The organism is Lentzea sp. NBC_00516 (genome assembly GCF_036346835.1).
GTDB lineage: Bacteria > Actinomycetota > Actinomycetes > Mycobacteriales > Pseudonocardiaceae > Lentzea > Lentzea sokolovensis.
This window is the reverse complement of record NZ_CP107840.1, coordinates 3,495,097-3,552,767: the sequence shown is the minus strand read 5'-3', so window position 1 is coordinate 3,552,767 and position 57,671 is coordinate 3,495,097. Positions and strand designations below refer to the sequence as shown.

At 69.3% G+C, this 57,671-nt stretch carries 49 protein-coding genes and 1 pseudogene (2 of these 50 only partly in view); 31 read left to right on the top strand and 19 right to left on the bottom strand.

The features are described 5' to 3' along the window. On the top strand, positions 1 to 353 hold the end of the coding sequence (locus tag OG205_RS15980) for a glycosyltransferase 87 family protein (RefSeq protein WP_330277035.1). 925 nt of this gene lie to the left of the window's left edge; 353 of the gene's 1,278 nt are visible here — the last part of the coding sequence; the start codon falls outside the window, past its left edge; its stop codon occupies positions 351 to 353. A 42-nt stretch (positions 354 to 395) separates the two neighbouring features. Continuing rightward, on the top strand, positions 396 to 1,292 hold the full coding sequence (locus OG205_RS15975) for a hypothetical protein (RefSeq protein ID WP_330277034.1): 897 nt from the start codon (positions 396 to 398) through the stop codon (positions 1,290 to 1,292). Here OG205_RS15975 and OG205_RS15970 read toward each other — a convergent pair. Continuing rightward, on the bottom strand, positions 1,286 to 2,356 hold the full coding sequence (locus tag OG205_RS15970; protein WP_330277033.1) for a GTP-binding protein: 1,071 nt from the start codon (positions 2,354 to 2,356) through the stop codon (positions 1,286 to 1,288). The two genes, OG205_RS15975 and OG205_RS15970, sit on opposite strands and share 7 nt — an antisense overlap. After that, complete coding sequence (locus OG205_RS15965) at positions 2,356 to 3,369, bottom strand: GTP-binding protein (RefSeq protein ID WP_330277032.1); 1,014 nt, start codon at positions 3,367 to 3,369, stop codon at positions 2,356 to 2,358. The genes OG205_RS15970 and OG205_RS15965 overlap by 1 nt, the downstream gene beginning before the upstream one ends. Positions 3,370 to 3,442: 73 nt before the next feature. Between OG205_RS15965 and OG205_RS15960 the strand changes: the two genes are divergently transcribed. Beyond that, positions 3,443 to 4,060 carry a DsbA family oxidoreductase gene (locus OG205_RS15960; protein WP_330277031.1) on the top strand — a complete coding sequence of 206 codons (618 nt, stop codon included), beginning with the start codon at positions 3,443 to 3,445 and terminating at the stop codon, positions 4,058 to 4,060. A gap of 6 nt (positions 4,061 to 4,066) precedes the next feature. On the opposite strand, the gene OG205_RS15955 is transcribed toward OG205_RS15960, so the two are convergent. Continuing rightward, positions 4,067 to 6,757: an AfsR/SARP family transcriptional regulator gene (locus OG205_RS15955; RefSeq protein WP_330277030.1), complete on the bottom strand. Its 2,691-nt coding sequence runs from the start codon at positions 6,755 to 6,757 to the stop codon at positions 4,067 to 4,069. 126 nt (positions 6,758 to 6,883) lie between these two features. Here OG205_RS15955 and OG205_RS15950 point away from each other — a divergent pair, with 126 nt between their 5' ends. The 7 genes from OG205_RS15950 (at position 6,884) to OG205_RS15920 (ending at position 23,332) form a co-directional block, all read left to right on the top strand. Further along, positions 6,884 to 15,673 (top strand): LamG-like jellyroll fold domain-containing protein, encoded by an 8,790-nt coding sequence (locus tag OG205_RS15950; protein ID WP_330277029.1) that lies wholly within the window; start codon positions 6,884 to 6,886, stop codon positions 15,671 to 15,673. Between the two features lie 21 nt (positions 15,674 to 15,694). Continuing rightward, positions 15,695 to 20,095, top strand: coding sequence for a ricin-type beta-trefoil lectin domain protein (locus OG205_RS15945; RefSeq protein WP_330277028.1), 4,401 nt, complete (start codon positions 15,695 to 15,697; stop codon positions 20,093 to 20,095). A 121-nt stretch (positions 20,096 to 20,216) separates the two neighbouring features. Then, positions 20,217 to 20,567, top strand: coding sequence for an STAS domain-containing protein (locus tag OG205_RS15940; RefSeq protein ID WP_330277027.1), 351 nt, complete (start codon positions 20,217 to 20,219; stop codon positions 20,565 to 20,567). Then, positions 20,560 to 21,225, top strand: coding sequence for a DUF1345 domain-containing protein (locus tag OG205_RS15935; protein WP_330277026.1), 666 nt, complete (start codon positions 20,560 to 20,562; stop codon positions 21,223 to 21,225). The genes OG205_RS15940 and OG205_RS15935 overlap by 8 nt, the downstream gene beginning before the upstream one ends. Before the next feature lie 151 nt (positions 21,226 to 21,376). After that, positions 21,377 to 22,600, top strand: coding sequence for an MFS transporter (locus OG205_RS15930; RefSeq protein ID WP_330277025.1), 1,224 nt, complete (start codon positions 21,377 to 21,379; stop codon positions 22,598 to 22,600). After that, positions 22,575 to 23,072 (top strand): hypothetical protein, encoded by a 498-nt coding sequence (locus OG205_RS15925; protein WP_330277024.1) that lies wholly within the window; start codon positions 22,575 to 22,577, stop codon positions 23,070 to 23,072. Before OG205_RS15930 ends, OG205_RS15925 begins: the two co-directional genes overlap by 26 nt. Then, on the top strand, positions 23,069 to 23,332 hold the full coding sequence (locus tag OG205_RS15920) for a Smr/MutS family protein (protein WP_330277023.1): 264 nt from the start codon (positions 23,069 to 23,071) through the stop codon (positions 23,330 to 23,332). Before OG205_RS15925 ends, OG205_RS15920 begins: the two co-directional genes overlap by 4 nt. Position 23,333: 1 nt before the next feature. On the opposite strand, the gene OG205_RS15915 is transcribed toward OG205_RS15920, so the two are convergent. The 4 genes from OG205_RS15915 to OG205_RS15900 form a co-directional block, all read right to left on the bottom strand. Further along, entirely contained in the window at positions 23,334 to 24,098 is a 765-nt protein-coding gene (locus tag OG205_RS15915; RefSeq protein ID WP_330277022.1) for an MHYT domain-containing protein, read from the bottom strand. Between the two features lie 126 nt (positions 24,099 to 24,224). Further along, positions 24,225 to 25,238, bottom strand: coding sequence for a cobalamin B12-binding domain-containing protein (locus OG205_RS15910; protein ID WP_330277021.1), 1,014 nt, complete (start codon positions 25,236 to 25,238; stop codon positions 24,225 to 24,227). Further along, positions 25,235 to 26,620, bottom strand: coding sequence for a PP2C family protein-serine/threonine phosphatase (locus OG205_RS15905; protein ID WP_330277020.1), 1,386 nt, complete (start codon positions 26,618 to 26,620; stop codon positions 25,235 to 25,237). The genes OG205_RS15910 and OG205_RS15905 overlap by 4 nt, the downstream gene beginning before the upstream one ends. A gap of 155 nt (positions 26,621 to 26,775) precedes the next feature. Next, positions 26,776 to 27,606: a PhzF family phenazine biosynthesis protein gene (locus OG205_RS15900; protein ID WP_330277019.1), complete on the bottom strand. Its 831-nt coding sequence runs from the start codon at positions 27,604 to 27,606 to the stop codon at positions 26,776 to 26,778. Positions 27,607 to 27,741: 135 nt separating this feature from the next. Between OG205_RS15900 and OG205_RS15895 the strand changes: the two genes are divergently transcribed. Beyond that, a complete protein-coding gene (locus tag OG205_RS15895) occupies positions 27,742 to 28,980 on the top strand; it encodes an extracellular catalytic domain type 2 short-chain-length polyhydroxyalkanoate depolymerase (RefSeq protein ID WP_330277018.1) in 1,239 nt (412 codons plus the stop codon). A 46-nt stretch (positions 28,981 to 29,026) separates the two neighbouring features. On the opposite strand, the gene OG205_RS15890 is transcribed toward OG205_RS15895, so the two are convergent. Next, the gene (locus tag OG205_RS15890) at positions 29,027 to 29,863 is read right to left on the bottom strand and encodes an endo alpha-1,4 polygalactosaminidase (protein WP_330277017.1); all 837 of its coding nucleotides are present in this window, start codon (positions 29,861 to 29,863) and stop codon (positions 29,027 to 29,029) included. A 175-nt stretch (positions 29,864 to 30,038) separates the two neighbouring features. On the opposite strand from OG205_RS15890, the gene OG205_RS15885 reads away from it, so the two are divergent. From OG205_RS15885 to OG205_RS15845, 9 genes are read left to right on the top strand one after another with little or no spacing between them, the layout of a single operon-like run. After that, the gene (locus OG205_RS15885) at positions 30,039 to 31,307 is read left to right on the top strand and encodes an ABC transporter substrate-binding protein (protein WP_330277016.1); all 1,269 of its coding nucleotides are present in this window, start codon (positions 30,039 to 30,041) and stop codon (positions 31,305 to 31,307) included. After that, positions 31,304 to 32,194 (top strand): carbohydrate ABC transporter permease, encoded by an 891-nt coding sequence (locus OG205_RS15880; protein WP_330277015.1) that lies wholly within the window; start codon positions 31,304 to 31,306, stop codon positions 32,192 to 32,194. Before OG205_RS15885 ends, OG205_RS15880 begins: the two co-directional genes overlap by 4 nt. Beyond that, the gene (locus OG205_RS15875; RefSeq protein WP_330277014.1) at positions 32,191 to 32,997 is read left to right on the top strand and encodes a carbohydrate ABC transporter permease; all 807 of its coding nucleotides are present in this window, start codon (positions 32,191 to 32,193) and stop codon (positions 32,995 to 32,997) included. Before OG205_RS15880 ends, OG205_RS15875 begins: the two co-directional genes overlap by 4 nt. 23 nt (positions 32,998 to 33,020) lie before the next feature. Next, positions 33,021 to 33,932, top strand: a complete 912-nt coding sequence (locus OG205_RS15870) for an SIS domain-containing protein (protein WP_330277013.1) — start codon at positions 33,021 to 33,023, stop codon at positions 33,930 to 33,932. After that, complete coding sequence (locus OG205_RS15865; RefSeq protein ID WP_330277012.1) at positions 33,929 to 34,816, top strand: 1-phosphofructokinase family hexose kinase; 888 nt, start codon at positions 33,929 to 33,931, stop codon at positions 34,814 to 34,816. The genes OG205_RS15870 and OG205_RS15865 overlap by 4 nt, the downstream gene beginning before the upstream one ends. A gap of 3 nt (positions 34,817 to 34,819) precedes the next feature. Next, positions 34,820 to 35,641, top strand: a complete 822-nt coding sequence (locus OG205_RS15860) for a class II fructose-bisphosphate aldolase (RefSeq protein ID WP_330277011.1) — start codon at positions 34,820 to 34,822, stop codon at positions 35,639 to 35,641. A gap of 3 nt (positions 35,642 to 35,644) precedes the next feature. Continuing rightward, positions 35,645 to 36,931, top strand: a complete 1,287-nt coding sequence (locus OG205_RS15855) for an alpha-glucosidase/alpha-galactosidase (RefSeq protein ID WP_330277010.1) — start codon at positions 35,645 to 35,647, stop codon at positions 36,929 to 36,931. Then, complete coding sequence (locus OG205_RS15850; protein ID WP_330277009.1) at positions 36,931 to 37,860, top strand: carbohydrate kinase family protein; 930 nt, start codon at positions 36,931 to 36,933, stop codon at positions 37,858 to 37,860. Before OG205_RS15855 ends, OG205_RS15850 begins: the two co-directional genes overlap by 1 nt. 53 nt (positions 37,861 to 37,913) lie before the next feature. After that, the gene (locus OG205_RS15845) at positions 37,914 to 38,672 is read left to right on the top strand and encodes a DeoR/GlpR family DNA-binding transcription regulator (protein WP_330277008.1); all 759 of its coding nucleotides are present in this window, start codon (positions 37,914 to 37,916) and stop codon (positions 38,670 to 38,672) included. Here the strand turns inward: OG205_RS15845 and OG205_RS15840 are convergent. After that, positions 38,669 to 39,511, bottom strand: a complete 843-nt coding sequence (locus tag OG205_RS15840) for a helix-turn-helix transcriptional regulator (protein ID WP_330277007.1) — start codon at positions 39,509 to 39,511, stop codon at positions 38,669 to 38,671. The two genes, OG205_RS15845 and OG205_RS15840, sit on opposite strands and share 4 nt — an antisense overlap. An 85-nt stretch (positions 39,512 to 39,596) precedes the next feature. On the opposite strand from OG205_RS15840, the gene OG205_RS15835 reads away from it, so the two are divergent. Continuing rightward, positions 39,597 to 40,361 carry an SDR family NAD(P)-dependent oxidoreductase gene (locus OG205_RS15835; RefSeq protein WP_330277006.1) on the top strand — a complete coding sequence of 255 codons (765 nt, stop codon included), beginning with the start codon at positions 39,597 to 39,599 and terminating at the stop codon, positions 40,359 to 40,361. A gap of 58 nt (positions 40,362 to 40,419) precedes the next feature. On the opposite strand, the gene OG205_RS15830 is transcribed toward OG205_RS15835, so the two are convergent. After that, positions 40,420 to 40,917: a hypothetical protein gene (locus OG205_RS15830; RefSeq protein ID WP_330277005.1), complete on the bottom strand. Its 498-nt coding sequence runs from the start codon at positions 40,915 to 40,917 to the stop codon at positions 40,420 to 40,422. 119 nt (positions 40,918 to 41,036) lie between these two features. Next, positions 41,037 to 42,977 (bottom strand): hypothetical protein, encoded by a 1,941-nt coding sequence (locus OG205_RS15825; RefSeq protein ID WP_330277004.1) that lies wholly within the window; start codon positions 42,975 to 42,977, stop codon positions 41,037 to 41,039. A gap of 259 nt (positions 42,978 to 43,236) precedes the next feature. Between OG205_RS15825 and OG205_RS15820 the strand changes: the two genes are divergently transcribed. Then, positions 43,237 to 43,587 carry a hypothetical protein gene (locus tag OG205_RS15820; protein ID WP_330277003.1) on the top strand — a complete coding sequence of 117 codons (351 nt, stop codon included), beginning with the start codon at positions 43,237 to 43,239 and terminating at the stop codon, positions 43,585 to 43,587. Positions 43,588 to 43,674: 87 nt separating this feature from the next. Here the strand turns inward: OG205_RS15820 and OG205_RS15815 are convergent, their stop codons facing one another. After that, positions 43,675 to 44,118, bottom strand: coding sequence for an SRPBCC family protein (locus OG205_RS15815; protein ID WP_330277002.1), 444 nt, complete (start codon positions 44,116 to 44,118; stop codon positions 43,675 to 43,677). Between the two features lie 197 nt (positions 44,119 to 44,315). Further along, positions 44,316 to 44,668: pseudogene (locus OG205_RS15810) on the bottom strand (GNAT family N-acetyltransferase); the annotation flags it as partial. 119 nt (positions 44,669 to 44,787) lie between these two features. Here OG205_RS15810 and OG205_RS15805 point away from each other — a divergent pair. Together OG205_RS15805 and OG205_RS15800 are read left to right on the top strand one after the other, a co-directional pair. After that, on the top strand, positions 44,788 to 46,119 hold the full coding sequence (locus OG205_RS15805) for an FAD-dependent oxidoreductase (RefSeq protein WP_330277001.1): 1,332 nt from the start codon (positions 44,788 to 44,790) through the stop codon (positions 46,117 to 46,119). Next, complete coding sequence (locus OG205_RS15800) at positions 46,109 to 47,302, top strand: MFS transporter (protein WP_330277000.1); 1,194 nt, start codon at positions 46,109 to 46,111, stop codon at positions 47,300 to 47,302. The genes OG205_RS15805 and OG205_RS15800 overlap by 11 nt, the downstream gene beginning before the upstream one ends. Here the strand turns inward: OG205_RS15800 and OG205_RS15795 are convergent. Next, the gene (locus tag OG205_RS15795) at positions 47,299 to 47,700 is read right to left on the bottom strand and encodes an arsenate-mycothiol transferase ArsC (protein WP_330276999.1); all 402 of its coding nucleotides are present in this window, start codon (positions 47,698 to 47,700) and stop codon (positions 47,299 to 47,301) included. The two genes, OG205_RS15800 and OG205_RS15795, sit on opposite strands and share 4 nt — an antisense overlap. Before the next feature lie 197 nt (positions 47,701 to 47,897). Between OG205_RS15795 and OG205_RS15790 the strand changes: the two genes are divergently transcribed. The 3 genes from OG205_RS15790 (at position 47,898) to OG205_RS15780 (ending at position 50,332) form a co-directional block, all read left to right on the top strand. Continuing rightward, a complete protein-coding gene (locus OG205_RS15790; protein ID WP_330276998.1) occupies positions 47,898 to 48,227 on the top strand; it encodes an ArsR/SmtB family transcription factor in 330 nt (109 codons plus the stop codon). Positions 48,228 to 48,297: 70 nt separating this feature from the next. Continuing rightward, the gene (gene arsB, locus OG205_RS15785) at positions 48,298 to 49,371 is read left to right on the top strand and encodes an ACR3 family arsenite efflux transporter (RefSeq protein WP_330276997.1); all 1,074 of its coding nucleotides are present in this window, start codon (positions 48,298 to 48,300) and stop codon (positions 49,369 to 49,371) included. After that, positions 49,358 to 50,332 (top strand): ArsO family NAD(P)H-dependent flavin-containing monooxygenase, encoded by a 975-nt coding sequence (locus tag OG205_RS15780; RefSeq protein ID WP_330276996.1) that lies wholly within the window; start codon positions 49,358 to 49,360, stop codon positions 50,330 to 50,332. Before arsB ends, OG205_RS15780 begins: the two co-directional genes overlap by 14 nt. Here the strand turns inward: OG205_RS15780 and OG205_RS15775 are convergent. After that, positions 50,322 to 50,675, bottom strand: coding sequence for an ArsR/SmtB family transcription factor (locus OG205_RS15775; protein ID WP_330276995.1), 354 nt, complete (start codon positions 50,673 to 50,675; stop codon positions 50,322 to 50,324). The genes OG205_RS15780 and OG205_RS15775 overlap by 11 nt on opposite strands. Before the next feature lie 79 nt (positions 50,676 to 50,754). Here OG205_RS15775 and arsM point away from each other — a divergent pair, with 79 nt between their 5' ends. Continuing rightward, positions 50,755 to 51,651: an arsenite methyltransferase gene (gene arsM / locus OG205_RS15770; RefSeq protein ID WP_330276994.1), complete on the top strand. Its 897-nt coding sequence runs from the start codon at positions 50,755 to 50,757 to the stop codon at positions 51,649 to 51,651. 146 nt (positions 51,652 to 51,797) lie between these two features. Here the strand turns inward: arsM and OG205_RS15765 are convergent, their stop codons facing one another. Next, a complete protein-coding gene (locus OG205_RS15765) occupies positions 51,798 to 52,232 on the bottom strand; it encodes a MarR family winged helix-turn-helix transcriptional regulator (RefSeq protein WP_330276993.1) in 435 nt (144 codons plus the stop codon). 63 nt (positions 52,233 to 52,295) lie between these two features. Between OG205_RS15765 and OG205_RS15760 the strand changes: the two genes are divergently transcribed. After that, positions 52,296 to 52,649 carry a DoxX family protein gene (locus tag OG205_RS15760; protein WP_330276992.1) on the top strand — a complete coding sequence of 118 codons (354 nt, stop codon included), beginning with the start codon at positions 52,296 to 52,298 and terminating at the stop codon, positions 52,647 to 52,649. A gap of 192 nt (positions 52,650 to 52,841) precedes the next feature. Here the strand turns inward: OG205_RS15760 and glmS are convergent, their stop codons facing one another. Then, positions 52,842 to 54,659: a glutamine--fructose-6-phosphate transaminase (isomerizing) gene (glmS, locus tag OG205_RS15755; RefSeq protein WP_330276991.1), complete on the bottom strand. Its 1,818-nt coding sequence runs from the start codon at positions 54,657 to 54,659 to the stop codon at positions 52,842 to 52,844. 16 nt (positions 54,660 to 54,675) lie between these two features. Next, positions 54,676 to 54,945, bottom strand: coding sequence for a hypothetical protein (locus OG205_RS15750; RefSeq protein ID WP_330276990.1), 270 nt, complete (start codon positions 54,943 to 54,945; stop codon positions 54,676 to 54,678). A 257-nt stretch (positions 54,946 to 55,202) separates the two neighbouring features. On the opposite strand from OG205_RS15750, the gene OG205_RS15745 reads away from it, so the two are divergent. Beyond that, entirely contained in the window at positions 55,203 to 56,087 is an 885-nt protein-coding gene (locus tag OG205_RS15745; protein WP_330276989.1) for an acyl-CoA dehydrogenase family protein, read from the top strand. Here the strand turns inward: OG205_RS15745 and OG205_RS15740 are convergent. Beyond that, positions 56,027 to 57,415 carry a KamA family radical SAM protein gene (locus tag OG205_RS15740; RefSeq protein WP_330276988.1) on the bottom strand — a complete coding sequence of 463 codons (1,389 nt, stop codon included), beginning with the start codon at positions 57,413 to 57,415 and terminating at the stop codon, positions 56,027 to 56,029. The genes OG205_RS15745 and OG205_RS15740 overlap by 61 nt on opposite strands. A 130-nt stretch (positions 57,416 to 57,545) precedes the next feature. Between OG205_RS15740 and OG205_RS15735 the strand changes: the two genes are divergently transcribed. Beyond that, positions 57,546 to 57,671 carry the 5' portion of an FxsA family protein gene (locus OG205_RS15735; protein ID WP_330276987.1) on the top strand. It continues 339 nt past the right edge of the window, so only the first 126 of its 465 coding nucleotides appear in the window; it begins with the start codon at positions 57,546 to 57,548; the stop codon falls past the right edge of the window.

Genomic DNA, 57,671 nt, shown 5'->3' with positions numbered 1-57,671 from the left:
TCTCGCCGATCTCCTGGGACCACCACTGGGTGTGGGTGGCGCCGCTGCTGATCTGGCTGGTGCACAAGAAGATCGCGCCGTGGGTGCGCAACACCCTGCTGGTGCTGTGGGTTCCGGTGATGTTCCTGGACGTGATCGCGTTCCAGCTGGACCGGCAGCCGACGATCTGGACGATCAGCCGGCCCGGCTGGTTGTCGCTGGTCGGCTGGACCTACCCGGCGTTCGCGCTGGTCACTCTGGTCGTCATCGCGGTCGCGGTGGGAAGGTCGAATGCTCCTGCGGGCTTTTCGCGGAAATTCTCCCGCCAGGGGAATACTTTGTCGACAGGAATGCATTCGACGTCGTCGCCGTGATGTCGAGGCGGGTTCTTCCGGTGGTCGGATAGCATCCGGCCGGTGGGAGACGAATCATCGAACACGTTCAGCGGGGACTCCCAGGGAAACGTGCTCCAGACCGGGAATATTCGCGGCGACCTGAACGTCACCTACCCCGGTCCCCCGCAGACGGAGCCGACGATCTCTCCGGCGCTCTGGTATCGCGTTCTCGCGATCGTGCTCGTGGCCGAGGTGGCACTGGGCGGGCCGGGTGCGGTGCCGGTTCCTCTGAACCCGCAGTCCCAGCAGTCGACGTCTCCGCCGTCCCGGTCCGAGGTGCTCCCGCCACAGGCTCCGCAGTCCGAGGCCTCGCAGCCTCGGACACCGCAGTCTCTCGCACCGCGGTCGCAGGAGCCGCAACACCAACCTGCGCGACCACGACCGCAGTTGCAGGTGGCGAAGGAAAAGCTGGTCAACGCGTGTGCGAACAAGCGGGCGGACGACCAGCGAACGCGTGACGGCGGTCCGGTCGCCTACACGCCGGGGCTCGTGTACGAGATCGTGGTTCAGAACCCGAGCGACACCGAGATCGTTCTGACCGGTCTGCGGGCCGATGTCAGCCGGCGGCAGCTGACGCCGGCCGGTGATCTTTCCCCTCCGCCGGGTGGGTGCAGGTTCTGGACGGACATGCCCGTCCGGGAGCTGGTGTTCAATCTCGACGTCGAACGTCCGCGTGCCGTTTCCGCGGAACGCGTCGAGGCGGACGGCAACGTCTCGATGCAGTTGCCGACGACGGGTGTCCCGCGCAAATCTTTCCCGTACAAAGTGCTGAAAGGCGAGTCCGAGGTACTTCACGTGGGATTCGAAACTTCGCGATGCGACTGCGAGTTCACACTCGTCGTCGAAGCGGCAGCCGGAGGGGAGTCGATCGAGACCGCGCTTCCCACGGTCCATCGCGTTGTTCCGAAGGATCAGTAAACGTGCGAATGGTCGTGCAGTTCGCTGAAGTCCCACTCCGGCAACGGATCCTCGAACGCCAGCCAAGCGTCCGGCCCCGCCGCGAGCTCGGAGTCGGTGAGCAGCGCGGGATCCAGGCGCCGAGCGGGCTCCGTCACGTCGAAGTCCACTCCGATGAACACCAACTCCTGGCGTGCGCTGGGCACGTCGAGCAGCTGACCGGGTTCGATGACGAGGTTGGGACCGGCCTGCGACCACACGGCCAGCACGTCCGGACGGGACGCGATGTGGCAGAAACCCTTGCTGCGCAACACACCTTCCCAGTCCGCGAGTGCCTCCACGAGCCGGGCGGGGTGGAACGGCCGTGACGCGCGGTAGGTGACGGACCTGATCCCGTACTCCTCGGTCTCCGGGGTGTGCCCGCCGGCCAGCTCCTGGGCCCAGCCCGGTGCCTGCGCTGCGGTGATCGGGTCGTACGAGCCGGTGTCGAGCACGTCGGCCAGTTCCACGACGCCGTTCAAAGTGTGCAGCAGGCGGGCGGACGGGTTCAGGCGTCGCAGCACGGCGTCGAGCGTCGCGAGCTGATCCGCGGTGACGAGGTCGGTCTTGTTCACCACCAGCACGTTCGCGAACTCCACCTGGTCCACCAGCAGATCCGAGACCTCACCGGCGGCCAGTCCGCGCAGGAAGCCCTCCGCGTCCACCAGCGTCACCATCGTGTCGAGCCGCGCGTGGTCGGACAGGCTCGTGCCGTCCTCGAACGTCCAGTCGAACGTCGCCGCTACCGGCATCGGTTCGGAGACGCCCGTCGACTCGACCAGGATCGTGTCGAACCGGCCCGAGCGCGCCAGCTCGCCGACGCTGTCGAGCAGGTCCTCCCGCAACGTGCAGCAGATGCAGCCGTTCGTGAGCTCGACGAGGCGTTCTACGGTGCGGTCGAGCAGCGCCGCGTCGATGTTGACGTCGCTCATGTCGTTCACGATCACCGCCACCCGCCTGCCTTCGCGGTTGGTCAGCACGTGGTTGAGCAGCGTCGTCTTGCCGGAGCCCAGAAAACCGGACAGCACGGTCACAGGGGTGCGCATCAGAGTTCCAGCTCCTCGTGCCAGTCGGCGAACGGGTCGGCGAAGTCGAGTTCGGTGACCAGCGCGAGTTCCTCGTCGGTGACCAGGGCGGACCGCAGCTTCGCGGCGATCTCGGCCGCGTCGGCGGAGGTGGTGATCACGACGAGCTCCTGGTCGCGGTCGCCCTCCCACGGCCCGAGGTTGCCCACGCGCAACCCGCCGCCCGCGGACTCCAGCCACAGCGCCGCGTCGGGCTGGCTCGCCACCCACACCCGGCCGCGCACGCGCACCACGCCGTCGAGCAGCACGTCGATGCAGTTGTGCAGCCGCATCGGGTGGAACGGGCGCCGGTCGGTGAAGTGGACGACGGACACGCCGTGCGCCGGTTCCAGCGACGGCCGCCCGTACAGCAGCGACCCGAAGCCGTCGTCGATCTCACCGCGCCGTGCGTCGGCGGGAATCGCGGCGAGCAGGGAGACCACGTCGAGTTCGGACAGCTGCTGACGCGGCGCGTCGGGGGAGAGCCGGTCGAGCACGGCGGTGAGCACCGGGTCGCCCGGGCCGGTCAGCACCAGCGCGTCGGCGAACTCCGCCTGCCCGACCACGACCTGCGCGACCATCCGCTCGTCACCCTCGGCGGCGCGCATGCCCCGGTCGGCGAGCGAGTCGGCGCCGGTCGCGTCGTCGAGCCACGTGGCGGTGTCGACGACCGTCACCACGGCCTCGATCTCCACCTCGGTCCCGCTCAGCGCGAAGCAGACGGCCTCCGGCTCGAGCATCGGGTCCAGCTGCACGATCACGCGCCCGTCCAAGCCTTCGAGCAACGGAACGAGGTCCAGCCGCAACGTGCACGAGACGCACCCGTGCGCGAGCTCCAGAATGGTGAGCCGGCCGTCCGCCCACCGCCGCAGCACCCCCTCGGCCAGGCTGCTCAGATCATGCCTGACCAGCGACGACTCAGGTGACGCCCGCCAGAGTTCGTCGGCCACGTCGTGGTGGGTGAACCCGGCTACCAATACGACCCGTGCTGCCATGACCCGCAGCGTACATGACAACGATTATCGTTTCTGAACGGACGGCGCGAGCGTGGCATGACATGATCGAACGATGCAGGTCGAGTTCTGGGCTGACGTCATTTGTCCGTGGTGCTACATCGGCAAGGCGCGCTTCGAGAAAGCGCTGGCCGGTTTCGAGCACCGTGCGGAGATCACCGTGGTGCACCGCGCGTTCGAGCTGGATCCCACCAGCACCGGCGTCGAGTCCGTGCAGGACATGCTCGCCACCAAGTTCGGCCCGCGCGCCGCCGAGATGGAGGAGTCCGTCGCCCAGCTCGCGCGCGACGAGGGCCTCGAGTACCGGCTCGACCGCGAGGTCGGCAACACGTTCGACGTGCACCGGCTGCTGCACCTGGCAGGAGAGAAGGGCATCGGGCACGAGGTCCTCGACGCGGTGCTGCGCGCCAACTTCGCGCAAGCGCGTTCGTTGTTCACGCCGGAGTCGCTGACCGAGATCGCCACCGAGGCCGGACTGGACGCCGCCGACGTCAAGACCGTCCTCGAAGACCCCGCCGCGTATGCCGACGAGGTGCGCGCCGACGAGCAGCGCGCTCGCGACATCGGCGTCTCGGGCGTCCCGTTCGTGGTCGTCGGCGAACGTGTGGCCGTTTCCGGCGCCCAGCCCGTCGAGCTGTTCGGGCGTGCCCTGACGCAGGCCTGGGAAGGCTGACCGGCGTCAGCGGGGAAGCGCGGTGAGCTGAGACTCGACCGCGTCGGCCTCGTCGAGCCCCCGGCCGCGGAAGATCCGCAGCGCCTCCGTCCACGCCTGCCGGGCACCGGCGTGGTCGCCGTCCTCGGTGAGGACCGTGCCGAGCCGCCGCAGCGTCACCGCGGTCTCGTAGGAGTGACCGAGCTCGCGGAAGATCCCGGCGGACTCGCGGTAGGCCGCGGCCGCCTCCCGCCGGGCGCCACGCTTCTCGTGGATGAATCCGATGCTGTCGAGGGTCTCGCCGACGCCCGATGCGTGTCCGGCGTCGCGATGCAACGGCAACGCGGCCTGGCAATGGCGCAACGCCTCCTCGTACTCGCCGATGTGCCCGCAGATCCAGCCCATGTTGTTGAGGGCCAGGGCGACCAGGTTCGGCGCGTCGGCACGCTGGTACAGGTCGAGTCCCAGAGCCGCGTGGTGCTTGGCGAGCCGGTAGTCGTCCCGCTGGCCCCACGCGCGGGCGAGCACCAGGTGCGCATGCCCCTGCATGGTCACGTCGCCGAGCCGTTCGCTCAGCGCGGCGGACTGTTCCAGGACCTCGACGGCCTGCTCGTTGAGACCGGCCCGTGCGTACACGTGGCCGAGAGCGTGCAACTGCCGGGCCTGGATCGCCGGTTCTCCCGCGGCCTCCGCCGCCGCGGCGGCCGCACTCAGCACGGCGATCGGTTCGGCGCGGTGACCCTGCCGCCAGTGGTAGGTCATGAACGTGGACGCGAGCGCCCACACGTGGCGGTGCCAGCCGTTCTCGGTGGCGACGCGCAGGGCCGCGAGCATCGCGGTGTGCTCGGTCTCGAACCAGCTGAGCGCGTCCTGCTCCCCGGAAGGACGATGCGCGCGCACCGCCGTTTCCGGGATGTCGTAGGGCGGACGACCGGGATCGAGCAACCGGTCCGCGTGGTGCGCGGTGTGCAGGTAGTAGTCGACCAGGCGTCGCAGGGCGTCCTCCTGGCCCGGTGACGGCTGTTCGCTCGCGTACAGGTGGACCAGGTCGTGCATGCGGTAGTGGTCCGCGTCGGTCCTGATCACGAGATGGGCTGCCTCGAGCTCGGCCAGGGCGTTCGCCGCGGCACCGTCCGCCAGCGCGTCGATCGCGCCGGTGCGCAGGTCGGCGGCGGGGGCCCGGCCGAGCAGTCCGAAGAGGACGACGGCGGGCTCGCTGAGTGCCCGGTGCGACCACGACAGCGCGGCCCGCAGGCTCACGTCCCCGGCGTCGAGCGCGTCCAGCCTGGCCAGGCGCAGCTCCTCCGCGATCGCGGCGAGGCCGAGGTCGTGGTCCACGGCCGCACGCGCGGCGACGATGCCCAGTGCGAGCGGCAGGCCACCGCAGTGCCGCACGATGTCCGCGATCGCCTCGGGCTCGCGCTCGCCCAGCCGGGCCACGAGCAGGTCCCGGGCCTCCGCGTCGGACAGCACGTCCAGCCGCATCGGCACCGCGCCGTGCGTGGCGACCAGACCGGTCAGCGCACGCCGGCTGGTGACCAGCGTGCGGCACGAGGCTGCGCCCGGCAGCAGCGGCACGACCTGGTCGGCGTCGGCGGCGTTGTCCAGCACCACCAGCATCGCCCGGCCGGCGATCGCGCTGCGGTACATCGCCGCGAGGGTGTCGACGTCCTCGGGCAGGCCGTCCGCCGCCGTGCCGAGCGAGGTGAGGAACCCGCGCAGCACCACCGCCGGATCCGCCGGGCTCATCGTCAGGTCGAACCCGCGCAGGTTCACGTAGAGCTGGCCGTCCGGGTAGTCGTCCGCGTGCCGGTGCGCCCAGTGCAGCGCGAGCCAGGTCTTGCCCACCCCACCCGCGCCGCGGATCGCCGAGATCAGCACCAGGTCGCAGCGCAGCGCACCGGAGAGCGCCTCCAGTTCCCGCACGCGACCCTGGAAGTGTCGTGGTGCCAGCGGAAGCTGCCGCGGGACCGGAGGTGCCGCGTGCACCGCCGCCGGTGACAGCAGTCGCTGGTGCAGGTCGCGCAGCGCCTGGTTCGGGTCGACGCCGAGCTCGTCGGCCAGGTGACGGCGCAACGTCTCGTAGCGCGCCAGCGCCTGCGCCTGCTGACCGCTGCGGGCGAGCGCGTCGATCAGCTGATGCGCCACCCGTTCGTCGAGCGGTCGCGCGGAGGCGAGCGCGGTCAACGGCACCACCAGTTCCGCGTGCCGGCCGAGTCGAAGCCCGGCGTCGTGGGCGTCGAGCCGCACGGCCAGCTGCTCGTGGGCGAGCGAGTCGCGCAGGCTGCTCGCCCACGGGGAGTCCGCACCGCCCAGCGCCTCGCCCGTCCACAGCTCCAGTGCCTCGGCCAGCGTCACGGCCCGCGCCCGGTCGTCCTCCCGCGCCGCGCGCGCGACCAGCTCGCGGAAGCGGTGCAGGTCGACCGAACCCGGATCGGCCCGCAGCACGTAGCCGCCCGACCTCCTGTCGAGGCCGACGCCCGGCAGATCGTCGAGGGTGACACGCAGCCGGGAGAGATAGCTGTAGACGGCTTCTCTGGGCCGGCGCGGCAGCTGCTCGCCGAACACCCGGTCGACGAGCGTGTCGGCGGACACCGGCCTGTTCACGTCGACCGCCAGCACGGCGAGCACGCACCGCACCCGTGCGTGCCGGATCGGGACCGGTTGCCCACCCGTCGTCGCCCCGACTTCTCCGAGCAAGTGAAAACGCGCGCTCACGAACCTGTCTCCCCCCGACCGGTCGTGTCTATCAGACCCGTGCAAGGTCCGTGCAAGGTCCGCCGTGCAGCGTCACCCCCGAGCTGTGAGGCGCCAGGGGAGGCGCCCGGTGGCCTGGGGGATGAGATGCACGCCGAACGCAGATCTGTCGTTGTCGCGCGCCGTTGGCTGGCCGCGGTCGTCGTTCTCGCACTGACCGCGTCCGGTCTGAGCGCCTCGGTCCCGGCCGGCGTGTCCACGGGCGCGCTGCCGCCCGGCGCCGCCACCACCGCGCCGGGGCAGGCGAGCGGGACGGCGGACGGGGTGGCACACGAGGTGCCCTCCACCAGGTCCACCGCGGCCGGTCCGAAACGCGAGCAGCCCCAGCCGCCGGGCGCCGTGCCCGACGCGGCCGCCGTGCACAAGGCGGATCCGCATCCGGACGTGGCGGCACCACAGCAGGTCACGCCGGGCCTGGAGCGCAAGCCCGACGCGCCCGCCGTCCACCCCGCCGCGGTGGAACGGCCCGGCGACCGCACGGAGACCACCCAGACGTTCGACAACCCGGACGGCACCCGCACGCTGCGGCTGCACACCGCGCCGAACAACGTGCGGCAGCCCGACGGTTCGTGGCAGCCGATCGATCTCGCGCTGACCGAACGCGGCGGCCGCTGGGAGCCGAAGGTGGCCGGGGTCCGCACCGGGTTCGCGCTCACCAGCAAGGGAAACGTGGCCACCGTCGCGTTCGACGAGAAGCACCGCGTGGAGTTCTCCCTCGACGGCGCCGCCGAGGTGCGCGGGCAGGCCGACGGCGCGTCGATCCTCTACCCGCAGGTCCACCGCGGCGTCGGCCTGCGGTTCACCGCGCAGCGGACCGGCCTGAAGGAGGAGCTCGTCCTGGACGGGCCGGACGTGCCGGCGACCTACACGTTCACCCTGCGCCTCAACGGTCTCGAGCCCCGCCTCACCGACGAGGGCGACATCGAACTGACCGACGGCGACGAGGTCGTCGGAATCGTGCCCGCCGGCTTCATGCAGGACGCCGCCGGCGTGCGCTCGACCGCCGTCCGGTACTCGCTGTCCAAAGAGGACACCTGGCGGCTGAAGGTCGACCTGGACCAGGCCTGGCTGCGGGACAAGGCCCGCGCCTACCCGGTCGTGGTCGACCCGTCGGCCCTGTCGCCCAAGGCGGACACGGACGACCTCGACGTCCAGAAGGGCAGGGCCACCACCTCCACGGCCGAGCAGTTGCGCACCGGGTACGTGGACGGTGGCCTGGCGCGTTCCTACCTGCACTTCACCGACGCCCTCGGCAAGCTGCGCAACCAGTACGTCCTGGGCGCCAAGCTGAACGTCTACAACGTCGAGTCCACCACCTGCTCACCGCGTTCGGTCTCGGTGCACGAGGTGACCGGGGCGTGGAACCGCTCGCTGGCGTGGCCCGGCGCCGCCGTCGGACAGGTGATCAGCAGCGCGACCTTCGCCCACGGCGGCAACTGCGGCGGCTCGAAGTGGGCGGGCTTCGAACTCGACCGTGAGCTGATGAGCAGGTGGACGCACGGCCAGGCGTTGCCTCACGGTCTCGCACTGCGCGCGACCGACGAGGCCGACCGCAACGGCAAGCGGTTCGGGTCGGCCGACTCGGGCTTCGCGCCGTACCTGGACGTGCTCTACGCGCCGGAGGGCGTCGGCTTCGAGGTCACCTCCATGACCCTGCCGACCGCTGCGACCGCCGGAAAGATCGTCGCGAAGGTCACCAACCTCGGCGCCACGACCTGGACGCCGTCCAACGGCTTCGACTTCGGCTACATCGTCCTGCAGGGCAGCACGAAGGTGCGGACCGCGCGCGGCTGGAAGGCCACCGTCGCGCCGATGCAGACGCACACCTTCGAGGTGCCGATCGACCCGCTGACACCGGGCGAGTACCGGATCTTCCTGACGATGTTCAACCCGCAGGGCAACGACTTCTTCGTCGCCTACCAGGTGCCGTACGGCGAGTTCGACCTGAAGGTGAACAACCTCGCGCCCACCTCGAACCTGCAGCAGCCGGCCAGCGGGCAGGTGGTGGAGACGCTGACGCCGACGCTGTACGCGGAAGGCACCGACCCGGACGGCTGGCCCGGCAAGGAACTCACCTACCGGTTCCGCGTCTGCTCCGACCCGGACCTGACGCGCGACTGCCAGGAGTCCGGCTGGACGAGCCGGTCGTGGACGCCACCCGGGTTGTTCTGGGGCCGCACCTACTTCTGGGGCGTCAAGGTCTTCGACACGGTCAACGAGACGCCGTTCTGGGTGACGGTCAAGGACGGCGTGCGGCTCACGTTCGCGACCCGCGTGCACCAGCCGGAGATCACCTCGCACCTCGCGGGCAGCCCCGGCAGCACCGAGGGCCCCGGCCTCGACCCGCAGATCGGCAACTACTCCACCGTCGCGACCGACGCGTCCGTCTCCACGGTCGGCCCCGACCTCACCGTCACCCGCACCTACAACAGTCTCGACCCGCGCCGCGACACGGCGTTCGGCACCGGCTGGTCCTCGCGGCTCGACATGCGGATCCGGCACGACCTCGACGAGTCCGGCAACGAGGTGCTCACGTTCCCCACCGGACGGCAGGTGCGGTTCGGCCGCAACCCGGACGGCGGCTACGCGTCACCGTTCGGGCAGAACGCCGACCTGGTGTACCGCACCGACCTCGGCACCTACACCCTGCGCGACGTCTCGGGCAGCCGCTGGACGTTCGACAACATCGGCAGGCTGGTCACGATCACCGACCCGGCCGGGCTCACCGAGACGCTGACCTACGACACGGCCGACCGCGTCACCACGATCACCAACGACACCAGCAAACGCTCGCTGCGCCTGACCTGGCAGGGCGCCCGCGTCACCTCGGTCACCGCGGGCGGCGACCTGACGTGGACCTACACCTACGACGGCGAACGGCTCACCAAGGCGTGCGCGCCCGGCGCGGCACCGAACTGCACCACCTACGGCTACCAGCAGGGCTCGCACTACCGCAGCACGGTGCTGGACAACGGTCCGCGCGCCTACTGGCGGCTCGGTGAGACCGGCGGTGACACGTTCGGCAACGCCGTCGCCCGCCGCGACGGCGTGGACGCGGGCAAGCAGCACGGCGTCCTGCTCGGTGGCGCCGGAGCGCTGGGCGGCACCGCGGACAAGGCGGCCACGTTCGACGGCAACAGCAGCTACGTGACGTTGCCGGACCAGCTCACGACCGCGACCATGTCGCTCGCCGTCGAGATGTGGTTCAAGACCGACGGCAACGGCACCCTGCTCAGCTATGCCGACCAGTCGTTCCCCACCGGCGCGGCGAAATCGACACCGATTCTCTACGTGGGCACGGACGGCCTGCTGTACGGCGGTTTCTCGCTGCGCGGCGACGAGGGACCCCGGCAGATCGTCAGCACCGGACAGGTCGACGACGGACGGTGGCACCACGTCGTGCTGTCCGCCGCGATCGACCGGCAGAACCTCTACCTCGACGGCGTCCGGGTGGGTCAGGAACTGCGCGGGTTCGTCGACCACCGGCAGCAGGGCCGGCTGACGCTCGGCGCGGGCAACGCCAAGAACTGGCCCGCCACCAACGGTGGTGACTTCCACTTCTCCGGCGCCATCGACGAAGTGGCGCTCTACCAGAACACCCTGGGAGCGCTGGCGGTCGACACGCACTTCCGCGCGGGTGCGCCGGTCGACCAGCTGACCGAGATCAAGTTGCCGCAGGACGACCGGAAGTTCGCCACCCTCACCTACGACGACATCTTCGACCGGGTCCGCACGCTCAACGATCGCCTTGGTCGCGTGTGGACACTCGACACGCCGGTGCTGCGCGACTCCGTGCGCACCGCGACGTTGCGAGGACCGGCAGGTCACGGCGACTGGACCTACACCTTCGACGCGGACAACGGCGGTCGGCTGACGTCACGGCTGCACGACGGCGCCACCGTGCGGTACGAGTACAACGCCGCGGGCTTCCCCTCGGCGGTGGTCGACGATAACGGGCATCGCACCGAGCAGACCACGGACGAACGCGGCAACGTGCTGAGCCGCAAGACCTGTCGTACCGCGGGTTCGTGCAACACGGAGTACTTCACCTACGTCAAGTCCGACGTGGTGCTCGATCCGCGCCGCGACAAGCTGGAGTCCTCTTCGGACGCACGTTCCTCCGGGCCGGTGGACACCCGCTACCGCACCTCCTACACCTACGACACGGCCGGGCGGCCGCTGAAGGTGACCTATCCGATCCCGGCGGGGCACACGGTCGCGCCGAGCGAGACCACCACGTACACGACCGGCGCCCAGGACGCCGAAGGCGGTGGCAAGATGCCCGCGGGCCTGCTGCTGACCAGCACCGGCGCGCGCAACCAGGTCACGTCCCGTTCCTACCGGGCCAACGGTGATCTGCACGAACTGGCGGGCCCGACCGGGCTGCGTGCCAGGTACGGCTACGACCAGTTCGGCCGCCAGAGCACGGTGACGACGATCAACAGCGGGGGAAGCTCGCTGGGCACCACGACCTACGAGTACACCCCGCGGTCCGAGGTCTTCCGCATCACGTCACCAGGTGTGCGCAACGAGATCACTGGCGTCACGCACACCGCCGTGACCACACAACGCCATGACGGCAACGGAAACCTGCTGGAGACCGCGGTCTCCGACAGCACCGGCGGTGATCCGACGCGGACCACGAAGCACACCTACGACGCGTCGGATCGCTTGAGCAGCACCGAGTTCCCGGACGGCGGGATCGAACGGCACGCGTATTCGGACGGCGGCCTCGCCCAGACCGTGACCGACGTCCGCGGCACGTCGTGGACCAGCCGCTTCGACGAACTGGGCAGGGAGCTTTCGCGCACGGCGTCCGGGCAGGGCGTGAACCCGGAGAACCCCGTCGCCACCACGATGACGCTGGAGGCGCGCGCCTACGACCCGGCCGGCCGGCTCGCGTCCGTCACCGACGCCATGGGCAGGCTGACCTCGTACACCTATTACGACGACGACCTGCTTTCCGCCACGCGGCAGACGGTTCAGGGCCGCGAGGTGGTGCTCGACCAGCGCGCCTACGATCCCGCCGGTCAGCTGGTCGACCAGACCACCGCGGGCGGGCGGCGCACGACGTTCGCGTACGACCAGGCGGGCAACGTCGTGTCCACCGCGTTCGACCCCGCCGGGCTCAACCGCGTGACGAGCGACTCCCACGACCTCGGTGGCAACGTGATCCGCACCGAACGGCGGGGCGCGGCCGACCCGCAGCGGGTCGAGACCACGACGTTCGGCTACGACGCGGCCGGTCTGGTGGTGCGCGAGGACGCGTTCCTCGACGCCTCGACGACGGTCTCCACCACGATCGACCGCGACGAGCGTGGCCTGCCGCGCAGCACGACCGACCGGCGCGGCGTCACCACGCGCTACGAGTACGACCTCACCGGTGAGCTGGTGCGCACCACGAACTCGGCAACCGACGTGTGGGCCGGGGGAGTCCGCACCGCCGGCTTCACCCGCACCGAAGTGCTGGGCCACAACACCTTCGGCGAGGTCACGCACGCCCGTGACGGCGCGGGCAACGTCACCACCACGGCACGGGACGCGATGGGCCGTGCCGTGGCGGGCACCGCGCCCGACTACACCCCGCCCGGCGGTCAGCCGATCAAGGGGGCGGCCACGCGGACCGAGTACGACCACGCGGGCAACCCGACCAGGACGACCGACGCCCTGCAACGGGTGACCTCGCGAACGTTCGACCCGTACGGCCGCGTCCGCACCGTCACCCTGCCGCAGGTCGGTGACCAGCCGAGCGTGCTGTCGTCGCGCTACGACAAGAACGGCGAACTGGTCTCGCAGACCGACGCGAGCGGTGCGCAGACCCTGTTCACCTACGACGAACTCGGCCGCCGGATCACCTCCACCCAGGCCGACCGCACGCCGGGCGGGATCCTCTACTACACGACCCGCACCGGCTACGACGACGCCGGCAACCCCGTCTCCGTCGAGACGCCGCAGGGCTTCACCTCCACGTCCGCCTTCAACGCGGCCGGTGAGCTGACCTCCAGCACGGACGCCACCGCGCGGTCGACCGGCTACGGCTACGACATCGCGGGCAGGCAGAACTCCGTCACCGGCTTGGACGGCGTGGTGTCCACCACGTCCCACGACCTGCTAGGCCGCGCCGTGCGCACCGCGCAGTCCGTTGGGGGACAGGAGAAGCGCGCGTCTCTCACCGACTACGACGCCAACGGAAACGTGATCGCGACGACCAGCGCCGAAGGACGCAGGGTCACCTTCGGCTACGACGCGCTGAACCGCGTCGTGAAGCAGACCGAGCGCGTGAGCGACAGCGAGCAGATCGTCACGGCGACGGACTACGACAAGCTGGGCAACCGCAGCCGTTTCGTGGACGGCAGGAACAACGTCACCACGTACACCTCCACATCGTGGGGCCTGCCCGAGTCGATCGTGGAACCGGGCGGCGCCACCTGGACCACCTCCTACGACGCGGCGGGCCAGGCCGTGCGGCTGAGCAAGCCCGGTGGCGTCCAGGTCACCCGCGCGTTCGACGCACAGGGCCGCGTGAGCGCGGAGAACGGTTCCGGGGCCGAGTCCGCGACCACCGCCCGCACCTTCGGCTACGACGCCGCGGGCAGGCTGGCCGCCGCGGGCGACGACCTCTTCCGCTACGACGACCGCGGCAACCTCCTCACGTCCCGTGGCCCGGGCGGGTCCACCACCTTCACCTACAACGGTGACGGCACCGTGGCGACCCGCACCGACGCGTCCGGCACCGCCTCGTACAGCTACGACAAGGCCGGCCGGATCACCGAGGTGGTGGACGGGCTCACCGGCCGCACCGCCGACTACGGCTACGACAAGGCCGGTCGCCCGGCCTCGGTCGCGGACCGCTCGCTCGGGGGCCGGACCGTGCGGCGCCTGGCCTACGACGAACTCGGCCGGCTGGTGTCCGACCAGGTCCAGCAGACCGTCGACACCGGAGTGCCGCCACGAGTGCTCATCGGCAGCACGTACGGCTACGACCGCGACGACCAGGTGACGGCCAAGGGCGCCAACAGCTACGGCTACGACGGCGCCGGTCGCCTGATGTCGTGGAAGGACCCGGCCGGCAAGACCACGTCGTACGGCTGGGACCGCTCCGGCAACCGGGTCGCGGTGGGGGACAGGACCTTCGCCTTCGACGCCCAGAACCGGCTGACGTCCGGTGACGGCGCGACCTACACCTACACCGACCGGGGCACGCTGTCCTCCCGGACGCAGGGCGGCACCACGAACACCTCGTCCTTCGACGCCTTCGACCGGATGACCGCGATGGGTGCCGCCCGCTACACCTACGACTCGCTCGACCGGGTGGCGTCCCGCAACGGCACGGACTTCCAGTACCAGGGGACGACCAACGAGGCCGTGACGGACGGCACCCGCACGATCAGCCGGCTGCCGGACGGATCCGCCTTCGCCGACAAGGGAAGCGGCCAGGCCAGAATGCTGTTCGCCGACTCGCACGGCGACGTGCTCGGCCGCTACCTGAGCAACACCGTGGACGGGCAACGGAGTTTCGACCCGTTCGGCGCGGTGACCTCGTCGTCGGGTGACACCTCGGCCATCGGCTACCAGGGCGACTGGACGGATCCCGGGACCGGCGCGGTGAACATGAGCGCCCGCTGGTACACGCCGGACACCGGCAGGTTCGCGAGCCGGGACGACTGGACGCTGGACCCGTCACCTTCGGCGGCCGCGAACCGGTACGCCTACGGCAACAGCAGTCCGCTGTCGGGCACGGACCCGACGGGCCACGACATCTACCAGTGCCTGTGGAACGTGGGCAGAGACGTCAAGACCCCGCTGGACGCGATCTGGCAGCCCATCAAGCACACCCTGTTCGACAGCGCCTGCGCCGGTCAGATCGCGGTCGCCGACTGCAAGTACGGCCGGTGCATGAAGCAGGACCCTGGCGATCTCCGGATGGGCAACTGCAAGTACAACATCGGTGGCTGCGCCGCTCGTCGCACCTACACTCCGCCGCCTCCACCGCCACCGTCGTGTGGCAAGGGCAAGAAGTGCACCAGCGGCAAGCCGACCACCGGTCCCGGTGGCCGGAAACCGAAGCCGATCTACAAACCGGTTCCCCCGCCTCCTCCGCTGTGGTGGCGCGAGCTGCACAAGCCGAACTTCCAGCCACAGCCGGGACACACCGTCGTCGCGCCGCCGAGCACGTACGACCCGACCAACCCGCTGACGATCATCATCGACCTGGCGGACGTGCTGATCGACACGGCGACGTCCATCACCGAGACGGTGTTCGACGCGGTGGACACCGTGGGCACGATCGCCGACGACCGGCGGTTCCCGGTGGTCGGGAAGGGCGGCGCGCTGCGTCAGCCGGAGGAGCAGGGGTGCCTCGACGGTGATCCCACCATGATCACCGACGTCGCGATCAACGACGACATGGAGGAGTTCACCTCCCCCGAGCACGGCACCGCCGAGCGGGCCACCGCCGGCCAGGTCTGCTTGACCACGAAGAACAAGAAGGATCGCCCGAAGGTGGGCGACCCGGTCGGACGCGAGTTCGGCATGCACCGCGGTCATCTGGTCGGTCACCAGTTCCACGGCAGCCACAAGGTCGAGAACGTCGTGCCGCAGTACGCGATGTCGAACTCGCCGGTGATGCGCGACGTCGAGAACGACATCGCTCGCGCGATCGGCCAGAACGGGCAGCGCGTCTTCTACCGCGTCGTCGCCGAATACGACAGCGAGAAGGCCGCGATCCCGTCGTCGATCAAGTTGTACGCGGTGGGGGACAAGGGGTTCGTGTGCGTGAAGGTCATTCCGAACACCCCTGACTACACCAAGGAGAAGTGGGACCGCGACGCACCACGGCCCCGCTGTCTCAACCCTGTCGGCCCGAACGGCGGGTAACCGATGAATGAGTGGAGTGGCATGAGAATCAGGCAGCGCATGGCCGCGTTGGCCACGGGGGTGGCGCTGGGGATGTCGGTCGTGGCAACCGTTCCGGCGGTCGCGACACCCGACGTCCCGCACGCGATCTCCGAGCCGAGACCCGGCGAGGCGGTCTCGAAGGACAAGGACGGCAACGTCCTGCTCTACGTCGACGGACGGGACCAGAAAGCCGTCCGCGACACGGTGACCAGGCTCGGGGGCAAGGTCACCGGCACGCAGGGCTCCCGCGCCCAGATCGCCATCGGTCAGGACCGGGTGGCGGCACTGGGCAAGGAGCAGTCCATTGTGGAGGTCGAGCGTCCCGAGCGCGCGATCCCGATGGCCGTCACCTCCGAGGGAGTTCAGGCTTCCGGCGCGGACGGGTGGATCAACGACGGCAAGAAGGGCAAGGACGTCAAGGTCGGCGTCATCGACGTCGGCTTCGCCCGCTTGGACGAGGTCAGGCAGTCGGGTGAACTGCCGGCGGGAACGACTGTCAACAACGCCGGGTGTCACGACGTCACCCGCAGCAGTGACCACGGCACCGCCGTCGCCGAGGTCGTGCACGACATGGCGCCCGAGGCTCAGCTGTTCCTGGCGTGCGTCGACGGCCCGCTGGACTTCGCCGGGGCGGAGGAGTGGTTGCGGCAGCAGGGGGTGCAGGTGATCACCGCCGCGATCGGGTTCCTCAGCTCCGGCCGCGGTGACGGCACCGGCGAGCAGGGCAGCCCGGCCGACGTGGTCCGCAAGTCCCGCGAGGCGGGCGTGCTGTGGGCGACGGCGGCGGGCAACCTGGGCCGGACCCACTTCGCGGGCAAGGCGGTGGACGCGAACAACAACGGTTTCGTCGAGTTCGACGGCACCGCGCAGAACAACGGCTTCAACCTCGCCGCCGGCGCCACGGCCACCGTCTCGCTCAAGTGGGACGCGTGGCCGAGGACGAACGAGGACCTCGACCTCTACGTCATGACGCAGGCGAAGGCGCCGACCGGACCCACCGACCCCGCGATCAAGTCCGCCTCCACCACGAACCAGCGTGACGTCGCCGGTGGCCTGAGGCCGACCGAGGAGGTGACGTTCGCCAACGAGACCGGGTCCGCGCAGTTCTACTACCTCTACGTGCGCAACCACAACGCGAAGTTCACGACGAGGTTCGACCTGTTCGCGTCGGGGCCGACCGATCCGTTGCAGTACAACACCCCGGCCGGCAGCGTCACCGAACCCGCGACCTCGCCGTACGTGATGGCAGTGGGTGCGACCCGGCCCGGCAGTGGCGCGCTCGCCGCGACCAGCGGTCAGGGACCGACCATCGACGGCAGGCAGAAACCGGACATCACCGGGTTCGACGAGGTCAGCACCTCGACCTATCCCGGCTACGCGATGGCCGGCACTTCCGTGGCCGCCGCGCACGTGGCGGGTGCGGCGGCGCTGATCAAGTCCGCCAACCCGCAGCTCGACGCCGGTCAGATCCAGAACGCGCTCCAGACGAGGACCAACCCGCGCAAGTCCGACAACCAGTGGGGCAGCGGCGTGCTCGCGCTGGGCACACCGGACACGGTGCCGGTCGTGACCGGGTCGGGCTACACGCCGTTGCCCAAGCCGTTGGTCGTGCAGGGCAAGGCTTTCGCGCCCAACGAGGTCTTCACGTTGTCGTTCCCCGACCTGCCGGGCGACACCACTGCGGTCGCGATCAACGTGTCCGTCCGCACCAACCCCGCGCCCGGAACGACCGAGGTGCCGAGCGGGCTCGACGTGTTCCCGGAGGACCCGGCGCAGTCGACCAGCAAGGCCACGACGGTGCGGGTGCGGCCGGGCGGCGGCTGGGTCAACACCCTGGTGATCGCCAAGGTGGGCCGTGACCGCGCGATCCGGTTGAAGGCGGGCGCCGGGCCGGTGTTCGACAACGTCGACTACCTCGGCTACTTCAGCGCGAACGGCTCGTCCACCTTCTTCGCCCAGCACAGCCCCGTCCGGGTGCTCGACACCCGCGGCCTGAACGGCGGCTCGCGCACCACTCCGCTCGACGCGGGCGAGGTCGTGACCGTGAAGGCCAGAGGTGCCAACGGTGTTCCGGACAACGCCAGGGCCGTCGCGGTCAACCTGACCGCCGTCGAGTCGACCCAGGGCACGGCGATGGGACTCTACGGCGCCGAGAACGGCGGCACGGCGCTGAGCGTCGGCCGCAACGAGCGCCGGTCGAACATGTCGATCGTGACGATCGCGGAGGACGGGAACATCCGGCTGCGCAACGCGTCCGGTCGCGTGCACGCGATGCTCGACGTCGTCGGCTGGTTCGGACCCGGTGACGGCGGGAAGTACGTGCCGCTCGCCGAACCCGCGAGGATCGCCGACACCGCGACGGGAGCAGGCCCGCTCGGCCACGGGGAGAGCGCGCGGTTCCAGGTCACCGGGCTCGCCGGCATCCCGGCCACCGCGACGGCGGCGGCACTGCTGCCCTCGGCGCAGGACGACGTGCTCGGCACGGAGATCTCCGTGGCACCGGCCGAGATCGGCTGGTCACCGGTGACGAACTTCGCCACCAGGCAACGGGAACAGCTGTCCGGTTCGGTGCTGACGCCACTCGGCGCGAGCGGCAAGGTCGCCGTGCGCAACGAGCGCGGCAACGCCCAGGTGGCGCTCGACGCACAGGGCTACTTCATCGGCGGCGCCCCGTTCACCGACGACGGCGCGTGCGCGCTGCCGGTCGGGGAAGCGGGCTACACCAGCATGTTCGACGGCAGGGCGGAGTCGAACCTGTCCGCGTGGCGGACAGCGGGCACCACGTCACTGGCGGCGGACGGCTGCGAGCTGCGCACCACCGAGGGCACCGACATCACCTGGTACGCGGCGCACTCGTTCAACAACGACTACACGGTGAAGCTCGACTGGAAGGCCAACTCGGCGGCGGTGAACACCGGCCTGTTCGTGATGTTCCCCGACCCCGGCGCCAACCCTGCCGTCCCGCGCGACAACGGCGTCGAGATCGACCTGTCCAGCGACGACACCATGGGCTCGATCCTGCCGGGCAAGCCGACCACCAGGCAGCCCGTCGCCCCGGGCCAGTGGCACGCGGTCGAGGTGACGGTCGCCTCGAACACGGTGATCGTCAAGCTCGACGGCACCGAGATCAACCGGCATGCCGTCACCGCGGCCGGCCGTGGTTTCGTGAACAGCTTCGTCGGCCTGCAGAACGACGGCGACTACCGGACGTCGTACCTGCGCAACGTCCGCGTCAAGAACAACACCGCGGTGCGCAACGGTGAGCTGCGCGGCGTGAACGACCGGTGTCTCGACGTCCCCGGCTACGACCCGGCCGCCTCCCAGCTGCAGATGTGGGACTGCAACAACCTGCCCAACCAGCGCTGGACCACCACCGTCGACGGCTTGATCACCAACGTCGGCAAGTGCATCGGCGCGCAGAACGGCGGCACGGCGGCGGGTACGGCGGTCACGCTGCAGGCGTGCGCCGTGGAGCTGCACCAGCAGTGGGTGGTCCGCCCGGACGGCGCGGTCGTCAACGTCCGCTCCGGCAGGTGTCTCACTCCGGCGAACACGGACCGGTCGGCGCCGTTGCAACTGCAGGACTGCTCGTCGCGGTCGGACCAGGTGTGGCGTCTGCCCGATCAGCGCGGCAGGATCGGCGCGCTGGTCAACCCGGCGTCCGGCCGCTGTCTCGACGTCGTGAACGCCAACCCGAGCCTGAACAAGGTCCAGGCCTGGGACTGCGCCGGCAACATCGCGCAGGCGTGGGCGACGACCGGTGACGGCCGGATCACCTCCAGCGGCAAGTGCCTCGACGTGGCCTTCAGCGGCACGGCGGCGGGTACGGCGGTCCAGCTCTTCGACTGCAACGGCAACACCGGCCAGCAGTGGCAGACCAGGCCCGACGGCACCGTGGTCAACCCGGCCTCCGGCAGGTGCCTGACCTCGGCGGGGACCGCCAACGGCGCGGTGTTCACCATCCAGGACTGCTCAGCGGCACCGTTGCAGATCTGGCGGATGAGCGCGCAGAGCCAGTGGACTGGCAACGTCGTCGGCCTCGGTGGCAAGTGCGCCGACATCAAGGGCGAGAACCCGGCCAACGGCATCGTGTGGCTGTGGGCGTGCTTCGGCCCGTCGGGCGAGACCTGGACCGCACCCGGCGACGGCACCGTGCGGTCGATGGGCACGTGCCTCGACATCGGTGCGCTGACCAACGGCACGCCGACCGTGGTGGCGAACTGCCACAACGGCATCAGCCAGCAGTGGATCGTGCGTCCGAACGCCACGCTGGTGAACGTCGACGCGTCGCGGTGCATGGACGTGCACGCCGGTATCACCGACAACGGTGCGAAGATCCAGCTCTGGGACTGCGTGGGCACGGCGCAGCAGCGCTGGGCGGTCCCGCTCCGGGCGGCCTGATCCAGGCAGCTTGATCGGATGAGCGGCCGGCCTCGCACCGAGGCCGGCCGCTTGTCGTCGTGGGCCGCGGCGAAGAATCGGTTAGCGTGGAGCCGACGATCCGATCAGGAGGCTTCACACCGTGAACGAGGGAACTGCCGCGCTGCTGAGGGTGAACACGGAGAGGCTCGACACCGCTGTCGTGCTGCGCGCCGAGGGCGAGGTCGACTCGTACACCGCGGATCTGTTGCGCGCCAAGCTGTCCGAGGCGTTCGGCGCGGGTCTCCCCGTCGTGCTGGACCTCAGCGACATCGAGTTCTTCGCGTCCATCGGACTCTCCGTGCTCGTGGAGTTCCACCAGCGCGGCGAGGACAGCGGCACACCGTTGCGCCTGGTGTCGCCCAGGGGAAGCGTGCTGCGGGCGCTCAAGGCCACCACCCTGAACGAGACGCTGGACCTGTACCTCGACCTGGACGCGGCCTTGCATGGCTGACCTGCCGTCCCGCTCGATGCCGGACGGTTTCGTGCTGGACCGCACCAAGGTCGTGGTCGCCGTCGCTGCCGGCCTGGTCAGCGGCCTCGCCGTCACGGTCACCGGCCACGGCGAGTTCGGCCTGCTGGTCGGCTGGGACGTCGCCACGCTCGCGTACCTCGTGCGGGCGTGGATGGTCATCTGGCCGATGGACGCCGAGAAGACCGCCCAGCACGCCGTCCGCAACGACCCGACCCGCCGCGTCGCCGAGGTGCTGCTGCTCGTGGCCGCGTTGGCGAGCCTCGTGTCCGTGGGCTTCGTACTGGCCCGCGCGGCACACACCACCGGCGCGTCCGAACTGCTGCGCGTCGGCCTCGGCGTGCTGTCCGTGGTGCTGTCATGGGCTGTGGTGCACACGATCTTCACGTTGCGCTACGCCCGTCTCTACTACTACGGCGCCGACGGCGGCATCGACTTCAACCAGTCCGAACCGCCGGACTACGGCGACTTCGCGTACGTCGCGTTCAGCATCGGCATGACGTTCCAGGTGTCCGACACGAGCCTGTCCGGCCGCGAGATGCGCCGCACGGCCCTGAAGCACGCCCTGTTGTCGTACCTGTTCGGCACCGGTGTGCTGGCCACGACGATCAACCTGGTCGCGAGCATCAGCAGCCAGTGATCACGCCGGGTGGTCTTCCCCGGATGTTCGCCAGGTTCGTGATGTGGGCACGGACAACCCGGCGTCGGCGGCGACCGAGGCGACGGTGTGGCCTGACAGAACACCCTGGTCGACGTTCTTATTCTGTCGGTACTACTACCTGGGGGTAGCTGTGCTCGAAGCACTCAAGGTCAGGGATTTCCGGTTGCTGTGGACCGGGCGAACCGTGAGCATGCTGGGCTCGTGGCTGCTGGTGATCGCCATCCCGGCGCACGTCTACGCGCTCACCGGTTCGCTGCTCGCGACCGGCCTCACGCTCGTCGCCGAGTACCTGCCGCCGTTGCTGCTCGGCCCCGTCGCGGGCGTGCTGACCGACCGCTGGGACCGACGGCGGGTGATGATCGCCGCCGACCTGTTCCGCGCGCTGGCGGTCACGCTGATGTTGTTCGCCACGGCCGGGCACTCGCTCTGGCTCGTCTACGCCGCGTTGATCGCCGAGAGCACGGGCGCCGTGCTGTTCCGTCCGGCCGCGCAGGCGCACATCCCGGTCGTCGTCGGCACGGGCACCGGGCTGAGCAGCGCGAACTCGCTCAACGCCTTCACCGACGGCACGGTCCGTCTCGTCGCGCCACCGCTCGGCGCCGCGATCATGACGCTCACGAGCTTCCAGGCGCTCATCTGGATCGACATCGCGAGCTACCTCGTCTCGGCGGCCGCGATCGCGCTGACGACCCGCCGCCAGGCTCTGGTGGGGAAGCGGGCTCCGGTCGATCTCGCCGGCGGTTGGAAAGTGTTGCGGAGCCTGCCGACCGCGGTGGTGCTGCTGCCGTTGACGGCGATCTTCCTGGCGGCCAACGCCGCGCTGAGCGCACTGCTCGTGCCGTTCGGGATCCAGAGACTCGGTGGCACCGAACAGATCGGGCTCGTCGTGTCCGCGCTCGGGGCCGGGTTCCTGCTCGGCGCCGTGGCGATCCGCAGGCTCGTCGACCGGGTTCAGCCCCGTTACCTGCTCGCGGCGACCCAGCTGGCGACCGCCGTGGCGTTCTTCGTGCTCTTCAGCTCGACCTCGTTGCTCGTCGCCTTGCCCGCCGCGGTGGCCATCGGCGTGTTCGGCTCGATGACCCTCGTGACCCCGCAGACGGTGTTGCAGCGGGTGGTGCCGAACGAGGCACTCGGCCGGATCAGCGCGGTCTTCCTGTCAGCGGAAGCGTTGGCGACGTTGATCGGCGCGCTGGCGGGACCTCTGCTCGCGCAAACGTTGTCGTTGCGCGCTGCCGTGGTGGTCGCCTGTGCCGTCACCGCGGGCGGGGCGCTGGCGGGACTGGCGTTGTGGGACCGGTCCCGTGCCGCCGTCTCTAGTGTCCCGGCTCGTGACGGAACTGGGTGCGGAGCTTGAACGGTATGAGACGAGCAACCGCCGTCGCGCGGTGACGGGAGCGCTGGCGGTGACGGCTGGCACTCCCGTCCTCGTGCTCGGGGTGTTCTCGCTCCTGACGCTCGACGTCGGCCGGGCGGGCCCGATCATGTCCGTCGCCGGGATCATCCTCGGCTGCGGCCTGGGCGCGGTCGTGATGGGGACGATCCTCGCCGTGCAGTCCGTGGCGCGCCATGGCGAGCACTTCACGTTGTACGAGCACGGATTCGTGCACACGTGGGGCGCGAAGACGATCACCGTGCCGTGGACGGACGTCGCCACCGTCACCGACATTGGCAAGAAAACATTTCTGTCCAAGACTTTCGGTGGCGACGTCGCTTGTCAGATCAAGCTGGGCAACGGCCGCAAGGTGACCGTCAACGCCTTCACCGAGGGTGCGGAACTGCTGATCCACCGCGTCTTCGAGGCCACGGGTACTGCTCGGGCAGAATGAACGGCGTGCCGGACAAGCTGACCGTCGACCTGCACCCGATCTTCCGCAGCGACCAGGACATCGCCCAGGCCGTGCGTGCCGCGCTCTTCCGCGCGGCCGGGCAGAAGGTGCCACTGGTCGAGATCATCACGGGCAAGGGCTCGGGCAAGCTCAAGGCCCGCGTGCTCGCCATGCTGAAGCAGCCGCACGTCAAGAAGCTCTACTGGCGCGTGGAGGTCGCGCCGGGCAACGACGGCATGGTGCTCGTGCACCTCAAGTAGCTCAGCGTTCGCTGGCCCGTCGCATGACGCGGGCGAGCAGCTCGGCTTCCTCGCTGCCTTCCTCGTCGTTGGACGTGAGGGCGAGCAGGAAGATGATGATCACGCTGACACCGGCACCGCCGATGATCAGCGACGTGATCAGCTCCTGCGAGTTGCCGACGACGATCGACGCGCTGTGGTCGTGCGCCATGCTCATCGCGTACATGCCGGTGTAGTGCATTCCCGTGACGGCCACGCCCATCACCAGGGCGGCGCCGATGACGGCGGCGAAGCCACTGACCTTCCGCGTGAACCACAGCGCGACGGTCGAGGCGACCACGGCGATCACGATGGAGAGCGCCACGAGACCGATGTTGTAGGAGACGTCGGCGTTGATCACGATCGCGGCCATGCCGGTGTAGTGCATCGCGGCGACGCCGAGTCCGGTGACGAGCCCGCCGGCGGCGAGCGGCCAGAAGCGCGTGTCGCCGTTCACGCCGTACCGCCGCACCAGGAACAGGCCGGCGGCGACCACCACGATGGCGACGACCATGCTCAGCAACGTGATGGGGATGTCGTAGGAGACGTTCGCGCCCATCCAGGTGCCGAGCATCGCGGTGAAGTGCATGCCCCAGATGCCGAGCCCGCCGATCGACACCGCGGCCACGGCGATCCACCAGTTCCGTGTCGTCCTGTTCGCGTTTCGCGCGCGTTCAGCGGACAGGAGACCGAGCACCGAGCCGAGGACCGCGACGACGTAGGCAGCGATCGGTGTGAGCGTCCCCATGTCCATATCGGAGATGAAAACATTTCGAATCTATGTGACACAAGACCGCTGTGGACACTGGTACCAGGGAAAACGTTGTGCGATCAGACGAACACGCCGAGTGCGCACTGTCCGTCCACAAAGGAATCACACGGGCAGTGACCGATCGGGTGCAGCGAGCATCCGCTGGGCGCGCGGAAAGTCCCGAAGTTGTACTGAGAGTAGGTCCAGGGCGGGTTCCAGCACCTGCGCCGGCACCCCGCGGGCGTTGAGCACCTCGCCGGTCCAGGAGAGGAAGTCGCGGAACAACGAGTCGTCGTCCACGTACAGCGCGGTCGCCAGGTACTCCACGATGTGCGCGAGATCCTCGGCCGTGTGCTGCCGCTGCTGGTCGGTGTAGGACCCCATGGCGGGCACGCGTTCCTCAAGGCCGCGGTACACCGACCGCACGAGGTCGCGGGCGCTGCGGGTCACCAGCGTGTACTCCTGGTCCGCGAGATGCGGCAGGTCGTCGACGGGCTGGTGCGGCGCGCTCGGCGGCTGAATCGTCTGGGACAGCAACATGTCCGCGGCGGACCGGGCGTCGGCGGCCCACGCGTTCGCGCCGAACCGCCGCGCGTACACGCCGTCCACGCCGAACGCGGCGCCGCCCACCATCACCGGCACACCCGTCGCCTGGCACGCCGTCATCGTCGCATGCGCCACCGGCAGCCGGGTCGCGATCGAACTCGACAGCGCCACCACGTCCGGGCTGGTGCGGTGCAGGTACGTGATGAGGTGCGGCGCCGGCACCTGCGCGCCCAGGTAGTCGACGGCGAAACCGCGCAACGACAACACCTCCGCCAGCAACCGCGCGGGCAACGCGTGCCACTCGCCGTCCACGCACGCCACCGTCACGCGCCCGTGGATCGCTTCCCGCCGGGGCCTGGTGATCGACAACGCGGTGACCGCGCGGTCGTTGATCGCGGTGATCGCGTGCTCCTGCGCCACGCTGATCCGGTTCACGGCCCACTCCCGGCCGACCCGGTGCTGCACCGCGCCGACCACGTCGAGCAGCACGACCTCGTGGCCGTGCTCGGCCGCCGCTTCGAGCACCACGTCGGTCGCGCGGTGCTCGTCGCCGTCGAGCGCGGCCTCCCACAGGGCGTCGACCGCCTTCACGAGGACCTCCTGCGGGGCGCGGTGATCGCGAGAACCGCCATGTCGTCGTGCGTGCCGCTGCCGACCCATTGTGCGGCGAGCATGTGCACGTGTTCGACCAGCGCCTCGGCCGGCATGCCGCCGCAGGCCGTGAGAGCGCGGTGCAGGCGGTCCTCGCCGAACTCCTCGTCGCCCAGCGGACCGCCGTTGGCCTCGGTGATGCCGTCGGTGTAGAGCAGGCACGAGTCGCCGGGCGCCAGCAGCACCTCGTCGGTGGCCGTCACGATCCGCGGCAGGATGCCGACGAGCGTGCCCTTGGTCCTGGCCGCCTCGACCGTGCCGTTCGCCCGCACGATCAACGGCGGCAGGTGCCCGCCTGAGGTCAGCGTCACGCGCAGACCTTCGTCCACAGGACGCACGGTGCCCACGACCGTCGTGATGAAGCGGGACTGGTCCGTCGTGAGCAGCGCCTGGTTGAGGGCGTGCAGCACCTTGTCGTGGTCGGTCACCACCTGCAGAAGCGCATGCACGGCCGTGCGGACCTTGCCGGTCTGTGCCGCCGCGTCGAGTCCTTTGCCGCACACGTCGCCGAGGACGACGAACAGTTCGTCGTCCGGCAGTTCGTGCACGTCGTAGAAGTCGCCGCCGACGCGTTCGGTGTCGCCCGCCGCACGGTAGCGCCCGGCCAGTTCGACCTTCTCGTACCGGCGCAGCACGGGCGGCAGCAGGTCACGCGTGAGCCGATCGGTGATCACGGCCTGCTGGGTGAACAGGCTCGCCGCCGAGATGGCCACGCCCGCCCGCGAGGCGAACAGCCGCGCGAACGTCTCCTCGTCGTCGGTGAAGTGCTTGTCCCGCCGGATGAGGATCAACGCACCGGCCGGCACGCCGTGGCCGGGCAGGGGAGTGACGACGATCGAGACCACGTCCTGAGCCAGCCAGCCGGGTGCCGCGGCCGGGTCGATCCAGCGCGACGGCACCGGCGGGAAGCCGCGCAACGCCTCGCTGAGTCCGATGACCTCCTCGACGTCGACGTGCTGCAGTTCGTACGTCGGCGACTCGCCGCGCAGGCAGCGCGTGACGGGGTGGCCGTGGTCGGACTGGGGAGCGATCACCAGCGCCTCGTCCGCGAGGTGCGCGGCGGCGAGTTCGGCGACGACGGTCATGCACCGCTCGGGGTTGAGCGACGTCATCAGGGCGCTGGACATCCGTGCCAGCAGCGCGGCCCGCTCCCGTTCCAGCAGCAGGTCGGTCTCGTCGAGCAACCACCAGGTGACCGAGCCGTCCTCGTTGTCGACCCGATGCGCGGCATAGCTGCGTTCCGCGACGTGCACAGACTCGCCGTGCCGCCACTTAGGCGGTACGACCTGTTCCGGAAAGAGCGACTTGGCTGCGTCGTTCATGCCGTGCACCGCACCGACGGCGTCAACGACCAGCGCGGGACACGGCGAACGCAACCAGCTGGATACCGTGACCACGTCCCGAGTGTCCACCAGAAGCCGATCAAGAACAACGTTTGACACGCCCGCGGAACGGGTAGGGTGTCCTCAAAGGACGATCACAACGCCACCTGTCCGGTGACGCCGACCACGATGTTCCCGCCGACCCAGATCTCGCCGCCGTCCTGCGAGAGGTGGACTCGCCCGCGTCGTCCGAGCGCGGTGCCCTGGGCCGCGACGTAATTCTGCCGCGCGATCCCCGCAGGAATCAACCACTGGGCGATCGAGGCGTTGAGGCTGCCGGTCACCGGATCCTCCTCGAACCGGCTGCCCTCGTTGACGAACGCCCGCACCTCGAACGCCACGTCGCCACCATCGGCGTGCGGCCCGACCACCCCGATGCCCCTGAACGCACCGAACCGCTGGTAGTCGGGCCGCACCGCCAGCACGGCGTCAGCGGAACGCAGCAGCACCGCGACCCAGCCCGGCCCGTTGTCGGCCCACCGCGCGTCAGCGATCTCCTCCGGCTCGATCGCCAGCGCCGCCGCCAGATCGCCCACGTTCTCCACCGGCCCGCCGCGCAGGAGCGGGGGAGCGGCGAACGCCAGCCGCGTACCGTCGCGGCGCACCACGACCAGCCCGGCGCCGCACTCCTGCACCAGCCGATCCGGGTCGCGCGGGGTGTTCCCGGCGGTCAGCCACGCGTGGGCGGATCCGAGCGTCGGATGACCCGCGAACGGCAGCTCGCGGCTCACCGTGAAGATCCGCACCCGGTAGTCGGCGGCGGGGTCCGTCGCAGGAAGCAGGAACGTGGTCTCGGCGAGGTTCGTCCAGTTCGCGAACGCCGCCATCTCCTCCGTGGACAGGCCCTCCGCGTCGTGCACGACCGCGAGTGCGTTGCCCTTCATGAACTCGTCGGTGAACACGTCGACCTGACTGAACGTCCGCATCAGGCCAACCTACTGTCAATGGTGCGGTTCGACGTCTGACCGCGCCGCGAGGTGGCGACGGCACACGTGGTGCCGTCCAGTTATCGGCTCTTAACCTCAAACCCATGTCCTGCCTGCAATGACGGAGGCGAACACATGCGATTGAGGAACGCTCTCGTGACACTCGCGGCGGCCACCGGCCTGGCCGCGGCTTCCCTGTCGATCTCGCTCGCGGCGGTCCCGCCACCGCAGCCCGGCACGCTCACCAAGTACGACATCACGGGCACCTACGTCAGCGGTGTGTCCTCCGGCGGCTACCTGGCCAACCAGCTGCACGTCGCGTACTCCAGCGTGTTCCAGGGCGCGGGCATCTTCTCCGCCGGCGCCTACGACTGCGCGCAGAACAACGTGAACACCGCGCTTCTCGCGTGCATGGACACCTTCCAGCCGCGCAAGACGCCCGCCGAGCTGGAACAGCTGACCCGCACCCGTGCGGCGGCGGGCACGGTCGACCCTCCGGCGAACCTCTCCGGCGACCCGGTGTGGCTGTTCCACGGCAGCGCCGACGACACGGTCGACCGCGTGGTGAACGACGATCTCGCCGCCTACTACCGCGACTTCGGCGCGCGGGTCGCCTACAACAACACCAGTGCGGCCGGGCACGCGTGGGTCAGCCCGATCGGCCCGAACGCCTGCGGTGTCACGACTTCGCCGTACGTCAACAAGTGCGGGACGACCGACCCGGTCAAGGAGATGCTGGGCCACCTGTTCGGTCCGGTGAACGCCGCCGCCCCGACGTTGTCCGGCAAGCTCGTCCAGTTCGACCAGAACGCCTACGCGCCCGGCGGCAACGCGGCGTCGATCAGCATGGGACGCGAGGGGTTCGCTTACGTGCCAAGGGCGTGCGACACCGGCCCGTGCAAGCTCATGGTGACGCTGCACGGCTGCTACCAGTACTACGGTCTGGTCGGCAACGCGTTGATGGACAAGGCCTATCTCAACGAGTACGCCGACACCAACAACATGATCGTGCTCTATCCGCAGGCCACCACGATGACCGGGAACCCGCGCGGCTGCTGGGACTGGTGGGGCTACCAGTCGCCGCAGTACGCGCTCAGGACCGGCCCGCAGATGACCGCCGTGGTGAACATGGTCAAGGCGCTGAGCACCAGCGGACCACCGCCCACGACCACCACGACGACCACAACCACGACCACGCCGCCGACCTCGCAGTGCGTCACCGCGAGCAACTATGCCCACACCGTCGCCGGCCGCGCCTACGCCAACCTGGGCCAGACCTACGCGCTGGGCTCCCACCAGCCTCTGGGGCTGTGGAACACCTTCACCACCAGCACGATCCGGCAGTCCGCACCGAGTTATTGGGTGAAGTGCTGACCGGATGAACTCCGGGGTGGCGGCGTGCACCGCCACCCCGGTCCTGTCAGCAGTGGTCGAACGCGTACCCGGACTGGCCGGGCCCGACGAGGTAGCGGTCGCGCAACGTCGTGGTGGCAGGGGTGTCCGGGTCGTTGCACACGTCCTCGAACGTGCCGCGCAGGTCATCGGTGTACTCGATGTCCATCACGTGCTCGTTGTACACGTCGGAGTACGACGAGCACTCTTCCCAGCGGTGGCATTCCTCGGAGACCGCGAAGTCGAAACCGACCTCGGAGCGTCCTCGGGCGGCCTGCTCGGCCGAGTTCTTCTGGCCGATGGCGAGGCCTCGGTTGTGCGAGCGGTCGGCGAGCAGCTTCGCGTAGGCGAGGTTGTTGCTCACGCTCAGCTTGCCCTTGGACCGCAGGTAGGAGTCGAGGTTGTCCACCTCGACGGCCTTGAAGCCCTTGGTCGCGCACTGGTCGATGGTGCCGCCGATGATGCCGGCGAGCTCGGTGCGCTTGGCCGACGTCGACGTGTCGAGCAGGAACTCGTCCGGCCAGTTCGGGTCGATGATCGGCTTGCCCGACGAGTCCTTGAGGATCAGGTGACCGCGCTGGTTCAGCCAGACGTTGCGGTCCCCGGGTTGTGTCTGGAACCCGTTGACGTAACAGATGTTGTAGATGCCGGGCGCGGTGGTGGCCGTGCTGTCGCGCGTCACGAGGTTCACGCCCTGGGGTGGCGTGTACGCGGCACCGAGCTGGTAGTCGAGCACCGCGTTGACAGGGGGGAGCTCGAACGCGGCGGCCGCCTGGCCGGACGAGGTCAGGGGTCCGGCCACGCAGGCAGCCAGCGCGACTGCGGCTAACGCGGTCCCGGCGAGGGCGCGGGCAGGGGAGGTCATAGGCGCCAAACTCCTTGATCGCTCACAAGTGGTGATTGAGTGTGAGCGACTCTAGCGATAACCGGCGTAACGGGCCAGTAAGCAATCTCAATCGGTCACAACTCTTGCTTGTTTGAGCGATTCGCGCTTAGTGTTCGCGACCACACAGCCGCATCCACGAAGCGAGGGAGTCGACATGGCGGACGGCAGAGGGCTCAGTCGCCGCACGGTGCTCACGATGGGTGCCGCGCTCGTCATGACGGCCGCGTGCGGAACGGGCTCCGGCGGGAACGGCAAGGTGAAGGTGTGGCACGGCTACACCGACAAGGAGGCCGCCGCGTTCGACAAGCTCGCGGCGCGCTGGAACACCACGCACCCCGACCGGCAGGTCGAGCTGGTGTTCAACGGCGGCAACGACAACGTGCTGCAGAAGACGCTGGCGTCCTTCGCATCGGGCAACCCGCCGGAGGTCGCCTACCAGTACGGCTCCTCGATCACCGGGCTCACCGGCCGCCCGCAGACGCAGGACCTGACCGACGCGCTGCGCGGGGACGCGGAGTTCCGCTGGGACGACCTGTTCCCGGCGGGCCGGGAGGCCGCGACGGTGGACGGGAAGATCTACGGCGTCCCCGCGCTCGTCGACAACCTCTCGCTCGTCTACAACAAGAAGCTGTTCGACGAGGCCAAGATCGCGCACCCGACCGAGTCCTGGACGTGGGACGACTTCCGGTCCGCCGCGCAGAAGCTCACCTCCGACGGCAAGTTCGGCTGGGCCTACGTCAACGACGGCACCGAGGACACCGTCTGGCGGTTCCTCGCCCTGCTCTGGCAGGCCGGAGGCGACCTGCTCGCCCCGGACGGCAAGAAGGCCGCGTTCGCCTCCGACGCCGGCCGGCAGGCCATGCAGTTGTTGCGCGACATGGCCGTCACGGACAAGTCGGTGTACCTGGACGCGGGCGACCAGCAGTACCTCAACCTCTTCAACTCCGGCCGCATCGGCATGCTGTGGACGGGCCCGTGGGACCTCGGCTCCATCAACGAGGACGTCTCCTACGGCGTGCAGATCCTGCCCGGCAAGGTCACCCACGCGACGATCGCCGGTCCGGACACGTTTGTCGTGTTCGGTGAAAACGGTCGCAACAACGCGTTGCCGTTCCTGAAGTGGCTGCTCTCGGCGGAGGTCCACCTGGAGTTCGCCATGGAGACCGGTCACCTGCCGATCCGGCAGTCCGAAGTGGACCTCGCGGGCTACGCCGAGTTCGAGGCCAAGTACCCCGGCACCAAGGTGTTCGTCGACAACCTCGCGAAGAACGTGACGAAGTCGCGGCCGAACATCCCGCAGTACCCGAAGATCTCGCAGGTCCTCGGCACCGCCGTGCAGTCGGTCCTGCTCGGCCAGGCCGAACCCCAGGCCGCGCTCGACCAGGCGCGGACCGAGGTCGACCAGGTGCTGGCGGGCTCATGACGCTCGACCGACGCCGGCTGGCCGACCACACCGCCGGGTGGGGGTTCGCCGCGCCCGCGGTGATCCTGATCGGCGTGTTCGGCCTCGTCCCCGTGGTGTGGTCGATCGTGCTGTCCTTCCAGCACACCGACCTCACCTCGCCGGGCACGTTCGCGGGCGGCGACAACTACGCCAAGCTCGTCGCCGACCCGCTGTTCTGGGACGCGGCCAGGCGCACGCTGGTCTACGTCGTGCTGTTCGTGCCGATCACGCTCGCGCTCGCGTTGCCGATCGCGGTGATGCTCAACCAGCAGATCCGCGGAGTCGTGTTCTACCGCCTCGCCGTGTCCGTGCCGCTGGTGACCTCGACGGTCGCGACCGGCATCATGTTCAGCTGGCTGGCGAACCCGCAGTTCGGGCTGGTCAACGCCGCGCTGGACGCGGTGGGACTGCCGAAGCAGGGGTTCTTCTCCGATCCCGGCCAGGCGCTGTTCGCCGTCGTGGCGATGACGGTGTGGGGCTGGCTCGGGTTCGCGGTCATCATCTACCTGGCGGCACTGCAGAACGTGCCGAAGGACCTGCTCGAAGCGTCCTCTTTGGACGGCTGTGGCCGGGCCCGGTCGTTCTGGCACGTCGAACTTCCGCTGGTGGCGCCCGCCACGGGCTTTCTCCTGGTGTGGCTCACGATCAACGGCCTGCAGCTCTTCGACGCGGTCTACGTGACGACCAAGGGCGGACCGCTGCGCGCGACCACCGTGCTCGTCTACCACCTCTACAACGAGGCGTTCGTCAGCTTCGACGGCGGGTACGCGGCGGCGATCGGCTGCGCGGTGTTCCTGATCATCGGCGTGTTCACCCTGGCCCAGCTGCGGTTCAACCGCCGCACGTCGCACTACGAGGTTCGATGAGAAGGCCCAGCGCTCTGCACCTGATCCTGTTCCCGCTGTCCGTCGTCATGGTGACGCCGCTGGTGTGGATGCTGCTGGTGTCGGTGTCCACCCGGGAGGAGTCACGCCGCTTCCCGCCCGGCCTGCCGAGCGGGATCGAGTGGGAGAACTACCTCGCGGCGATGCGGGACGCGCCGCTGGGATCGTGGCTGGTCAACAGCTTCGTCGTGTCCGTCGTCTGCGTGGCCGGCAACCTGCTGCTCTGCTCGCTGGCGGGCTACGCGTTCGCACGCATCCCGTTCTTCGGCAGCAAGGTCGCGTTCGTCCTCATGCTCGCGACGCTGATGGTGCCGTTCCAGATCGTCATGCTGCCGCTGCTGATCATGATGCGGTCGCTCGGGCTGATCGACACCCTCGGCGCGCTGATCGCGCCGAACCTGGCCACCGCGTTCGGGGTGTTCCTGATGCGGCAGTTCTTCACGACCCTGCCCAGGGAGCTGGAGGAGGCCGCGCGGATCGATGGCGCGAGCCGGCTGCGGACGTTGCTGCAGGTGCTGCTCCCGCTGATGCGACCCACCCTCGCGACCCTCGCCGTGCTCACGTTCCTGCAGACCTGGAACGACTTCCTGTGGCCGCTCATCGCGGTGCAGAGCCCAGAGGTCATGACCGTCCAACTGGGACTGCAGAGCTTCCAGGGCGCGCACACCACCAACTGGCCGAAGCTCATGGCCGGCACGGTGCTGAGCCAGCTGCCCGTCCTGCTCGTCTTCTTCTTCGCCCAGCGGTTCTTCGTGCGGTCGGTGGCCGCAGCGGGCATCAAGTGACTGAACAACCAAAGGAATCCGCCATGCACACCAGTTCCGCCGCGCAGCTGCACACCACCGCCGAGATCGCGTCCCAACCCGCGTGCTGGCGCCGGGCCGTCGCACTCGCCACCGACCCCGCCGTCGTCGCCGCCCTGCCCGCACCCGGTGAGCGCGTCGCGGTGGTCGGCTGCGGCACGTCGTTCTTCATGGCCCAGGCCTACGCCCGGCTGCGAGAGGACGAGGGACTGGGCGAGACCGACGCGTTCGCCGCCTCGGAGTTCCCGTTCAGCCGCACCTACGACCGCGTCGTGGCGCTGTCCCGGTCCGGCACCACGACCGAGGTGATCGACGTGCTGCGGCGGCTGCGGGTGCCCACGACGGCCATCGTCGGCACCCCCGGCACCCCGGTCACCGAGCTGGCCGACCAGGTGGTCGCGCTGGAGTTCGCCGACGAACGCTCCGTCGTCCAGACGCGGTTCGCGACGACCGCGCTCGTCCTGCTGCGCGCCCACCTCGGCGAACGACTGGAGCGCGCGATCCTCGACGCCGAACAGGCTCTCGCCGACCCGCTGACCCCGGACCTGGTGGAGCGCAACCAGTTCACCTTCCTCGGCGGCGCGCCCTGGACCACCGGACTGGCCGCCGAGGCCGCGCTGAAGATGCGCGAGGCGTCGCTGAGCTGGGCCGAGTCCTACCCGGCAGCCGAGTACCGGCACGGGCCGATCGCGATCACCGACGAGAGCTCGCTGGTCTGGGTGTTCGGCACGGCGCCGGAAGGCCTCGAACTCGACGTCACCGGCGTCGGCGGACGGTGGATCGCCCGAGACCGCGACCCGCTCGCCGAACTCGTCGCGGTGCACCGGCTCGCCGTGGAGGTGGCGCTGCTGCGGGGCCTGCACCCCGACACCCCGCGCAACCTGACCCGGTCGGTGATCCTCGACGGCACGCCATGAGGGCGTTGACCGTCACGCTCAACGCGGCACTGGACGTCACCTACCGGGTCGGCGCGCTGCGGCCGGGCGCCACCCACCGCGTCACCGACGTCGCCGTCCGTGCGGGCGGCAAGGGCGTCAACGTGGCACGAGTGCTGCACGCGCTTGGTGTGCCCGTGCTCGCCACTGGGCTGGCGGGTGGCGGCGCGGGTGTGGCGCTGCGCGACGACCTGGTGCTTTCCGGTGTGCCACAGGCCATGTTCCCGATCGCGGGGGAGACCCGGCGCACGGTCACCGTGGTCGCCGAGTCGGGGCAGGCCACGCTCTTCGCCGAACCCGGCCCGTCGGTCACGTCCGGGGAGTGGGCGGAGTTCCTCGGCCACTACCGGGAACTCGCCGTCGTCGCCGACGTCGTCGTGCTGTCCGGGTCACTGCCGAAAGGACTGCCGGTCGACGCCTACGCGACGCTCGTGCGCACGACGTCCGTGCCGGTGGTGCTGGACGCGGACGGGCCCGCGCTGGCGGCGGGAGCCTCCGCAGGACCCGCCGTCATCACCCCGAACCGCGGTGAGCTCACGGCAGCGTCCGAAAAGGACGATCCGCTCGCTCTCGGCGCGGTCGCCGCACTCGTGTCCGATGGCGCACAAGGGATGACCGCGTACACCTCCGAGGGCGTGTGGACGGCGGCTCCGCCCGAGGTGATCACGGGCAATCCGACCGGGGCCGGTGACGCCGCCGTCGCCGCGCTGGTCGCCTCATGGAACCTGCCGTGGCCGCGACGCCTCGCCGAAGCGGTCGCGTTGTCGGCCGCCGCCGTGCGCGCCCCGCTCGCCGGCGACTTCGACCGCGCCTTCTACGACCAGCACCGGGCGGACATCACGCCCAGGAAAGTTCACGAGGACTAGAACATGCCGTTGGTCCAGCTTCGAGAGATGATCGGCGGGCCCGCACAGGTGCCCGCGTTCAACGTGATCCAGGTCGAGCACGCCGAGGCGATCGCCGCCGCGGCGCAGGAGACAGGCGCTTCCGTGGTGCTGCAGATCAGCGAGAACGCTGTGCGCTACCACGGGTCTCTGCGTCCGATCGGTGCCGCCGCGCTGTCGGTCGCCGCGTCCGCGTCCACCCCGATCGCGGTGCACCTCGACCACGCGACGTCCGAGGACCTCGTGCGCGAGGCCGTGCGGATCGGGTTCGGGTCCGTGATGTTCGACGCCTCCGCGTGCCCGCACGAGGAGAACGTCGCCCGCACCGCCGAAGTCGTGCGCCTATGTCACGAGTCCGGTGTCGGCGTCGAGGCGGAACTCGGTGAGATCGGTGGGAAGGACGGCGTGCACGCACCGGGCGTGCGCACCGACCCGGACGACGCCGCCGCGTACGTGGCGGCGACCGGGGTGGACTTCCTCGCCGTCGCGGTCGGGTCGTCGCACGCCATGCTGACCCGCGACGCCGAGCTCGACTTCGAGCTGATCGCGTTGCTGCACCAGGCCGTGCCGGTGCCGCTGGTGCTGCACGGGTCGTCCGGTGTCGCCGACGAGAGCCTCGCGGCCGCCGTGCGCTCCGGGATGTGGAAGATCAACATCGCCACGCAGCTCAACAAGCACTTCACCGCGAGCGTGCGGACCGTGCTCGACGACCACCCGACGCTCGTCGACCCCCGGCGCTACCTCGGCGCCGGTCGTGAGGCCATGTCCGCCGAGGTCGCTCGGCTCATCCGGGTACTGGAAGGCTGATCAATGTTCACCATCGCGTTCGTGGGCGCGGGTTCCGTCGAGTTCACCCGCCAGCTCCTCCGCGACGTCCTGACGTTCCCGGAGCTCGCCGGCTGCACGATCTCGCTGCACGACATCGATCCGGAACGGCTGGAGGTCGCGGCGGCACTGGCCCGGCTGGCCGGCGGTGCGCACATCCGCACCTCGCTGTCGCGCCGAGAAGCGTTGGAGGGTGCGGACGTCGTCGTCAACATGGTCGCGATCGGCGGTCACTCGGCGACGTTGCGGGACTTCGACGTGCCGGAGTCGTTCGGCCTGCGGCAGACCATCGGGGACACGCTCGGCATCGGCGGGATCTTCCGGGGGCTGCGCACCTTCCCGTTCCTGGAGGGGCTCGCCGCCGACATGCTCGCGGTGTGCCCGGACGCGTGGCTGCTGAACTACACCAACCCGATGGCGATGAACATCCAGTACCTCGCGACCGTCGCCCCGCGGCTGAAGGCGGTCGGCCTCTGCCACTCGGTGTACTGGACGATCCACGACCTGAGCGCACTGGTCGGCGTCCCGCACGAGGAAGTCGACTTCCTGTCCGCGGGTGTGAACCACCAGGCGTGGATCCTGCGGTGGCAGCACGAGAGCCGTGACCTCTACCCGGCGCTCGACGCCGCCATCGCGGCCGACCCGGAGCTGGCCCGCCGCGTCCGCGTCGACCTGTACCGCAGGCTCGGCCGCTACCCGACCGAGACCAGCGAGCACTCCTCCGAGTACGTGCCGTGGTACCTGCGGCATCAGTCCGAAGTGGAGCGTCTGCGCATCCCGGTCCGCGACTACGCGACGATCAGCGCCGAGAACGTTGCCACGTATGAGAAGACTCGGGACGCACTCGCGGCGGGGGAGCCGTTGCCCCCGCTGGCCGACGACGCCGTCGAGTACGCGCCGCAGGTGATCCACAGCCTGGTCACCGGGCGGCAGCGCACGATCCAGGTCAACGTCGCGAACCACGGACTGATCTCCAACCTGCCGCAGGGCGCCGCCGTGGAGGTGCCCGCCACTCTCGACCGGCTCGGCGTGCACCCGCACCGCGTCGGCGACCTGCCCCGCCAGCTGGCCGCCGTGAACCGGAGCTTCCTCAACGTGGTCGACCTGACCGTGGCCGCAGCCGTGGAAGGCAATCCGGACCACGTCCGGCACGCCGCGTTGTGCGATCCGGCGACCGCCGCGGCCCTCACCGTCGACCAGATCAGCGACCTCGTCGCGGCCATGACAGCCGCGCACGGAGACCTGCTGCCCGTCGCTCTGCGAGGCGCCTGATGCTCGACCTCCTCGTGATCGGAGACGCGAACCCGGACGTGCTCGTCTTCGGGGCACCGGGCACTCCCGCGTACGGCCAGGCGGAAACCCTGGTGGAGCAAGGGGTTCTCACGCTCGGAGGATCGGCGGCCATCGTCGCGCACGGCGCCGCCCGGCTCGGCCTGGCCGTCGGTCTCGCGGCGATGGTCGGCCGGGACGCGGCGGGCGACTTCGTGCTGGACGAGCTGAAGTCCGCGGGCGTCGACATCAGCGCTTGCGTCCGCCACCCGGACCTGCCGACGGCGTTGACCGTCTGCCTCAACCGGGCCGGCGGAGACCGGGCGATCCTGACGGCGCAGGGATGTCTGGCGGCGTTCGGGCCCGAGCACGTCCCCGAGACGGCGGCCCGGCACGTGCACTCGGCGTCGTACTTCCTGCAGCCCCGTCTCGCCGCCGGTCTGCCCGAGGTGTTCCGGGCGGCTCGCGGTTCCGGTGCCACCACCTCGCTCGACACGAACGACGACCCGTCGGGTGGCTGGGCGTTGCATCCGGATCTGTTGGCGCAGTGCACCTTCGTGCTGCCCAACCAGGCCGAGGCGGTCGCGCTGACCGGTTCTTCCGACCCGCTGCCGGTGCTCGCGGCCGCCGGCCCTGTGCCCGTCGTCAAAGCGGGCGGGGATGGTTGCGTCGCGCTGCAAGGGCAGGAGCGGATCAGTGCGCGTCTGCCCGCCGTGGAGCCGGTGGACACGGTCGGCGCCGGTGACTCGTTCGACGCGGGCTTCCTCGCGGGCTGGCTGAACGAGCAGGATCTCCGCGCCGCCATGGCACTCGGTGCCGCCGCGGGCGCGTTGTCGACGCGCGGGGCCGGGGGAGTGGCCACGCAGCCCACCCTCGTCGAAGCAGCGGCACTTGCGCGAGCCGTCGAGATAACGAGCAGGCAAGGTGCGTGAATAAGCCGCAATATGTGCTAAATCGAGCATGATTCATGCGCTATAGTGATCGGATGCGTCAAGAGCAGCGTCTTGCTGCGATCCTGGGGAAGCTCGCGGACGCGGGCTCGGTGAGCGTGACCGGGCTCGCGGAAGATCTGGACACGTCCGTCGCCTCGATCCGCCGCGACCTCCAGTCGTTGGAAGAGCAGAAGCTGCTCAAGCGCACCCACGGTGGCGCGGTCGCGGTCGAGGTCATCTACGAGCTGCCGCTGCGCTACCGGGTGGGCCGTCGCGAGGAGAAGCGCCAGATCGCCGAGGCGGCCGCGCGGTTCGTGACCGAGTCCGTCCACTCGGTCGGCCTCAACGGCGGCACGACGACCACCGAACTCGCGCGCCTGCTCGCGGTCTCCAGGCCGTTGAAGGTCGTGACGAACGCGCTCAACATCGCCTCGGACCTGTGCCCACGCCCGTTGATCGACCTGGTGGTCACCGGCGGCGGCGTGCGCCCGGAGAGCTACGAACTGGTGGGCCCGCTTGCCGACCGCGCCCTCGCCGGCATCAGCCTGGACCTGGTCTTCCTCGGCGTCGACGGCATCGACGCCCGCACCGGCATCGCCACCCACGACGAGGTCGAGGCGCAGACCGACAACTGCCTGCTGCGCACCGCCGACAAGGTGGTCGTGCTCGCGGACGGGTCGAAGGTCGGCAAGCGCGCGTTCTCCCGCATCGCCGCCATCTCCGACGTGCACGTGCTGATCACCGACTCCTCCGCGCCCGCAGAGGAGCTCGACCGGTTGCGGGCGGCGGGCGTCGAGGTCGTCGTCGCTTAGGAGCTCGAACCCGAGAAGTCCTGTGCTCCCAGCACGTTCAGCAACGCCAACGCCTCCGCGTCGCGAGATCCGGTCGGCGCGCTGTAGAGCACGAGGTTCTGGTCGCGGTCCGTGAGTGCGAGCGAGTCGCAGTCGACGGTGATCTCTCCGACGAGCGGGTGCCGGAAGGTCTTCGTGAGCACCGTCTCCCCTTGCACGTCGTGCCGCTCCCACAGCCGCGCGAACTCCGGACTGCCCTCGCGCAGTTCGTCCACGAGCCCGGACACCACGGGATCGGCCGGATAGCGCGCGAGAGTCGTCCGGAGCTGCATGACGACGTGGTGTCGGAACTCGGTGGCGTCCGAAACCCCGTACAGCCCTTGCGGCCCTAGGAACGCGCGGCGCGCGAGATTGCGGTCCCGCGGTGCGAGTTCGCGGAAGTCCTCCATCAACGCGGCCATCAGGTCGTTGCACGCGAGCACCTCGAACGCCGCCGAGATGACGAACCCGGCCGTCTGCGGAAGCCGGTCCAGCAACGCGAGGATGCTGGGCCGGACATCACGCCGGTGCCGCCCGGTACGACTCGGCGCCGTACCCGCGAGCACGTGGAGGTGGTCGGACTCGGCGTCCGTGAGCCGCAGCGCGCCCGCCAGCCCCGCGAGCACCTCGGCCGACGGACGCGGCGCCCGGCCCTGTTCGAGACGCACGTAGTACTCGGTCGAGATGTGCGCGAGAACAGCCACTTCCTCGCGGCGCAGTCCGGAAGTCCGGCGGCGCGGCCCTGCGGGAAGGCCGACGTCCTCCGGCCGGAGACGCTCGCGCCGGCTCCGCAGGAACGCACCGAGCTGCTGCTTGTCCATACTCCGAGTATCCGCGCCGGGTGGTGGCTCAGCCTGGTACAGCCTGTGCCTGTCTCAGCCTCCCGGTGAGGCCGACGCTGGTGTCATGAACAACAACGGACTTCTCACCGGCAAGGTCGTGCTCGTCACCGGCGCCAGCCGGGGCATCGGCGAGGCCGCGGCCAGGCTCTTCTCCCGGGAAGGCGCGGCCGTCGTGCTGGCCGCCCGCGGCACCGACGCCCTGACCCGCGTCGTCACCGAGATCCGCGCCGAAGGCGGCACCGCCGACGCGATCACGATGGACCTCGCCGACCGCGCGAGCATCCGTTCCGCCCTCGACGAGGTCGAGAAGCTGCACGGACGCCTCGACGGCGCCTTCAACAACGGCGCGGTCGTCCAGCAGCCCGGCCCGCTCGACACGACCACCGACGACGAGATCGACGAGCAGTTCGCGGTGAACTTCCGCGGCCACTGGACCGCCATGACCGCCGAAGCGGCTCTCATGCGGAGCAACGGCGGAGGCGCGATCGTGAACACCTCCAGCATCGGCAGCCGCCGCGCGAACCCGGTGCTGCCCGCCTACGGCGCCATGAAACGCGCGCTCAACAGCCTCACCGAGAGCGCCGCCGTGACGTGGGGCAAGGAAGGCATCCGGGTCAACGGCATCACCCCTGGCGGCACCGCGACGGCGATGATCGACCAGTGGGAGGCGGCCACCCCCGGCGTCACCGCGCACATCACCGCGACGAGCCCCGTCGGTCGCATGGCCGAACCGCACGAGGTCGCTGAGGTGGCGGCCTGGCTGCTGAGCGACCGGGCGTCGATGGTCAACGGCGCGATCGTGCCGGTCGACGGCGGCGCGGGCGCCTGACGCGAAAGCGGGCGGCACCGGTTTGCCGGTGCCGCCCGATTTCGCTCTACAGGGTCGATCAGGTGCTGGTGTCGATGACGAACCACTGCTCGGCGTGCACTTCCGCGTGGCCGTCGGCTTCGGCGTACACGTCGATCGTCTCCTGCGTCCAGATGCTGAAGGCCTTGGTCTCGACCGTCAGCTTCGGCCAGGCCTGCCGGTCCTCGACCGCATGGTCCTGCGTGCAGCGGATGCCTTCGGCGCCAACACCTTCGTTGACGTCCCAGCAGTTCCAGCCGTCGCCCGCGTAGCCCGTGACGTCGAGCCGGTCGGTCGGGAACGAGATGAACAGGTCCAGGCCCTGCTCGCCGTGACCCGCGACGTTCCTGATGTCGACGTCGAACTTCTGCCGCGCGTTCGGCATGCCGCCCCTGGTGCTCCAGAAGCCACCCTCCGGGCCGGTCCAGCCGGACACCTTCGTGAGCTCGATCGTGGCGAAGTCAGGCTCCGCCGAAGCTGCCGGAACGACCATGAGAGACAGCGCCAAGGCAGCCGTCATCCCCAGTACGTACTTCATGTGACCCCCAGGTCTTTGATCTAGTACGTGACGACTGTAGGTCGTGATCGGACTCCGAGTACAGGGCAGAAGCTGGAATGTCGGACCCCGAACGCCTGACGAAGCCGGACTGCCGTTGTTCACGTGTCGTCGCGTTGCTGTGCGGCTGTCACCGCGGGGACAGGTGCGATGTCGGCGGGAGACATGAAGACGAGCGTCCCCATGATCCCGGCCAAGCCTCCGCCGAGCACGGCCCATTTCACCGTGCTGCTGTCCAGGTCGAAGTCCAGGGCGATGACCGCACCCGCGGCGACGATCACCGCGACGTACATGTAGAAGGGAGCGGATCTCAGTCCCACGCCCTTGTCCCGCCAAAGGATCGCATCGCGTCGCAGTCGCCACAGGGCGTTGCCGGTGGACAGCAGCAAGGCGGTGAGCACGATGGTCAGCAGCGCGTAGCCCCACAGATCGCGGAGATCGAACAGGGTGATCGTGGCGTACAGGGCCTTCACCCATCCCGTTGCCGCACCTGCCTTGGCGTCGAGCCACCGCAACGCGGACTGGACCCACGGGGTGTCGACGAGCACCGTGGCGAACACCAGGGCGAGTGGCAGGCAGAGCAGCCGGAAGAGGCCGAGCTGACGCACCGCCGTCACGTAAGCCTTCTCGCGCAGTCGTTCGCGGTGCTCCGGTTCTCCCGGTGTGTGCGGGCCGTGGACGAACGTGTGGCCGGTGTCGAGGAGCAACGCGCACAGGCGGTCGATGAGCTGAGAGATGTTGTCCGTGTAGCTGATGTGGTCCTTGATGAGCGAGGAACGGTTGTGCAGTGGCCACTCTTCGGGTCCGACGTCCGACGGCGCGACGACATCCCATCGCGGAGGTTCCTGGGGCGGGACGGCTTCCGGGCGGTCCACGTCCATTCCGGGGAGGAGGCCCGGAGTGCGGCCAGTACCGGGCATGACCAGGCCGAGGGCGAACCCCGACATCTTGTACCAAGCGGAATCCGGCGGCGGCTCGTCGGCGTGGTGCTGTTCCGCGGCGGTCCGCAGTGCGCCGTTGTGCCACATGGCCGCCCAGCGGTTCTTCACCGCGTTCGTCGTCGTCCCGACAGGCCCGGACGGTACTGGGTCCCACATGGCCCAGGCGTTGATCCACCGCGTCGACGGAGTTCTGGCCCACATGGTCAGGTAGTGCTCGTCGCGAGGCGTGCCGTTGGTGAACTTGGGCTGGTCCAGCAGGCTCACCCCGCTGCCCACGGTGACGAGCACGTCGACCGGCTCACCGCCCTCACCGAAGCACACCTCCGCGGCGACGGCGGCTCCTTGGGAATGGCCGAGAAGCACCACCTGCCTGCTGCACGCTTGGGCATCGCGCACGGCCATCCGCACCTTCTCGGCCATCTTGCCGGCGCGCAGAGGGCGTTCGGTCCACGCCGCGGCATCACCGACGTAGGCGACCAGCCTGCCGAGCGCGGGGCGCACCTTCGCGCCGACCACAGGAACCTTGGACAGCGCGAGCGCCAGCACCAGGCACAGCAACCCGAGCACCACGACCAAGGGCAGCACGATCACCAGAGCGGCGATGGCGAGAGCGGTCGTGAGGCCACCTGCCACCGCCACAGCGAGAAGCCCCAGCACCATCCGCGGGTCGGGCCCGGTGGAACGGAACGAATGGCGCCCCGCCGCGACGGCTACGTCGGCGGTGTCTCGGAAGGATCCCATCGCGACCGACATCAGCCGCACGACGTGCCGCACAGCCCGGAGGCAGGCACGCGGCGCGAACCGGATCATCCATCCGACGACCTGGGTGGCGCGCAGAGCGGTGAAGGACTCCGCCCAGCGCGCCTCCGTGATCGCGATCGTGCGCGAGGTCGTGGTCCCCATCGGTACGACGAGCTCGACCCGCGTTCCGCCGTTCGCGGTGGTGCTCCGGATCCCGCGCCCATGGCGTGCCCTGCTGTGGAAGTCGGCGCGGTCCATGATCGGTTCCGCCCACGCCAGCAGGGTGTCGTCGGCGGCCTGCTGACCGATCCCGTGCACGACGACCAACGTCACGTCGAACTCAGCGCCCGGCTTGTCCATGCCCGTGCATCGCACGGCGGCCGCGAACTGCTACTTCTGCTCGCATCGGTTGCCCCGGGTGGGTGAATCCGCGTCGTCGGGTTCGCGTTCCCGTACCCGTGCCGGCTCGGCCCGGCGTTCGGTGGCGGGCGTGATCACCCAGTTCGTGTTTGTTGTCGATGACCGAGAGGGCCGCCGCGTTCTCCCGCGGCCACCTGAAGTCTCAGGACTGACGACCGATCAGGGACAATGCTGAGCAGGGGGTCACATGAGTGTGGGAATGATCTTGTTGGCCGTGCTCAACGGCATCGTCGCCCTGGTGTCCACCGGGTTCGCGATCGTGGCGGCTGTCCGGCCGTCGGCCCTGAGTCACGAGAGCACACCGACCACGGGCGAGCGCTTCTACGCGTGGATGTACGCGGTCAGAGGAGTGCCGCTGGGCCTCCTCGTCTGCGTGGTGCCGTTCCTCGCATCAGGAATGGTCAGCGCACTGGTGCTGATCACCGCCGCGGTCGTCCAGGCCGGGGACGCCGCTATCGGCGCTCATCGGCGCGAGGCCCGCATGACCGTGGCGCCGGCCCTCGCCAGTGTCATCCACGTGATCACCGCGATCGCGGTCGCGGCGCCGTAGGCGAAGTGCCGTGGAGAGGACGACACGAGCAGCCCGCCGTGCCGTCGAACCGTCACGGGTACGGGCCGTCGCCGAACGCAGGGCAGTTCAGGCGGTCGCGCCGAAGAGCGCTGACAACCGGTTCAGCGAGCGCTCCATCGCCGACTTGTTGCGCCGGGGAATGGGCGAAAGGTCGAGCAGCAGCGGAAGACGCGCGGTGGACCAGTCGAACGTCTCCGTCACCTCGGTGGTGCCGTCGCTCAGCGGCGTGAGCCTCCAGCGCCAGCGGTGGCCGTTGAAGTGGCGCCACGCGATCAGCCGGTTCTCCTCGAACTCGACCACGACGTTCTCGATGCGATACGCGAGACCGATCTTCATATCCATGCCGAACGTGCTGCCGAGCGCGAGTCGATCCGGGGCGCCTGGTCGCGGAGCACGGACCGAGCCGGACCCGTCGATCATCGGATGCCTCGACGGGTCGGCCAGCACGTCGAAGATCTGCTCGGCGGGCGCGGGCACGGTTGCGACAACGGAAATGCTTCTCTTCGGCACCTCCCCAGCCAATCACCGGAAGCAGAGCCGTGCACGACGACGGGATCGATGGGTGTCCGGAACCACTTGGCGTCGCTCGGAACCAGCTCTCGCTCAGCTGATCTCGGTCCGCTTGAGCAGACGGCGCACCACGTGGGTGGCGTCGCGGCCGACGCCTCGCGCGGTCGCCGACGAGAGACCGTGTTGCCACTTCAGTCCGAGGTCTGCAACGTCCACAGGCCCGCGTTGTCCGCGGCGTTGACCTGCTTGTGCACCAAGGCCTTGCCGACGCCGCAACCTCGGAAGTCCGCGCCGACGTAGATGGACGTCTCGGCGACGCCCGCATAGCAGTCCCGTGTGGACATTGCGGTCACGGCGGCCCAGTCTGCGACCTGGCCGTCGATTTCGGCTACCCAGCGGTGTTCTGGCAGCCACTTGGCGTCGAGTGCCCTGCGCAGAGGCACTTCGGTTTCGAAGGTCGCGTCGCCGGGGCGATGCCCTCGCCGTAGATGCGGCGCACGGCGGTCCAGTCCGCGTAGGTCGCGGCGGCGTCGGCAGGTAGCGCGGCCGGGGCGGCCGCTGTGGTCGTCATGGCTGAAGTATCGACGCAAATCGATGGTTGCGTCTATCGATCCCGGTCGATAGAGTCCGCCGTGTTGATTCGAAATCTGTCGATACAAGGGGTGTGCGGTGAGCGAGTTCCCAGTCGTCGTGGTGGGTGCCGGGCCTGCGGGTTTGTCCGCGGCGGCGAACTTGGTCGAACGCGGCGAGCAGGTGCTCGTGCTGGAAGCGGGCGACCGCGCCGGTGCAGCCGTGTCGCAGTGGAACTACGTGCGGCTGTTCTCGCAGTGGAACGAGCTCGTCGACCCGGCGGCCGAGCGGCTGTTGAAGGAGACCGGGTGGGTGCGGCCGGACGGTGACGCCTACCCGAGCGGCGGGGAATGGGCGGAGCAGTACCTGCGCCCGCTGGCCGAGGTGCTGGGTGACCGGGTGCGGTTCGGTGCGCGCGTGGCGGGTGTGGCGCGGCGCGGGCGAGACCGGATCGTGGACGCCGGTCGTGAGGACGAGCCGCTGACGGTGCACGTGCAGACCGCGGACGGCGAGGAGCGGATCTCGGCTCGGGCGGTGATCGACGCTTCCGGCACGTGGGGCTCGCCGAACCCGTTGGGCGGAGACGGGCTTCCCGCTGTGGGTGAGGTGGCGGCTGCCGAGAAGATCACTTACCGGGTGCCGGACCTCGTGGCCGAACGGGCTCGTTACGCGGGCAAGCGGATCGCGGTCGCCGGCAGCGGTCACTCCGCTCTCACCGCGTTGGTCGTGCTGGCGGAACTCGCCGAGCGGGAGCCCGACACGAAGATCGTGTGGCTGTTGCGCCGTGGAGCCGTTGGCAACGCGTTCGGTGGCGGGGAGGCCGACCAGTTGCCGGCGCGTGGTGCGTTGGGCCTGCGGGCCAAGAAGGCTGTGGAAGCCGGTCACATCGAGACCGCCACCGGGTTCCGCACGGCGGCACTCGAACGTGCGGCGGACGGCAGTCTCACGCTGGAGTCGTTCGACGGTCACAAGGTCGAGGGCGTCGACGAGATCGTGGTGCTGACCGGGTTCCGGCCGGATCTGTCGTGGTTGTCGGAGGTTCGGCTCGACCTGGACCCGGTGCTGCAGGCGCCGACGAAGCTCGCGCCGCTGATCGACCCGAACGTCCACTCGTGCGGCACCGTCTACCCGCATGGTGAGAACGAGCTGCGCCACCCCGAGCCGGGTGTTTACCTGGTGGGCATGAAGAGCTACGGCCGTGCACCGACCTTCCTGTCGCTGACGGGCTACGAGCAGGCGCGGTCCGTCGTGGCGGCGATCGCCGGCGACCACGAGGCGGCCGGTCGGGTCGATCTCGTGCTGCCCGAGACCGGGGTGTGCGGCGGCGCGGGCGTGTTCGACGCACCGGAGGAGCGGAAGAACGAGGGCGGCTGCTGTGGCTCGCCGGAGCACGGTGAGCTGACGATCGGCCTCGCGCCCAGTGCACGCTGACACCACGACAGCGCAGCCCGGCACCGATGCCGGGCTGCGCCGCGTGCTGATCGTCCTGTGCGCCACGGAGATCATCAGCTGGGGAATCCTGTACTACGCGTTTCCCGTGCTGCTGCCGACGATCGGCGAACGCACGGGCTGGTCGCACGCCGCGATCACCGCCGGGTTCTCCGCGAGCCAGATCGTCGCGGGCCTGGTCGGCATTCCGGTGGGCAGGCTGCTCGACCGGCACGGTCCACGCGCCATCATGACGACCGGCTCGGTCGTCGCCGTGCTCGCACTGGTCGCGCTGGCGACCGCGGAGTCGCTGGCGTGGTTCACCGCCTCGTGGTTGCTGGCCGGTGTCGCGATGGCCGGAATCTTCTACGCGCCCGCGTTCGCGGCACTCACCCGCTGGTACGGGCCGCGCCGCGTGTCCGCGCTGACCGTGCTCACCTTGGTCGCGGGCCTGGCGAGCACCGTGTTCGCACCGCTGACCGCAGTCCTCAACGACCACCTGGGCTGGCGGGGCACCTACCTCGTGCTCGCCGGATTCCTCGCCGTCACAACGATCCCGCTGCACCTGTTCGGCCTGCGGCTGCCGTGGCCCGCCATCGAACACGAGACCGTCCACACGCCGTCAGCGGTGGCGCGCAGCAGACCGTTCCTGATCCTCGTCGTCGCGATGAGCCTGGCCGCGTTCAGCGTCTACGCGGTCGTGATCAACCTCGTCCCGCTGCTGACCGAACGCGGCATGACCACCTCGGCCGCCGCGATCGCCCTCGGTCTCGGCGGTGTCGGGCAGGTGCTCGGCCGCCTCGGCTACGCCAGGCTCTCCGCGAGGACCACGGTGCGCACCCGCACCCTGCTGGTCCTCCTGGTCAGCGCGGCCGTGACCGCACTGCTGGGAGTCGTGCCGGGTCCGGCGCTGCTGCTGGTCGCGGGCTCGGTCCTCGCTGGCGTCACGCGCGGCATCTTCACGCTGGTGCAGGCGACGGCGATCACCGACCGCTGGGGCGCCGTCCACTACGGACAGCTCAACGGCCTGCTCACCGCGCCCGTCATGCTCACGGCTGCTATCGCACCGTGGGCGGGCAGTGCCATGGCGGCGTGGCTCGGTGGTTATCCGGCGGTGTTCGTGGTGCTGGGCCTGATCGGGGTGCTGGCGGCCGCGTTGTCGACCGCCAGCGTGCCACGGCGTTAGCCGAGCAGCTCGGCGACGAGACCGCGCACGCGTCGGTCGATGTCGTCGCGGATCGGCCGCACGGCGTCGACGCCCTGTCCGGCCGGGTCCTCGAGCTGCCAGTCGAGGTAGCGCTTGCCCGGGAACACCGGGCAGGTGTCACCGCAGCCCATCGTGATCACCACGTCGGACGCCTCGACGTCCTCGGTCGTGAGCTTCGACGGGACCTCGGCGGTGATGTCGAGACCCCACTCGGCGAGCGCCTCCGCGGCGGCGGGGTTGACCTTCTCCGCGGGCTCGGAACCGGCCGAACGGACGGCGATGCGGCCCATGCCGTAGTGCTGCAGCAGTGCCGCGGCCATCTGGGACCGGCCCGCGTTGTGCACGCAGACGAACAGCACCTCGGGGGTCTTGGACACGGTCATCTCCTCGTTGCGGTGGTTCTCATGATGCGTGATCCAGGTGAACAGCGCGGCGACGTCCCAGTCGGGCGGTGAGCTCGTGCTGGGGGAGTCCGCTGGTGCGGGACATCAGATCTCCTTGGACCGGAGTTTGTCGATGCAGATCACACCTCTTGTATCGACTTTTGTCAATCCAAGCCGCTATGGTCGTCGTCATGACGAGCCCGGACCAGACGCTGCTCGACTCGACGACCGCCGCGCGCCTGTTCAAGGCGCTCGGCGACCCGATCCGCGTCGAGCTCGTCAGCCTGGTGCGCCGGACGGAGAATCAGGAAGCGTGCTTCTGCGACCTGGCCGACCAGTTCGACATGCCGCAGTCCTCGCTCAGTCATCACCTGAAGATCCTCGTGCAGGCCGGCGTGCTCAGCCGCGAGCGCCGCGGCACCTGGAGCTGGTACCGCATCGACAACGCCGCGATCGACACGCTCGCGGCCGTGCTGGCGCCGGGAGGACCGCTGCGCGACACCAGCGCCTGCTGCGACTGATCTGAACGACACCGAGCCCGCCGATGACCTGTCGTCGGGCGATGACACCTGCCCTCACCCTGGAGAACTGTTGAGCGCCACGGAGACCGCGGCACCGGACGTGCTGCACCGACTGTCCTTTCTGGACAGGTTCCTGCCGGTGTGGATCGGCGTCGCGATGTTCGGTGGACTGCTGCTGGGCCGGTTCGTGCCGGGTCTGCAGGGCGTGCTGGACGCGGTGAAGGTCGACGGCGTCTCGTTGCCGATCGCTCTGGGGCTGCTGTTGATGATGTACCCGGTGCTCGCGAAGGTCCGCTACGACAAGCTCGACACCGTCACCCGCGACAAGCGCACGATGGTGCTGTCGCTGGTGCTGAACTGGGTGCTGGGTCCGGCCCTGATGTTCGCGCTGGCCTGGATCTTCCTCGCTGATCTGCCGGAGTACCGGACCGGGCTGATCATCGTCGGTCTCGCGCGCTGCATCGCCATGGTCATCATCTGGAACGACCTCGCGTGCGGCGACCGCGAGGCCGCCGCCGTGCTCGTCGCGCTCAACTCGGTGTTCCAGGTCGTCATGTTCGGTGTGCTCGGCTGGTTCTACCTCGACCTGCTGCCGGGCTGGCTCGGTCTGGGCACCGCGTCGGTGGACTTCTCCGCGTGGGAGATCGCCAAGTCCGTGCTCATCTTCCTCGGCATCCCGCTGCTGGCCGGCTACCTGAGCCGCAAGCTGGGCGAGCGCTCGAAAGGCCGGGAGTGGTACGAGTCGAAGTTCCTGCCGCGCATCGGCCCGATCGCGTTGTACGGACTGCTGTTCACGATCGTCATCCTGTTCGCGCTGCAGGGCGAGACCATCACGAACCGCCCGCTCGACGTCGTCAGGATCGCGCTGCCGCTGCTGGTCTACTTCGCCATCATGTGGGCCGGTTCCTACGCGCTCGGCAAGGCCTCCGGACTCTCCTACGAGCGCACGACCACGCTGGCGTTCACCGCGGCGGGCAACAACTTCGAGCTCGCCATCGCCGTCGCGATCGGCGTGTTCGGCGTGACCTCCGGCCAGGCCCTGGCCGGGGTGGTCGGGCCGCTGATCGAGGTGCCCGTGCTCGTCGCGCTCGTCTACGTCAGCCTTTGGCTGCGGCGTCGATGGGTGGCTCGTGCTCAGGGCTGACGTCGTGGTGATCGGCGGCGGTCAGGCAGGGTTGGCCGCCGCCTTCTACCTGCGCCGCGCGGGCATCGACCACGTGGTGCTGGACGCCCAGCCCGTGCCGGGTGGGGCGTGGCCGCTCACGTGGAACTCCTTGAGGCTGTTCAGCGTTGCCCGACACAGCTCGTTGCCGGGCCGGCCCATGCCGTCCTTTTCGGACGGATATCCGACGGCACGGCACGTCGTCGACTACCTGACCGCGTACGAGAAGCGCTACGACATCCCCGTCCAACGTCCCGTTCAGGTCGACTCGGTGACCCGCGACGGCGACCGGCTGGTGGTGCACACCGATGCCGGAACCTGGTCCGCACGGCACGTCATCAGCGCGACCGGCACCTGGTGGCGGCCGTTCCGGCCGTTGATGGACCTGCCCGGCCACCAGCTGCACACCGTGGACTACCGCGACCCGCTGGAGTACGCCGGGCAGAAGGTCGTGGTGGTCGGCGGCGGCAACTCCGGCGCCCAGATCGCCGCCGACCTCGCGCCGCACACCGAACTGACCTGGATGACCCGCCGCCCGCCGCGGTACATGCCGGACGAGATCGACGGCAAAGCGCTGTTCGACATCGCGACCCGGCGCGGCAGCGTCGGCGAACTCGGCGACATCGTGGCCGTGCCGTCCGTGCGCGAAGCCCGCGACAACGGACTGCTCGTGGCCACCTCGATGGACAGCGAAGCCCTGTCAGCGGCCGACGTTGTGGTGTGGTGCACCGGATTCCGGCCCGCCCTGAGCCACCTCGCGCCGTTGCGACTGCGTGACGCCAAGGGACGCGTCGCCGTCGACGGCACCACCGCCGCGGAAGAACCGCGCCTGCATCTGCTCGGCTACGGCAGCTGGACCGGACCGGCGTCCGCGACCCTCATCGGGGTCGGGCCGACCGCGAAGGCGACGGTCGCGAAGATCGCCGCGACGATCAGGCCGTGACCGCACGCCGTTCGCTCACGCCGCTCAGCATCGCGGCCATCCGATCGGTCGTCTCCGGACGCACCCAGTAGTAGACCCATGTGCCCCGGCGCTCGCAGTCGACCAAACCGGCCTGCCGCAGCAGCTTGAGGTGATGCGAGATCGTGGGCTGAGAGAGCTCGAACGCCGGGGTCAGCTCGCAGACGCAGACTCCGGCATCGGGGCCCGAAGCGATCATCGACAGCAGTCGCAGGCGCACCGGGTCGCCGAGCGCCTTGAACATCGCCGACAGCTCCGCCGCCTGTTCCGCAGCCAGCGGATCTTCCGGCAGTGGTGCGCAGCAGCCAGCCTCTTGCTTCGACATATTTCAATATTGACGGCACTCGGGGTTTCGCGCAACACTGCATAGACAAACTTCGATACAGCCTGGAGGTAGACCGCTCATGAGCGAGCAGACCGAGCTGCGTGAGACCGTCCGCGCCCGCTACGCCGCCGCCGCGACCGCAGTCGTCCAAGGTGGAGGCGGGTGCTGCGGACCGCAGGCCACCGAGGTCGACGAGACCTTCGGCGCCACGCTCTACCCGGCCGCCCAGCGCGACGAACTGCCCGCCGAGGCCGTCGCCGCCTCACTCGGCTGCGGCAACCCCATCGCCGTCGCCGAACTCCGCGAAGGCGAGCGAGTGCTGGACCTGGGCTCGGGCGGCGGCATCGACGTCCTGCTCTCCGCGCGCCGCGTGGGCGCCACGGGCAAGGCCTACGGCCTGGACATGACCGACGAGATGCTCGCGCTGGCCCTGTCCAACGCGGAGAAGGCAGGCGCCGCCAACGTCGAGTTCCTCAAGGGGAACATCGAGGCCATCCCGTTGCCCGGCAACACCATCGACGTCGTGATCTCCAACTGCGTCATCAACCTCTCCGTCGACAAGCCCGCCGTGTTCGCCGAAACATTCCGCGTCCTGCGTCCCGGCGGCCGCATCGGCATCTCCGACGTCGTCGCCGACGACCACCTCACGTCCGCCGAACGAGCCGAACGCGGCTCCTACGTCAGCTGCATCGCCGGCGCTCTCACGTTCACCGAGTACCGCAAGGGCCTGGAAGCCGCGGGGTTCACCGGCATCGAGATCACGCCGACGTTCGAGGCCGCCGATGGCATGCACGGGGCCATCGTTCGCGCGGTGAAGCCACTCGACGTCGAACCCGTCACCACAACGGCTCCGGCGCAGGCCGAAGGCTCCTGCTGCGGTGTCAGCGCCTGCTGCTCCTCGGACGAGCAGTCCGTCGAGCCCGGCGTCACCGTCGCGGAGGCCAAGACCGCGTCTGGTTGCGGTTGTCAGAACTAGCGTCGAGGGGAGTGGTGCTCGGTTTCGCAGAGCTGGACCGAAGAGATCGCCGAGTTCTGAGCCGCCCCCAGCTCTTTCCCGGCCTTGGTGCCCCATCGACCGAGATGTCGACCCCGGTCAGGTCGGCAACACCTGACAAACCACTGCTAGTCGCCCGTGCAGGAGGTGTCGGCAGGGGAGCGGACCTTGGACAGGAGTGAGCGCAGCTGGTCGGCGTCTGCGGGAGACAGGTCGGCCAGCAGTTCGCGTTCGATCGTGTCGATGGTGTCCTGCATAGTCGTCAGCGCGGTGCGGCCCTGTTCGGACATCACGACGATGTGCCTGCGGCGGTCGTCGGGATCGCGCTTGCGCTCGGCGAGGCCGGCGTTCTCCAGGTCGTTGAGGATCGCGACGAGCACGCTGGGGTCGACGTCCAGCACGTCCAGCAGGCTCTGCTGGCTCGTCGGGCCGTTGTCGCACAGGTGCGACAGCGTGTAGCCGTGCCTGGGTGTGAGGCCGTAGACGCTCAACTGCCTGCGCAGCCGGGCGTCGACATCCCTGCCCAGGTGCATCAGGAGCATTCCAACCCGTTCCCCGTCCACCCCACAACTATAGCTGTCGACTAAACCATTGAGGCGGTTCAACGATCTGCTATCTTCCATCGTATGTTCATCGCAACGCTTGTCCTCAGCGCACTGCTTGCCGTCGCCTTCATCGGGGCCGGGGTCTCGAAGGTCATGAAGGTGCCCGCGATGGTGACCGCCGCCGAGACCCACGGGTTCTCCGCGAACGGCTATCGCAACATCGGCCTGCTGGAGATCGCGGGCGCCGCGGGCCTGCTCATCGGTCTGTGGTGGGCGCCGCTGGGTATCGCGGCGGCCCTCGGTCTGACGCTGCTGATGGCGGGTGCGGTGATCGTCCACGTGCGCGCCAAGGACAAGGTCGCCGAGACCGTGCCGGCGGTCGTGCTCACGCTGCTCGCGGCTGCCGCATTGGTGCTGCGGATCGTGACCGCCTGACGAAGGTCCAAGGTTCGAACGACAAGCTGAGCGCGGCGGTCACGGCTCAATCCGGTGCTTGATGGCCAACAGGGCCAGATGAACCCGGTCGGGGGCTCCGGTCCGCTCCATGAGTCGGGCGACGTGGGTCTTGACGGTAGGGCTGACCAGCCCCGTGACGGTGGCCGGGCGCCGACGCGCCCGGCCACCGTTCTACTCGACCGTCACGCTCTTCGCCAGGTTGCGGGGGCGGTCGATGTCGCGGCCCAGGGTCTTGGCGAGGTGGTACGAGAACAGCTGAAGCGGCACGGAAAGCGTGATCGCGGCGAGTTCGGGTTGGGCGCGCGGGATGCGGATCACGTCGGTCACGAGGCCGCTGGGCAGGTCGGCGTCCGTCACTGCGATGATCGGGCCGCCGCGGGCCTTGATCTCCTCGATGGTGGAGATGTTCTTGGACAGCAGCTCGTCGTCGGGAACCACTGCCACCGTGGGCATGTTGGGATCGATCAGGGCCAGCGGGCCGTGCTTCAGCTCGGACGACTGGTAGGCCTCCGCGTGGATGTAGGAGATCTCCTTGAGCTTCTGCGCACCCTCGCGGGCCACCGGCCAGCCGCGGACGCGACCGATGAAGAACATGTGTTCGGCGTTGGCGTAGCGCTTCGCGATGCTGGCGATTTCTTCTTCTGCGCCAAGGATTTCGTCGATGTGACCTGGCAGGTCGTCGAGGCCCTGGACGAGGCGGCGGCCTTCAGCGAGGGAGAGGTCGCGGACCCGGCCCAGCTCCAGTGCCAGCAGGGCCAGTGCCACGCTCATGTTGGTGAAGGACTTGGTCGCCGCCACGGAGGCCTCCGGGCCCGCGTGCAGGAAGATGCCGCTGCCGCACTCCCTCGCGATCGAGCTGCTGACGACGTTCACGAGACCGATCACCCTGCCGCCCTTGCGTTTGAGCTCGTGCACGGCGGCCAGCGTGTCCAGCGTCTCGCCGGACTGGCTGATGGCCACGTAAAGGGTGTCGGAGTCGATGACCGGGTTGCGGTAGCGGAACTCGGAGGCCGGTTCGGCGTCGGCGGGGATCCTGGCCAGCTCCTCGATCATGCCCGCGCCCACCTGTCCCGCGTAGTAGGCGGAGCCGCAGCCGAGCAGCTTCACACGGCGGATCTGCTGGTACTCGCGGGGGGACAGGCCGATGCCGTCGAGCCGGGCGGACATGAAGCGTCGGTCGAGGCGGCCGCGCAGGCAGCGGTCCACCGCGGCGCGCTGTTCGTGTATCTCCTTGTGCATGAAGTCCGGATGGCTGCCCAGCTCGTACTCGTCCGACGTGAGGTCGACGGACGTGGGGAACTTCGTCGTGGACTCGGCGTCCATGGTGCTGGTGTGGTAGCCGTCGGCGGACACCGTCGCCAACTCGTCGTCGTCGAGGTAGATGACCGTCTGCGTGTACCGGACCAGGGCGGCGACATCCGATGCGATCAGCATTTCCTGGTCGCCGACACCCAGGACGATCGGGCTGCCTCGCCTCGCCGCCACCAGTTCGCCGGGGCGGTCGGCGTCGAGCACGATGATCCCGTACGTGCCCTCGACCTGGTGGAGAGCCTCGCGGACCGCGTCCTCCAAAGTGGTCGCCTCGCTGCGGGAGATCAGGTGGGCGAGCACCTCGCTGTCGGTTTCCGACGCCAGTTGCACGCCGTCGGCGGTCAACTGTGCCCGCAGCTGCTCGGAGTTCTCCAGCACTCCGTTGTGGACGATCGCGATCCGGCGCCGCTCGTCGGTGTGCGGGTGTGCGTTGCGGTCATTGGGCTCGCCGTGCGTCGCCCATCGCGTGTGGGCGATGCCGGACGACGCGGCGAGCGCGGCCGGCACGATCTTGCGGAGGTTCGAGACCTTGCCCGCGGTCTTGACGACCTGCAGGCCGCCGGAGTCCGTGACAGCGATGCCCGCTGAGTCGTAGCCCCGGTACTCGAGCTGGTGCAGCCCCTCGAGCAGGAGAGGTACCGCGTTCTGCGGGCCGACGTATCCGACAATTCCACACATGCTCGCTCCTGGACGTTCAGCCGTAGACGATGCGGCGCAGCTGGCGCTCGGACAGCAGGGGAGCCGCGACCGGACGGGTGGTCAGCTCCTCGCGGATCACCGTCCAGATCCGCGCGTTCGGGACCTGTTCGGCTCGTAGTTCGGTGTGACGCCGCCTGACGTACTCCTCGGCGGACTCGACGAAGTAACCCATGATGTCGGCGACGAGGCGACTCGCGACGGCAGGCGGTAGACCGCTCGTCCTCACCACATGCCGGAGCAACTCGTCCGGAACCTCGTCCCCCACGTGGCACAGCATGGCAAGACATCCGCAGCGCGACAAATCTCGTGCCCGAATTCGGGCACGGCGGGCGCAGGTGTCGAATGAGCTGTCGAAGATTGGTTTAGACAAGTTGGACCTGTCGTGATGTGAAGCACTCGCACTTGTGTGTGGTTACTTCGTCCACCTAATGTCCCGACCGCATTGATTTCCCTGGGGGGATGGCTAACCTTGTTGCCAGTAATGGCGTTATTTTGGCTGCCCGCTGCCGGTGTGATGCTTCGATGAAGTCATCCGTCAATCTGGCGCTGGACGGTCGGCAGTTGAGCTTCTGGGAAGAACTTCAGGCTTTCTTCGGCAATCCCGACATCGTCGAACTCATCGCGCGCTCCGCATCGGACCCGCGTGAGCTGTACGGGCGCATGGGGCAGCAGCGGTTGCTCGCTCCGCACTGGCCCGAAAGTGCGGGTGGACGCGGCTATGGGCAGGTGGAGGCCTGCCTCCTGCTGGAGGCCATGGGCTTGGCCGGGTGTCCGGACACCCTCTACATCACGTCGATCCAGGTGGTCGGCAGCGTGGTTCTCGACCACGGTTCGGACGCGCTGAAAGCCGCATTCCTGCCCGGACTGGCGGCGGGAGAACGATTTGCCAGCGTGTTGTTCTCCGAATTGACGGCAGGATCCGACCTGGCCGGAATCAGCACCGCGGGCCGACCGGCCGGCGATGGTGACTGGATCGTCTCCGGGCGCAAGACGTGGAGTGCCCGAACGCCGCTCGCCACAGATGTGCTGTGTGCCTTCCGTACGGCAGAAGAAGGTTCCCGGTACGACGGGCTCTCGCTCGCATTGGTGTCGCTCGGCGATCCGGCTGTGAATGTCACACCGATTTCCACGGTGAGTGATGAGGTCTTTCACGAGATCCGGCTGGAGGACGTGCGGGTGCCGGCTGACCGGTTCATCGGCGCTCCCGGCGCCGCCTGGCCGGTGCTCAGCGGGTCTGGGCCCCTTGTCGTCGAGTCTCGACGAGCCACAATGAGTCTGAACAGGCAAAACATGCCGATGGGGCCGCCCTTGGGGAGATGTCCCGAAAACGGCCCCGTCGTGACCTGTCAGCTCTGGTCGGACCACCACTTCTGGCCGGCCGCGCCGAGCGTGGAGATCGGGTCGTAGTACGGGTAGCGGCGGTCCAACGCCTCCGGGTCTTCGAGCTCGATCCCGGTGCGGTAGTTCTTGGTCCAGTAGGAAATCCCGAGCTCCCGGTCGTACTCGGCGAGCTGGTGCACCCACCGCTTCCCGACGTACGGCACGTCGCAGACGATCCGCGGCGTCGCGTACCCAGGCAGGTAGCCCATGATCGCGTGCTGCAGCTCCTGCGCCTCCCACACCGACACCCGCCAGTGCTCGGCGTTGGGGATCATGTCGCACATGTAGAAGTAGTACGGCAGGATGTTCGCTTCCCCTTGCAGCGCAAAGCAAAGGTCCAGCAGGTCGTCGGAAGTGGCGTTGACGCCCTTCATCAGCACGCCCTGGTTGCGCACGTCGCGCACACCCACCTCAAGCGCGGTGCGGGCGGCCTCGGCGACGAGGGGCGTCACGGACTGAGCGTGGTTCACGTGCGTGTGGATGGCGAGGTTCACGCCGCGCCGGGACGCCGTGCGCGCGACGCGTTCCAAGCCCTCGACGACGCGCGGCTGGAGCCAGTGCTGGGGCAGGCCGGCCAGTGCCTTGGTGGCCAGGCGGACGTCGCGGACGGTCTCGATGTCCAGCAGGCGCATGAGGAACGACTCGAGTTGCGGCCACGGCACGTTCGCCACGTCGCCGCCGGAGACCACGACGTCGCGGACGCCCGGGGTCTTCTTCAGGTACTCGATCATCTGGTCCTGGCGGTCGACCGGCTTCAGCGAGAGCTTGTGCTTGTCGATCAACGGCGTGGAGTTGCCGACCAGGTCCATGCGGGTGCAGTGGCCGCAGTACTGCGGGCAGGTCGACACCATCTCGGCCAGGACCTTGGTGGGATAGCGGTGGGTCAGGCCCTCGACCACCCACATCTCCGCCTCGTGCAGCGAGTCGCGCTGCGAGTGCGGGTGTGACGGCCAGTTGGAGTCGCGGTCGGAGGCCACCGGGAGCATGTAGCGGCGGACCGGGTCGTTCAGGAACGCCTCGGTGAAGGCGTCGGGATTGAGTTCGGCGTCGACCGCCATCGTGTTGAACATCTGCGGCGGGATCAGCATCGACATCGTCGCGAACGCGCCCATGTCCGCGGCCAGGTCGTCGTAGAACTTGTCAGTGAGCAGGTCTCCCGCGACCTTGCGGAGCTGCTTCACGTTCTTGACGCAGTTCACCCGCTGCCACTGGGCGTCGCGCCATTGCGCCTCGGTCACGTGCGACCAGCCGGGGAAGCGTCGCCAGTCGGGTTCGACCAGCTCACGGCGGACGTACGTGTACGGCTGGCGGTCCAGCCGCTCCAGCGCCGTGGTGGCGTCGTGCAGCGCAGTCATCCGTACTCCTCAGCGTCGAGGTCGCGTGAAGATATCCTGTCATACCGCTAGCGTGCCGTAAATATTTCAGCTCAAGACCTGGTGGAGGGCCGGTCGGGAGCATTTGACGGCTGTCGTGCGTTGACCAGACATGCCCCTTTTCGCGCTGCTGCTGCTCGGGATGTTCGCCGAGATCGCGGTCATGGTCGCCGTCGGCAACGCCATCGGCGGGCTCTGGATGATCGCTCTGCTCCTGCTCGGCACCCTCGTCGGACTG

Coding starts and splice junctions, on each gene's coding strand:
- OG205_RS15920 (WP_330277023.1), top strand. CDS start 23,069: ATGAACGGCGTGCCGGACAAGCTGACCGTCGACCTGCACCCGATCTTC.
- OG205_RS15970 (WP_330277033.1), bottom strand. CDS start 2,356: ATGCGCACCCCTGTGACCGTGCTGTCCGGTTTTCTGGGCTCCGGCAAG.
- OG205_RS15890 (WP_330277017.1), bottom strand. CDS start 29,863: ATGACCTCCCCTGCCCGCGCCCTCGCCGGGACCGCGTTAGCCGCAGTC.
- OG205_RS15880 (WP_330277015.1), top strand. CDS start 31,304: ATGACGCTCGACCGACGCCGGCTGGCCGACCACACCGCCGGGTGGGGG.
- OG205_RS15885 (WP_330277016.1), top strand. CDS start 30,039: ATGGCGGACGGCAGAGGGCTCAGTCGCCGCACGGTGCTCACGATGGGT.
- OG205_RS15915 (WP_330277022.1), bottom strand. CDS start 24,098: ATGGGGACGCTCACACCGATCGCTGCCTACGTCGTCGCGGTCCTCGGC.
- glmS (WP_330276991.1), bottom strand. CDS start 54,659: ATGTGTGGAATTGTCGGATACGTCGGCCCGCAGAACGCGGTACCTCTC.
- OG205_RS15860 (WP_330277011.1), top strand. CDS start 34,820: ATGCCGTTGGTCCAGCTTCGAGAGATGATCGGCGGGCCCGCACAGGTG.
- OG205_RS15835 (WP_330277006.1), top strand. CDS start 39,597: ATGAACAACAACGGACTTCTCACCGGCAAGGTCGTGCTCGTCACCGGC.
- OG205_RS15945 (WP_330277028.1), top strand. CDS start 15,695: ATGAGAATCAGGCAGCGCATGGCCGCGTTGGCCACGGGGGTGGCGCTG.
- OG205_RS15760 (WP_330276992.1), top strand. CDS start 52,296: ATGTTCATCGCAACGCTTGTCCTCAGCGCACTGCTTGCCGTCGCCTTC.
- OG205_RS15865 (WP_330277012.1), top strand. CDS start 33,929: ATGAGGGCGTTGACCGTCACGCTCAACGCGGCACTGGACGTCACCTAC.
- OG205_RS15740 (WP_330276988.1), bottom strand. CDS start 57,415: ATGACTGCGCTGCACGACGCCACCACGGCGCTGGAGCGGCTGGACCGC.
- OG205_RS15875 (WP_330277014.1), top strand. CDS start 32,191: ATGAGAAGGCCCAGCGCTCTGCACCTGATCCTGTTCCCGCTGTCCGTC.
- OG205_RS15855 (WP_330277010.1), top strand. CDS start 35,645: ATGTTCACCATCGCGTTCGTGGGCGCGGGTTCCGTCGAGTTCACCCGC.
- OG205_RS15935 (WP_330277026.1), top strand. CDS start 20,560: ATGGCTGACCTGCCGTCCCGCTCGATGCCGGACGGTTTCGTGCTGGAC.
- OG205_RS15900 (WP_330277019.1), bottom strand. CDS start 27,606: ATGCGGACGTTCAGTCAGGTCGACGTGTTCACCGACGAGTTCATGAAG.
- OG205_RS15745 (WP_330276989.1), top strand. CDS start 55,203: ATGAAGTCATCCGTCAATCTGGCGCTGGACGGTCGGCAGTTGAGCTTC.
- OG205_RS15840 (WP_330277007.1), bottom strand. CDS start 39,511: ATGGACAAGCAGCAGCTCGGTGCGTTCCTGCGGAGCCGGCGCGAGCGT.
- OG205_RS15850 (WP_330277009.1), top strand. CDS start 36,931: ATGCTCGACCTCCTCGTGATCGGAGACGCGAACCCGGACGTGCTCGTC.
- OG205_RS15965 (WP_330277032.1), bottom strand. CDS start 3,369: ATGGCAGCACGGGTCGTATTGGTAGCCGGGTTCACCCACCACGACGTG.
- OG205_RS15845 (WP_330277008.1), top strand. CDS start 37,914: ATGCGTCAAGAGCAGCGTCTTGCTGCGATCCTGGGGAAGCTCGCGGAC.
- OG205_RS15870 (WP_330277013.1), top strand. CDS start 33,021: ATGCACACCAGTTCCGCCGCGCAGCTGCACACCACCGCCGAGATCGCG.
- OG205_RS15895 (WP_330277018.1), top strand. CDS start 27,742: ATGCGATTGAGGAACGCTCTCGTGACACTCGCGGCGGCCACCGGCCTG.
- OG205_RS15950 (WP_330277029.1), top strand. CDS start 6,884: ATGCACGCCGAACGCAGATCTGTCGTTGTCGCGCGCCGTTGGCTGGCC.
- OG205_RS15830 (WP_330277005.1), bottom strand. CDS start 40,917: ATGAAGTACGTACTGGGGATGACGGCTGCCTTGGCGCTGTCTCTCATG.
- OG205_RS15775 (WP_330276995.1), bottom strand. CDS start 50,675: ATGTCGAAGCAAGAGGCTGGCTGCTGCGCACCACTGCCGGAAGATCCG.
- OG205_RS15790 (WP_330276998.1), top strand. CDS start 47,898: ATGACGAGCCCGGACCAGACGCTGCTCGACTCGACGACCGCCGCGCGC.
- OG205_RS15825 (WP_330277004.1), bottom strand. CDS start 42,977: ATGGACAAGCCGGGCGCTGAGTTCGACGTGACGTTGGTCGTCGTGCAC.
- arsM (WP_330276994.1), top strand. CDS start 50,755: ATGAGCGAGCAGACCGAGCTGCGTGAGACCGTCCGCGCCCGCTACGCC.
- OG205_RS15960 (WP_330277031.1), top strand. CDS start 3,443: ATGCAGGTCGAGTTCTGGGCTGACGTCATTTGTCCGTGGTGCTACATC.
- OG205_RS15820 (WP_330277003.1), top strand. CDS start 43,237: ATGATCTTGTTGGCCGTGCTCAACGGCATCGTCGCCCTGGTGTCCACC.
- OG205_RS15905 (WP_330277020.1), bottom strand. CDS start 26,620: ATGAACGACGCAGCCAAGTCGCTCTTTCCGGAACAGGTCGTACCGCCT.